Source organism: Collinsella sp. AM09-41, from assembly GCF_003473245.1.
Lineage (GTDB): Bacteria > Actinomycetota > Coriobacteriia > Coriobacteriales > Coriobacteriaceae > Collinsella.
In genome coordinates, this window is record NZ_QRMJ01000004.1 from 109,312 (window position 1) to 166,982 (window position 57,671).

The window sequence follows — 57,671 nt, forward strand, 5'->3', positions numbered from 1 at the left end:
CCCGCGCCGCGGGGCTGGCGGTCGCCTACCTGCCCGGCCTCGCCGCCAGCCGCGCCGCCGGGCTGTTCGCCGGCGAGGCCAAGACCGACGAGCGCGACGCCGAGGTGATCGCGCGGACCGCCCTGGGCGTGCCGGACTCCCTGTCGGGGGTCCCGGGCCGCGGCGAGGCCCTCGAGGCCGCCCGCGCCCTCTCCTCCCAGCGCGACCACGTCGTGGCCTGCGCGACCAGGGACAAGAACCGCCTGCGCGCGGTTCTGCTCGAGTCCTGCCCGGCCCTCGAGGCCGCGGTCGACCTGTCGGACCGGCGGTGGCTGGAGCTGCTCGCCGGGTTCGGCGGGGCGTGGGGGATCGCCCGCTCGGGGGCCGAGGGGCCGCAGGCCGAGGCCGCCGGGGAGGCCGCGGCCACCTCGACCGCGCCGCCGCCGGCGCTCGTCGAGGCCGAGAACAGGCAGGTCAGGTTCCTTGCCGCCCGGATATCGGAGGCCCTCGACGAGGCCGGGGCCCTCGAGGCCGAGACGGCGGGGCTGCTCGAGGGCGACGAGACCTACGCGTGCCTGCTCACCGTGCCCGGCATCGGGCCGAGGACGGCGGCGCAGCTCGCGGTATCGGTCGACATCGCGAGGTTCCCGGACCACGACCACCTGGCCTCGTACCGCGGCATAGCCCCGAGGGTGAGGAGCTCCGGCACGTCGGTGAGGTCGGTCAGGGCGTCCAGGCGGGGCGACGCGAGGCTCAAGTCCCTGCTGATCTTCTCGTGCAACAGCCTGGTGAGGTCGTCGGGGCGCTACGGCGAGTACTACCGGGCCTGCAGGGCGCGGGGCATGGGGCACGGGCGGGCGCTCAAGGCCGTCGCGAGGAAGCGGCTCAGGGCGATATACGCCGTGATGCGCGACCGGGTGCCCTACCGGGAGTAGCCCCGACGGTTGACAAAACTATAGGAACACCCAATGAGTACCCAATGAGTAAACAAAGAGTGCGACGGAATGGCTCCCCTTGGCAGCTTAAAGCCGTCATGCAGGAACCATTCCGTCGCAGCCTAATGAAAGGGACTGGGCTGTAAATATTGGAGAAGAGCCGTTAGCGCCCGGGGGCCAGGATCACCAGAGCGTCGTGCTCAAAGGGATGCTGAGCCACGCGCACGGTGCCGTCACCGTTATCGCGGACGGGCAGCTTGGCGATGCGCTTGTCCTCCATGTCGAGGACCGTCGCCGTCCAGCCGCGCGCGCCGTCGAGCTTAAACTTGAGCGCCGTGGTGCGCGGCAGGTACGTGACGACGCGATCGCCAACGCGCGCCACACGAATGGCCTCGCGCGCGTCATCGAGCAGCTCCTGCGCCGGAACCACGGCAAGCGCGTCGTCGGCAGCCGTGGCACCCAGGCCGGCAAGCACATGCTCAATCGCGCCAAAGTCCCACACGCCCGCAAACTGCAGGCACTCTTGCCAGCGGAACGGCATGTCGAAGCCCTCGCCCAGCACCGAGCCTTGGCTGCGCGATGTCTGCCAGTTCCAAACGCCGTGTGCGCCGTAAGTTACGCCGGCACTGGCGCCGGCAAGAATCGACGACCATACGCTCGCGCGGCAATCCTGCGCGGTGAAGCGCCAGTACACATTGCGCGACGCACCCATCTGCTCGTAACAAGGCTCAGAGTTGACCATCGGCTTTTTAGGGTAGTTGGCGATAAAGTCCTGCGGCAGACGCCATGCCTCGGGCTGGCCCTCGTAGTTGTGGCCGGGCTGGAACATATAAAAGTCCAGACGGTCCAGATACTGCGCCGGAATGGTGCGATTGGCGCGGTTGATATGCATGGTGCGCAGCGCCTCGGGCGCGCGCTTGACGACCTCGTCGAGCGCGTCCTCGTAATAGGCGATCGCCTCGTCGCCGGCAAAGTCGGTATCGCCCGTCACCACGTAGACGGGGTTGAACTCGCCCAGGTTCTCGACGACGCGGGCAACGTGGGCACGGACCTCCTCACGCGGCATAACCTCGGCGCCGCAACGCTCGGCGATCTTGGCACCCCAGGTACCGGGCACGTAGTTGCACCACATAAGCACGAGCGCCGGACGGATGCCGTGCTCGACGGCAGCACGGCACATGGCGGCGGCGCGGTCCCAATATGCCTGGTTGGGACGGGACCAATCAAAGTGCACGCCGTCCTCGCTGGCATAGGGCCAAATGCCCAGGTCGGGGCAGCAGCGGTCCCACTGCGGCAGCGTGTTGATCTGCAGCACATTCATGCCCTGCTCGGCACGGCGGGTCAGGTAGTAGTCCCAGTCATCCTCGGCAATGCTCGTAAATGCGCTCCAGCACGTATCGGCAAACCAGAAGAACGGTTTGCCCTCGCACAAAAAGCCGTCCTGGCGACCGTTGACGGTCAGCTTTCCCAAACTCATCTGCATGTCCTTTCGTTTGATAAAGGATTTGCGAACCGCCGGGGGCTTTCGCGGTAACCCCGTGCGAAAGCCCCTGCCGCTTGGCAAACCCTCGCGGGCGAATCCCGTCCGCCCCATCAGTCTACCTTGCAAGAAGGGCCCCGCCGGGCTTACGCCTGACGGGGCCCTGTCGTGTAGGTGAGGTCATATGTGACCGAACGGTTTGGCCTTAGGCCTCCATCTCGGCGAGTTCCTCCTTGGAGAAGCCGCAGGCAAAGACGACGGCAGCGGCGATGACAAAGGAGATTGCCATACCAACGATAGCCCAGACGGTGTTCATCTGGCCACCCTGCAGGTAGTTGGTGAAGACCAGGAAGTTGGACGCACCGCCTGCGAGGTAGTAGGTAACACCCATGAGGCCGGAGAACACAGCGCCGATGGCACCGCCGATGAACATGCCGAGCATGGTGCGGCGGAAGCGCATGAGGATACCGAAGAGCGCAGGCTCGGTAACGCCGCCGGCGATGGCGGAGATGACGTAACCGATGGCAAGGGACTTCTCGTCGGGGTTCTTCATCTTGAGGAAGGCACCGAAGGCGCAGCCCCAGACAGCGGCCATAGCGCAGTTGGTGGAAACGAAGACGAAGGGATCGTAACCGGCAGCGATGATCTGAACCTGGGCGAGCAGGATGACGGGCATGTGCATGCCGCAGACCACGAAGAGCTGCCAGAAGGCGCCGAGGATGGCCATGACGATCAGGATGCCGATGCCGCCAAGGTCAGCAAGGCCGAAGAGGGCGTTGGCGATCAGCGTACCGATCTCGTTGCCGATCGGAGCGAGGACGATGAAGGCAATGGGGATCGTGACGATCATGGTGCAGAACGGCGTGAAGACCGTGGACAGCACGTCGGGCATAACCTTCTTAAAGAACTTCTCGATGAAGTACAGGACGGGCACCGAAAGGATGATCGGCAGGACGGACTGCTGATAGTTGGCAGCAGCGATCTGGATGCCGTAGACGGAGATGATGCCGCCGCCCTCCTGGGTGGCGACGCTCACCACGGAAGGAGCCATGAGGGCGCCACCGAGCAGCATGCCGAGCACCGGGCTGGCGCCGAGCTTCTTAGCCGCGGCATAACCCAGGTAGATGGGGATAAAGGTGAACGTGGCCTCGTACAGCGTGGTGTAGAGGAACGTATAGGTCGGGTCGTCGGCCGAGAGCACACCGAGCATGGTGGGGCCGAGGACGGCCGCGATGGTACGGAACAGACCGCCGGCCATGAGCAGCGGGATGAGCTGGGTCATGGAGCCCGACAGATAGTCGAGGATGATATTGGGCAGGTTCTTGAGCTCGAACTTCTCCTTGGGAGCATCGAGGTTCTCGTTGACGGCCTCACCCTGCTTGACACCGGAGATGGCGACGAACTCGGCGAGCACCTTGGGCACGTTCTGGCCGATGATGACCTGGAGCTGGCTGCCGGCAAACTGGCAACCCAGAACACCCTTGACCTTCTTGATCTTCTCCACGTCGGCCTTGCTGTTATCCTTGAGCGTCAGACGCAGGCGCGTCATGCAGTTGGTGGCAACGGAAACATTCTCCGCACCGCCCACGAGCTCGAGGACATCGGTGGCAATCTGCTTGTTATCTACTGCCATGGGACCCCTCCCCATATCTTCGTGTGCCAGCCCCCTTGGGCTTAGGCACGCCTTTGGCCCGGCGACTATAACCCCTTACGGTTGCCGGACCCTTGGATACGCTTTTGTAAACAAGGTGTTTACTGAACGTTTACGTGCTTTAGTTTACACGGAGCGCCGAATTTATGGCAATTTTGCCGTCTACAGTCCGGTGAACGGTAGGAAATCGGGGGTGAACGTATTTGAATGGCGGGAGATGGTCTCTTTGACCCTCTATTGATATATAGCCATTTACGTGGGATTTTATTTTGATGAACACCTCACTGATCTGTTAACTCATCAACAGAATCCCTGCTAGAAGCTAGTAAACATACGTTTAGTAGTTCACGACGTGTTCAATTTTGCCGTTTACCGAGTTCATCTGGTTATTCTTCAATTCTAGATTACACTAAACATGTTTAGTTTGTATTGCCGCAGATGCCAGGCATTCGCGGCGCAAGGGAGGCAGCTCATGGAACTCAAATTGTGTACCTACGCAACCGTCACCACCTTGGGCGACTTTGGCCCCTGGATCAGCAAGGTCGTACTCGACCTGCCCTGCACCGTGCGCGCCAACGACATCGACGCGAACACCTTCCATATATATGTAGAGCGTCACGAGCGCTCGGGCGATGTTCTGATGCGCAAGGAACGCGGCGCCGACCATGCCGCGCCCTCCGTGGGTTACATCGACATTCTCGCCGCATATCCGTGCGACGAGAACGGACGTAAGCTCGCCGTGGGCACCCATGTGGCGCTCGAGGTCGCCGAGCAGCGCCTGACCAAGACCATCGAAGGCGGCGTCATGGGCTCGCGCATGCTCGATGACCAGCTGCGCATCACGCAGCTCACAGCTCTTCCCGGCAACGACGGCGACGATCCCACCTGCGGCCTGGTCTTCGACACCTGCCGTGGCGATATCTGCCCCGCGCTCAAAGGCTGGAGCAACGCCACGCAAAAGACCGCCGTCGACGGCATCGCGCTCGAATACGGCTTCTTTGAGCCCAGCTTTAAGGCAGAGGACTCGGCCTGCTTCAATCCCTTCGCGCCCGAGGCGACGGTCGTACCCCAAAAGGCACCGCTCGTGGTGTATCTGCACGGCGCCGGCGAGGGCAAGGGCGCCACGCAAGGCGAAGGCGCTACGCGCGCCTATATCGGCAACCGCGTGACGGCCATTAGTCAGGCGCAGATCCAGCGCTACTTTGGCGGCTTTGCCTGGGTGCTCGTGCCGCAGTCGCCCACGTTTTGGATGGACAACGGCGTCGAGCAACTCGGTCGCTCCAACCAGAGCATCTACTCCTCCGTGCTCAAGGCGCTTATCGACGAGTTTGTCGCCGAGCATGTCGACCGCATCGACACCGACCGCATCGTGGTCGCCGGTCTTTCCAACGGCGGCTTTATGACCCTGCGCCTGTGCGCCGACTACCCCGATTTCTTCGCCGCGGGCCTTCCCTGCTGCGCCCCGTGGTACAACGCCACGGACAAGGACGTGGCCGCGCTCGCCAAGACGCCGCTGTGGTTTACGCACTCCAAGGGCGACGAGCTCGTGCACCCGCAACAGACCGTGCTGCCGCTGTTCGCGCGCCTGCGCGGTGCCGGCGCCAACGTGCATCTCACCTACTTTAGCCATGTCGAGGACCTGACCGGCGTGTATCGCGAGGCCGACGGCTCGGCCAAGAAGACGTTCAACCACGGCGTGTGGATCCACCAATTCAACGACCTGTGTTATCAAGACTTCGACGGGGGCAACGTACTCATCGACGGCGAGCCGGTGGGCTGCTGGGAGTGGTCGGCCAGGGTTTCGAGGTAACCATCCCATCGGGGGCTCTGACCTTTAGTTTTGTAAACGTCCTCGCGCATGAGCCCCGCTTATCCTGCTCCTTCGGAGCATCGGATAAGCGGGGCTCGCGCTGCGGAATGTTTACAAAACTAAAGGTCAGAGCCCCCCTAAGTTAACGTTGTTCGAAACGCTGGTCGGCCGCTTCCGGCGGGCCGCCGGGTCGCGGGCGATGGGGGCGTGGGTCCCGTCTTGCCTTGCGCGTAACTGGCTGAAATTATTTTGGTTGGAGCTTTGCTTATGTCTCAAAATTTGACTCGGGTGATTGTTACTACCGATATGGAAGTCGATGATATGAACTCACTTGTTCATTTGGCTCTGTATCTTAATTTGCTTGATGTGCAGGCTGTGGTGTATACGGCTTCGCAGTATCACTTTCTTGGGGATGGAGTTCATACGCTCGGCGAGGTGAATTCGCATTGGCGGACCAAGGGTGTGCGCTCCTATACCTGGGATGTTGTGCCTCATGAGCCCGATCCGCTGGCCGGCGAACTTCGCGAGTATCGGCCTTTTCCCGAGCATTGGATCGAAAGTCTTTGGAGCAACGAATACGCCCGGGCTTGGCCGCAGCTGCAGGCCAATGCCGTTGCCGCCGGCGAGCCGTCCTTCCCCACGCCCGCACAGATGATTGAGCGTACGTTTGTGGGAAATGTTGCTTTTGAGGGTGATGTGACTGAGGAGACGCCCGGTTCGCGCGTCATCGCCGATGCCATCATGAACGACGACCCCCGCACGCTGTGGCTGCTCAGCTGGGGTGGTATGAATACTATCGTTCGTGCCCTCATGAGTATTGCCGAGCGTTATCGCGCCACACCCGAGTGGCCCACTGTGCAGCAGCGGGTCTATCAGAAGGTGCGCGTGATGGGCGTTGCCGATGGTGTGGGGCAGGATAACTCGTGGCTCGACCATGGGCGCGAGCTCTTTCCCGAGCTCATCTTTTGGCGTACGCCCTATATGTATGGCAACTATTTCGACGCCAAAACAGCTCAGCCCGATACGCTGCCGCTGTTTAAGGCTCCTTGGCCCGAGCAGAATCTCACGCAGGGCAACGGCCCCCTCATGGCGCGCTATATGTTCTATGGCGATGGTAAGGTCTACGAAAACGAGCCCGAGCGCTTTCAGTTTGGCAAGCATGCCCGTCTGGATTGGGGCCTGGAAGGCATGCCCGCGGTGCAGTTTGAGCGCGGCGATTTTATGGCCGAAGGCGACAGCATGACCTATATTCCGCTGCTGCCGTTTGGCCTGCGCGGTATTGACGACCGCGACTTCGATACGCTACTCGGCCGCATGTTTCTTGATGGACACCCCGATGCGAAGGCGCCCGCCGATTTTGCCTCCATCAGCACGCCCGCAGACGACAATCTCAATCCCTACCTGCGTGCCTATCAGGAAGACTTTGCCGCCCGCGCGCAATGGTGTGCCCATGATCCGGCAGCCTGCTCGCATCCGGCGCATGTTGTCGAGGTCACGGCCGACCGCAGCGCCGCAGCCGGCGAGCGCATCGACCTTGCGGCGACCATCGTCGACCCCGACGGCAGGGGCTTCGATGCGCATTGGGATGTCGCCGTAGACCCGTCGAGCTATGCAGGCGTCCAGGATCTGTCGCTATGGCAAGAATGCACGGAGGATGCCACTTTCATCGTGCCCGCCGACGCACGACCCGGCGACCGCTTTGTGCTCACCCTCACCGTGCAGACGCGCGCCGAGTGCTCCTGCACCCGCTACACCCAGGTCGCCGTGACTGTGGCATAGCAAGGGCGACGCCCACATTCGACAAAGAGTGTCCCCAGGCGCCAAACGAGCGGGGATTTTTGGACACCCAAATGACGAGAGTGGATAATCTCCCACTTTGAGCCTGCACACAGGCCAAAAACGGGAGATTATCCACTCTCATTCTGCGGGTACTCATTGGGGACGTACTTAAATGAGTAGTTTCACTCATTTAAGTACGTCCCCAATGACTAGTCAAAAATGGGCCATGTGTCCCAGTTGTGGAGACTCGTTGAGCCGTCTGGGTATCGTGAAAGGCTGCGCACTCCCCCATCATCAAAAGTGACACACGCTACCAGTTGATGGGAGGCAGCCATGGGCTTCTTTGACAAGATGTTCGAGAAGAAAGAGTGCGCGATCTGCGGTACCGAGCTGGGACTTCTCGGCAAGACCAAGATCAACGAGGGCTACCTGTGCAAAGAGTGCGTCGGCAAGCTCTCCCCCTACTTCCACGGCTATCGCTCCAGCACCGCGGACGATATCCGCGAGCAACTCGCCTACCGCGAGGCCAACGCCGAGCGCCTGGCGTCGTTCAATCCCACGCGCACGCTTTCTGCCGGACGCACCAACATCATGCTCGACGAAGACGCGGGCCTGCTGATCATCACCTCGCAGAGCCGCTGGCGCGACGCCAATCCCGACATCATCGAGTTCTCGCAGGTACTCGGCTGCGATATGGATATCGACGAGCATCGCACCGAGATCTATCGCGAGACCAAGGACGGCGAGCGCGAGAGCTACAACCCGCCGCGCTACGACCTGGATTACGACTTTAATCTGACCATTCACGTCAACACGCCGTACTTTACCGAGATCAACCTGCGCGTAAACGACTTCACCATCGATCAGCGCGGCTCCATCGAGTACCGCGAGGCCAAGCGCCAGGCAACCGAGGTCCGCGACGCGCTGGTGCAGCTGCGCCAGGAGACGCGCGACAGCGTTGTTGCCGCCAAGGCCCCCAAGGCGGCGGTGACCTGCCCCTTCTGCGGTGCGACCACCATTCCCGATGCCAGCGGGCGCTGCGAATACTGCGGCGGCGCCATCGGCGCATAGCCTCCGGCACGGAAAGGACCGATCATGGCCTTCGAGAGCGTTAACTATCAGTGCCCTGCCTGCGGTGGTCCCCTGCATTTTGCCAGCGCCGAGCAAAAGCTTGTCTGCGACTACTGTGACTCACGCTTTGAAGTCGAAGAAGTCGAGGCCCTCTATCGCGAGCGCCAGGACAAGGCAGATGCCAAAGCCGATGCCGCAGCCGCAGCTCCCAAACCTGCTGCCGACGATGCCGTGCAGGAGCTCGCCCAAAACGCCGGCTACATCTGCTCGTCGTGCGGCGCCGAGCTCGTGTCCGACGGCACCGTCGCCGTCACCACCTGCCCGTACTGCGGCAACTCCGCCGTGGCGCCCGGCCAGCTCTCTGGCGACTTCTCGCCCGACCTGGTGATTCCGTTTAAGCTCGGGCGCGACGACGTCACGGCCGCACTCAAGGAACACTACAAGGGCAAGATCTTGCTGCCCAAGAGCTTTGTCACCGGCAACCACATCGACGAGGTCCAAGGTGTCTACGTGCCGTTTTGGCTCTACGGCGCCCGCGTGGACGGCGAAGTGTACTTTGACGCGACCAACGAGACCGTGACCGAGGAATCCGACCGCACCGTCACGACCACCGACCACTACGATGCCTATCGCAAGGGCAATATCTCGTTTAAGCGCGTGCCCGTCGACGGATCGTCCAAGATGCCCGACGGCCACATGGACGCCATCGAGCCGTTTGACTACGACGCGCTGCGTCCGTTCTCGGTCGCATATATGCCCGGCTACATCGCCAACCGTTACGACGAGGACTGCGAGACCTGCAAGGCGCGCGCCGAGCGCCGTATGGAAGAAAGCACGATCTCGGCCCTGCGCGAGACTGTCGTCGACGAATACGACGATGCCACGGTCGAAAGCAAGCAGCTCGACTACACCTGGGAAGACAGCGACTACGCCCTGTTCCCCGTCTGGATGCTCTCCACCTCGTGGAACGGCAAGAGCTACCTGTTTGCCATGAACGGCCAGACCGGCCGCTTGGTCGGCGAGCTCCCCTGCTCCAAGCCCAAGCTCGCTATTGCCTCGGTGCTGTTCTTTGTGATCGGATTTATCCTCTCCCAGATTCTCTTTATGGGTGAGAACGCCTTCGATCCGGATTACCTCGCCTTTGATATCGAGGGCATCCTCATCAACATCGTCGCGCCGCTGATCATCGTGATTATCGGAGACGTGCTACTGGTAGGCCAGCTCAAGACGGCCAACGAGGCCACCCACGCCGACGAGTACTGCGGCGAGCTCGACCTGACCGAGAAGCACGACACCTTCAACCACACCGAGACCACCGTTGTCATGAAAGACGACAAGGACGACTAAGCAATCCGACCAATACCACCCGGCCTTTGACGAGAAAGGAAGATCACCATGGGACTCTTGAAAGCTGGATTGGGAGCTGCCGGCGGCGTCATGGCCGACCAGTGGAAGGAATTTATCTACTGCGAATCGATGCCTGCTGACGTCTTGGCCTGCAAGGGCAGCAAACGCACCGGTGGCCGCAGCTCCAACACGCGCGGCGAGGACAACGTCATCTCCAACGGCTCGGTCATCGCCGTCAACGACGGCCAGGGCATGCTCGTGGTGCAAAACGGCAAGATCATCGAAGTCGCGCTGGAGCCTGGTGAGTTCGTCTTCGATACCGGCAGCGAGCCGAGCGTCTTTAGCGGCAACCTGGGCGATTCCATCAAGGAGACCTTCGCCAATATCGGCAGCCGCTTTACCTTTGGCGGCGACGCGGGCAAGGACCAGCGCGTCTACTTCATCAACACCAAGGAGATCATCGGCAACAAGTACGGCACCGCCTCGCCCGTGCCCTTCCGCGTGGTCGATAACAACATTGGTCTGGACGTCGACATCTCCGTGCGTTGCAACGGCGAGTATTCGTACCGCATCACCAACCCGCTGCTGTTCTACACCAACGTATGCGGCAACGTGACCGATAGCTACACGCGCGACAAGATCGACAGCCAGCTTAAGTCCGAGCTTCTCACCGCCCTGCAGCCCGCCTTCGCCAAGATCTCGGAGATGGGCATCCGCTACAGCGCCATCCCCGGCCACACCACCGAGCTCGCTCGTGCGCTCAACGAGGTCCTCTCTGCCGACTGGCGCGACCTGCGTGGTGTCGAGATCGTGAGCTTTGGCGTCAACTCCATCGCAGCCTCGCAAGAAGACGAGCAGATGATCAAGGACCTGCAGAAGGCCGCAGTCATGCGCGATCCCACCATGGCGGCAGCCAACATTGCCAGCGCCCAGAGCGACGCAATGCGCGCGGCAGCGGCCAACCCCAACGGCGCGATGGCAGGCTTTATGGGCATGGGCATGGCAGGTGGCATGGGCGGCATGAACGCTAGCCAGCTGTTCGCCGCCGGTCAGGCACAGCAGCAGGCTGCCCCGCAGCCGGCTCCGGCACCCGCCCCGGCTCCTGTCGCCGCACCTGCGGCCGGCACGTGGACCTGCAGCTGCGGCGCCACCAACACCGGCAAGTTCTGCTCCGAGTGTGGCAGTCCCGCACCCGCCCCGGCACCGGCCAAGTGGTTCTGCCCCAACTGCGGCAGCGAAAACGGCGGCAAGTTCTGCAGCAACTGCGGAACGCCCAGGCCCTAGCCCCTCTATCTGGTAATTGGCGGGGGTTCCGCACCCCCGCATTTGTTTCTATGGGTTTCGTTCGATAAAGGAGGACACCATGAAGACAACGTTCAAAAAGTCCGTACTCGCATTTCTGGCATGCGTCCTGGCGCTCGCCTTTGCCCTGACGGGCTGCAGCGGCGGCAAAGACCCCAAGGCCAACTTTGTCGGCAGCTGGAAGCTCTCGGGTGGAACCACGGAGGGCGAAGAGCTGACCGATGAGTATATGGATATGTTCGAGGAATGGGGCATCAGCTGCATCTTGGTCCTGGACGAAGACGGCACGGGCAGCCTCGATTTGTTCTCCGAAGTTTCCGACCTAAAGTGGGAGGCCAAGGACGCTACCACCGCGAGTATCACCGTCGACAAGGAGACGACCGACGTGAAGCTCGAGGACGGCAAGCTTGTCCTTGAGGACGGCGAGGACAAGCTCATCTTTAGCAAGTCCGATAAGGATCTGTCCGGTACCGTGAAGAAGGATCGCGAGGCCGCCGAGAAGGAAGAGGAAGTCGAGGAGGCCGTCGAAGACGGCGATGTCCAGAGCGTCGAAATCTCCCCCGCCGTCACTGTCGCCGATGACGACCTGTGCACCATCACCATCACCGAGAAGTTCCAGGACGACTGGGGCGACATCGGCTTTGTCGTCAACATCACCAACAAGAGCGACAAGGACCTGACCTTCTACGCCCCCACCGGCAAGACAAACGTCAACGGCACCATGAAGGAAGCCTGGTTCTCGGCCCACCTGATGCCCGGCACCAACGCCACCGAAGAGTTCACCTTCTCGAAGGGCACGCTTGACAGCTTCGACAGCCTAGTCAACACGACCATCGGCATCGACGCCTACCTGACCGATTCCTACGAGGACGTCGCCTCCTACAGCGCAACCATCGCGTAGCGGCACGTAACATCAGCCGCGGATTGGCGGACACATCCGCGCACACCAGACGGGGCCGCAGGAGATGATCCTGCGGCCCCGTCGCTTTATGCCGACAGCACTGCCCATACAAGCAGGCCGCCCGCCGTTTTTAGATGCGAAACGGTGGGCGGCCTATCCTTGCGGTGCCGGAACACGGGTGAGCGCGTCGATTACGGGCGCTCCATGTTGGGAACGATGCTACCCTCGGTCACCGCATGCACGGCCAGGCGCATGATGTTGTCGTAGCCGGTCTTGCTCAGGATCTCCGAGATGCGGCGCTTGATGGTGCCCTCACTCATAAACAGCTCGGCCGCGATCTCGCGACGACTTTTGCCCTCGCAGGCAAGGCGCAAAATCGATAGCTCGACATCGTCGAGGGCTGCTGTACCCGAAAAAATGCTCTCGGGCGGCTTGGGAAACGTGCAGTAGCCAGCCAACGTGGAGCGCATCACGGCGAACAGCTCGTCGATACCGACGTTCTTGTACACAAAGCTATCGACGCCCGCCTCGCGGGCCTGATCGACAAAGGTGATCTCGGGCATGCCTGTCATGATAATGATGCGACACTCGGGCAGCTGCTCCTTGATGCGTGCCGCCGCCACGATGCCGTTTGAATCGTGTTCGGTGCACACGTCCATCAGTATCATGTCCGGGCGCTCCTTGAGCGCGACACCCAAGGCCTCGGAGGCATCGGCGATCGCGGCAACGACGGTCATATCGGGCTGGTCGCCAACGGAGCGCGCAAGGCTCTCGCGCAAGATGGCCTGGTCTTCGACGATTAACACGCGAATCATGAGCTTCTCCTTTGGGCCGTGGCGTTAGAGTTTAGCGGGATGGATACCGCAAGCGTAAAGGGCGGGGCGGGGCGGACTTCCAGGCTGCCGCCCAGATCTTGCGCGACATGCCTCATACCTGGGATACCCGTTCCCTCGCGATACGATACGGGCGCAGGCGCGCCGTCGTTAGAAACGGTCATCCGCGCAACAGCGCCGTCTTCCGACGTCTCCTGCCACAAGCGCACATGGACCCGATGCGCCTGCGCATGCTTGGTGGCATTGGTCGAGGCTTCGCGGATAATCTGCAAAAAGGCTGCCGCGACACGCGCGTCGCTTGGCAGCTCGCCCTCCACATCGATCTGCACGCTCACCAGACCAAAGGCATGGACGATATCGCCCAGTTGCTCTGCCGGTTCGGCGTCGCCCCCGCTGCGCAGATCGGCAGCGATTGAGCGCAGCAGCGGGTCGATCTGCTCGAGTGACTCGTCATCCAGGCGTCCCTCCTCCAGATAACGATGGAGGATGGACAGGCGCTGCCCGATCACGTCGTGCACGCGAGCGCGCATACGCAGATAGGCCGCATTGTCAGCAACCTTTTTGACTTCTTCGATCTGGGCCTGGAGCTCTTGGCCCGCAAGCTCAAGCAGGTGGTTGGCCTGCGCCAGGCGGTCATGCGCATGCGCATACTCTGTCACGTCCAGACCGATTATGCGCTCGAACGAACGGCCCAAGACCATAACGTCATCGCACACAAACAGGCGAATCTCGGCGGGAGAAACCTCGACCACCGCACGCGCCTCACCAAAGCGGTCCAGGTTGATCCGCACGCGGTTCTTACCGCCTTCGGGCATTTGCATGCTGAGCTTGCGCAGGTCGTTCCATGTACCGCTCATATCGCCTAGGTCGGTGGGCATATGAAGCTCCACCAGGTTTTTGCGCATGCAGCGGTTCATAAGCAGTGGACGGCCCCTCGAGTCCAGATACAGGATGCCCACGGGAATCACGTTGATGGTTTCGATCGTCGAGAACGCGGTGATATCCTCCTGGCGGTTACGGACGTCCATCAAGAGCGCCGCGACGGAACGGAACAGGAAGAACGCTCCCTCTGCGATAAGGACAACGGCCCACACCGAGCCCATGGCAAAAACCACCGGCGGTGTCACGGCGCCAACAAGCAGCAGCTCGGCCAGCATGACAGGGCGACGATAGTGCACCATGAGGACCACGCCATAGGCAAAGATCGCGGCATTGAGCCACAGCACTCCGCCCATTGCCCTGGCGCAAACGTCAAGCGGCGCCACCAGATACGAGCCAGACGACGCGAATAAGATGAGCGCCGAAATCATCAGGTGAAGCACGAGGCTCGTCTCATAGGCGCAAATCACCTTACGGTTATAGGACGAGCGGCGCGATGCGATGAGCGGGACGTGGATCATCTGCAGACACGCAGCCAGGGCAAAGACAACATCGAGCGCAACGATTTGGGGAAGGATGAACGAAATCTGCATCGTCACTCACCCGCCCTCGGCATCAAGACGATCATGCGCAGCTGGCCGGGCTCGCCCTCAAGGCGGTATGCCACGTTGCGCCCTTGCAGAGCGCTTTCGAGCTCTTGCGCAGCGGGCGTCTGCGAAAGATCTTCATCATCGTTGGAAAAAAGCGTGGCGCGCAGCTCGACACTGCACCGGTCATGGTCGCCCAAGTGATACATAAGCGCCGGATGGTCGGTGGTGTAGGCAAAAAACGCAAAGTCATACACGCAGTCGTACAGGGCGCTTACCGTACTGGCGTGCATCGGGCGCCGTATGGCGATAATCGAGGCGCAATCGACATCGATGATGCGCAGGTCACTTGCAAGCTCGTTGGCGATGAGCTGAATGCGGTCGCGGTCAAAACCGCTCTCCCCGTGCTGTGCCAACGTGAGCGACCCCTTGCGTTTGCAATAGGCGACGAGCATCTTGGCGCGCTGCAGCATGCGGTAACGCTCGTGCGAAGATGCCTCATCGGTCAACGGCGGCAGCGAGCTCAACAGGTCGTACATCCCTTCGAGCGCACGGGCAAGCGCTTGGTCCACGTCTTGGACCAGTAAGGTCTCGGCCTCTTGGTCTGCCAAATGTGTCTTAAGGTCGTAGTCGGCGGCAAGCAGCTCATTTTGGCGTTGCAGCTCCATGCGACGATGCGCCAGTTCGCGATTGAGTTCGTTGAGCTCCGAGACGTCCTGGGCAAGGAGAGCCGATCCACCCAGCAGCGGAAAGGCGCGATACATTACATCGGGATCGGACGCCACGGCAAAGGCGTGAGCGTGCCCGTGCTCTTGGATCCGCAACTCCTCACGCACGCCTACCGGCATTGGCTTTGACACCGGCGTGACATAGACTTCCTGCAGGTCACGCGTTAGAACTTTGAGGTCAAGCGGCAAGGTGCCGAAAATACCGGCGATATCGTGGTACGACGGGATGACACCGCAATCGAGACAGATTTCCATCGCCACCACGCACAGGACGCAGTAGACAAGTGAAAAATTAAGCCTCCATGCCCAGGGCACACGCAGCGCATATGAAATGGCAAAGAACGCGCCGCCCAATAGGACAAGCGCGGCCGTGCCCGAGAAACGCTGAATACGAAAAGACGAGGACCGTCCTACCAAGATAAAAAAGGCAACGAAGTTAAAGGCTGTCCATACCAGAACGGTACCGTAGCCCCAACCATATGTGTAATCGTTGTCCAGGTTCCACTCGATCGATCGAAATGGAAGACCTGCTGATGAACATCGTTAGTAAGCACAAAGCTGATAAGCAGGACAGCCATGACCCACAAAACGGTGCGGTACCGACGCCCCATACGATGCTGTTCCAAACCCGCGAGGCGCAGACCGCACAGCTGGTAGATCAGCGGAATGAGCGTCATGGGCACGTAGTACAGGTACCACAGCACGGTGGCATAGAACGGCGTGAACGACTTATATTTGAGGATGACCTCGATCATCCACAGGGCACAAATGGCGGCGATGGCAACAAGGCGGCGGCGCAAGACGTAGTCCAAGCAGCGTAGGTACGCCAACACACCCCAGATTGAAAATGCAATTGCGGCGACAAGCAGCGGGAGAGAGCTCGAGTGGACGAGCGCATCCACGACCTCTTCGGACACCTCGCTATAGGCGGGCACGGTGTTGGAAAGCTTGGGGTCGGAGGCGAACAGTGCCGGCAAGACTGCCAAAAGCATAAGGAACAGCGCGGTAATGGCGCCGGCGATAACAAAGACGCGGTGGCGATACACGCCATGCGATATGCCAACAAGGAATCGCGGCATGGCGAAGAGCCTGCCGCCCCTGGGATCCGCCACGGGTGCGGATCGGGCGGCCGCGTGGCCGATATGTCGCTCGCAGGTACCCATAGTGCTTTTAGTGTACCGACAGGCGGGCCCAAAAAGCGGGCCACATGTCCCAAAATCCGCCGACGGCGAGGGACGTCGCCAGCGACTAGCCGTTTAAGAACGTCCCCAATGACTAAGACAAAACGAGCGAGGATTTTTGGACGCCCAAATGGCGAGAGTGGATAATCTCCCACTTTGAGCCCACAAACAGGCTAAAAACGGGAGATTATCCACTCTCATTCTGCGGGCGCTCATTTAAGTACGTCCCCAATGAGTGCTTTCACTTCTTTTAACAAAACGCCCGGCGGGCATTAACTGCTCGCCGGGCGTTTTGGTTAGGAGGCTATGGTTGTTGGGAAGCCTTAGGCCAGGTCCTCGCCGTTCGTCTCGATGACGTGTTTGTACCAGTCGAAGCTCTTCTTTTTGGAACGCTTGAGGGTGCCGTTGCCCGCATCATCGCGGTCGACATAGATAAAGCCGTAGCGCTTGGACATCTCGCCCGTGCCGGCAGACACCAGGTCGATTGGGCCCCAGGTGGTGTAGCCCAGCAGGTCAACGCCGTCCTCGGTCACCGCATCGCGCATCGCGGCGATATGCTGGCGCAGGTAGTCGATACGGTAGTCGTCGTTGATGGAGCCATCCTCCTCGACAACATCCTTGGCGCCCAGGCCGTTCTCGACCACAAACAGCGGCTTCTGATAACGGTCGTACAGGTCGTTGAGGGTGATGCGGAAGCCCAGCGGATCGATGGCCCAGCCCCACTGGCTCTCCTGCAGGTAGGGGTTCTTGGCGCCGGCGAAGGCGTTGCCCTGGGTGCGCTCGACATCGGGGTTATCGGCACCGGCGGAGCAACGGGTGCTGTAATAGCTAAAGCTGATGAAGTCGACGGTGTTGGCGGCCAGGATCTCGCGGTCCTCATCCGTCATGCCCACATCGATGCCCAAACGCTCGAGCTTCTTGACGGCATAGGCCGGGTAGTAGCCGCGGCTCTGAACGTCGACGAAGAAATAGTTGCTCTGGTTGTCAATCTGCGCTTGGCGCACATCGCCCGGACGGCAGCTGTAGGGGTAGTAGCTACCTGCGGCAAGCATGCAACCGATCTTGACCTCAGGGTCGATCTCGTGAGCGATCTTGGTTGCCCAAGCGCTGGCGACGAGCTCGTTGTGGGCGGCCAGGTACTCGACGGCCTCCTTGTTCTCGCCCTCCTCAAAGACCAGACCGGCACCCATAAACGGCAGGTGCAAGATCATATTGATCTCGTTGAAGGTAAGCCAGTACTTCACCAGACCCTTGTAGCGGGTGAAGATCGTGGTCGCGAGGTTCTTGTAGAAGTCGATGAGCTTGCGGTTGCGCCAGCCGCCGTACTCCTTGATGAGGTGAATCGGGCAGTCGAAGTGCGTGATGGTCACGAGCGGCTCAATGCCGTGCGCCTGACACTCGCGGAACACGTCCTCGTAGAAGGCCAAGCCGGCCTCGTTGGGCTCAGTCTCGTCACCGTTGGGGAAGATGCGGGTCCACGCCAGGCTCATGCGGAAGGTCTTAAAGCCCATCTCGGCAAAGAGGGCGATGTCCTCCTTGTAATGGTGATAGAAATCGATGCCAGTCTGCGCGGGGTAGTAATAGCCGTCCTCGAAGTCGAGCATCTTGCGCTGGCCGGAGACCACCGCATAGCGCTCGGGGCCGTGCGGTGCCACATCCACGTTGGCTAGGCCGCGGCCATCCACGTCGTAAGCGCCCTCGCACTGGTTGGCAGCCGTCGCGCCGCCCCACAGGAAGTCTTTACGGAAAGCCATGCATCAATCCTTTCACACGATAATTGTCATAGGTTCAGTATCTCTACAAACAGCGCGTCGCTCAACGGCAACGGCACAGCTCGAAACTTCTTTTCGCCCCAACGGCCTCATCCGCCCGCAGCGACTGACACTTCCTGATACCTCGCTTCGTCCCCTAGCAACAGGTTCGCCTCTCGAGGTTTTTCCTCCACAGGAACCCGTCCCCGGGGAGGAAAGGAAGTGAGGGGCCGGGCGGCAATGACTGCGGCTAAGCGTACGTGATGGCCTCCAAACGAAGAAGCACGGGAGAGCTATAGCGCATAATGGCGACCTCGTCGCCGTTGAGACGGCAGTCGCGCACCCACGCGCCGTTCTCAACGGTCCCCGTCTCGAGCGACGCCACATCCACATGCGGCTCACCCGCCGCGTGCGACTCGAGCGCCAAGCCGCAACGAAGCGCAAGCAGGTACACGGCGCCGTCGGCGGCGCGAAGGGCCGCACACGCACCGGGCAGGGCACCCTCATCAAAGCTCACCTTAATTGCTATGGAACCCATATCGAGCAGGCCCTCGGCTGCCACCTCACTCGTCACGGCATCGAGCGTCGCGTACGCGGCATCGTCCTCGGCAAGTTCAAATAACTGAGCCAGCCCACGCGTGACCTCCGCATATTCCTCCCGGTCCTGAGGCGTGAGCAAAGCGGGGTCGCTCGTATCCATGCCAAAGAGAATACCCGCCGAATCGCCAAAGGGCTCGCCCATCTCCTCGTAACCAAAAGGAGCGAAGCACAGGGCATGGTGATGGGCCACCGCCCAGACCTGGCGCGCGGCGGCGTAGGCGTGCGTCGCGGTCTCGGGGATAAAGAGCGGGTTGTCCTCGCGCGCATATCCGTCGCAGACCTTGCAAAACGCCGGGATGTAGATATCGGGGCCCAGCATGTCGATGCTCGGGGCGGCATGCTTCCACACGCCCATCACGCGCAGGTTGGGACCGCCCGTGGGAAAGCGCCCAGGCTTGTGACCCTTGTCGAGCCAGCAATTGCAGGCCGTGGACAGCGGATGCTCGGCGCGGCCCGCTGCGGCGACCGCCTCCACGTAGCGAGCCATGTGGTAGGTGGTAAACATCTCCTCGGCATGCTCGCCAAAAACCTGTTCCCACGAACCAGAGCCGGCGCCCGCTTCAAGGGCTTCCGCAAGCTCAGACGCCAGGGAGGTAGGATCGACCGCAAGCGCCTCGATCAGCTCCGTAGGCACGCTCTCCGCAAAGGCAGCATCCGCCCAAGGCGAGTGCTCACGTGCCGCGACCATCTGGCCGCACTCATTTTCTACCTGCACGAGTATCACCGTATGATCTTGCGCATCCACCTCGCGCAGGTGCGCCATCAAAGCCGCGTAGGCGCCGGCATCCGCCGCGCGCGTCTCCTCGCAATAGAGCGAAAGCGCCGTGATCTCAAAGTTATGGAACTCGGCATAGCGAACCTTGTTCTGCCCGGGCACCATCTGCGCACGGCGAAAACGCTCGATATCGCGTTTGACCCACGCGGGCGCATAGTAGCACTGCGCATTTTTGTACGCGCCAAACCACAGCACGCCCAGGCGCAGCCCGCGCTCGCGGGCAAGCTCGAGCATCATGTCCACTTGGCCAAAGTCAAACTCGCCCTCTGCGGGCTCCAAAAGCTCCCAGGTAACCGGGGCGAGCACGGTATTCATACCGAGCGCCCGCGCGCGATCGAGAGCATCCGCAAAAGCGCGGCGCCCACCCGAGGCGGAGTTATGGCACTCGCCCGCAAACAGCGTATAAGGCCGGCCGTCCACCATCAGGCGTTGCCCGCCGCCAGCACAGGTGTACAACTGCGGAATTTCCGCCATGGCAACTCCATTCTTCCGTTTTGTTTCAACCCCCTGAGGGCCGAGCCGTGTTGAGAGCACCGGACGCGCGACCAGGGCCTACCTGTCGTCCATGCGAGCCGCCCCTCCGATGGGAGATGGGTTAAAGGACGGCAAACGAGGCGAGATCGACCGAACCGACGCCCTCGATAGCCAGGTAGAGTGCATGGTCACCGGCAACGGTCTTCGTCAGGGATGCGACCACCGTGCACCAGCCCTCGCCTGGCACGAGCTCGACGCGCGTCAACTCAGCGCCATCCGGCGCGTCCAAGCGCACACTCACCACACCGGCAAGATCCCCGCGCACCTCGAGCTCCACCGTGCGCTCCGCACCGGAAAACGCCAGGTATTTGTAGCCCACGCCCGCTCCATCGCAGAGGTTGGCCACATAGGTACGTGCCGAAGTCATACAGCCCGCATCGACTTCCTGGGTAATCACCGGATGGTTATCGGCGATTTCCAGATTGCCGGAATAGTGAACCGCGCCGGCCGGCCCCACCAAGTAGCAGCAAATACTCGCCGGGTACGCGCGCCCGCAAGGAAGCGCTCCGCCATTGAGCCCACAGCTCGTTATCTCTACTTGTTCGATATGTCCATCGGAAGCAATCTCGATGGGCTCAGCGCACCCCTGGCGCGCGTGCTGCGCACCGTGCGTATGACGGTGATAGAAGATGTAGTCGCGCCCGGCAATGCGCGCCATGCCGCCATGGTTGTTGCCCAGGTCCATCACAGCGGCGTCCTCGGCCTCGTGCCCGGGCAGGCCCACATCGCCGTTGGAAACGAGCACGCCGCCGTAGGTTACCGGACCTTCCGGCGTTGGCATCGTGGCCCAGCAGAGCTCATGTCCGTTTTCGCTCGAGTAGACAAAGTAGTAGCGCCCGTCGAGCACGCGGATGCTCGAGGCCTCAAAGAAGGCATGCCCTTCAAAACCCGTGTCCGCCGCCTGCGTCACTGCCGGAGCCAGATGCTTGGGTGTCGCGGCCATCGTGCGCATATCGGCGCCGAGCCGCACCACGTAGCCGCCCTCCATGGAACATGCGGGCATGCGCGAGCTCGGCTTCTTGGCGCCAAACCCATAGTAGAGCCAGCAGCCCCCGTCCCCGCAGGGAAGGACTGCCGGGTCAAAGGGCATGCCCCAGCCCTCCTCGCCCGCAAACGGCGAGCCGTCGGGCTTGGCAATAGGGCCCAGATAGCGGTAGCGTCCCGCCGGCTCATCGCACACGGCGACCGACATGACGCAACCGCTCGTCATGCTTAGCGTGAAGTAATACAGATAGAACCGCCCGTCGGCACCCTGGCACACATCGGGCGCGCCGTACCCGGTTCGATCGACATTGGCCGGGTCATCCTCTTTGCGCCAGATGGTCCCCTCAAACGTCCAGGAGCCCAGATCGTCCACCGGGGCTGACCAGCACACGTAGTCACCCGGGCAGTATGCGGTGCCCTCGGGTGCGTCATGGCTTCCATACACGTAGACTCGGTCACCAAAGACATGCGGTTCGCCATCGGGGATATACTCCCATCCCGGCAGATACGGATTGGTTGCGATATGAGCCATGTCAGACCCCTCCTATCGATATCGGGCACGGTACCGGACGGGCGCCGGCGACAAGACCGAACGCCTGCCGCGCACCGCGTGCACCATTCGTTAAGCAAATGCAGCTAGACGAGCTCGAACTCCCCCACCAACAGGTCGCGGCTGTTAGGCCCCGCCATGACCTCAAACGCGCCGGGCTCGCTTGCCCAGCCGTGCTCGGGCGTCCAAAAACGCAGAGCCTCCTCGCGCAGGATAAACGTCACCGTGCGGCGCTCACGCGGCGCAAGCTCAACACGCGCAAAGTCACGCAGTTCGAGCATGGGGCGCACGCGCGTTGCCACCTTGTCGTGGATATAGAGCTGCACGACCTCAGTACCAGCAATATCGCCCTCATTGGTCACGTCGATTGAGACCTCGATGACACCGTCCGCCGTAAGCTCGTCCGCACTCAGGCGCAGGTTATCGTAGCGCGCCGTATGATACGAGAGGCCGTAGCCAAAGGGGAACATCGCATCGTTAGGGCAGTCCATATAGCGGCTCACAAAGCGACCGCTATGCGTTGATGTCTTAGCGGGACGTCCGGTGGAGAGCTGCGCATAGTAGAGCGGCTCCTGGCCCACGTTATGTGGGAAGCTCACCGTGAGCCTGCCGCTCGGATTGACCGTTCCAAAGAGCACGTCGGCTACCGAACGCCCACCAGCCGTACCGGGGAACCACGCCTCTACGATTGCATCGCAATCATCGATCACGTCAGTGAGGGCAAGAGGACGCCCGTTAAAGAGCACGAGCACCACAGGCTTGCCGAGCGCGCGCACGCGCTTGAGCAGGCGCTTCTGCGGAGCCGGTATGGTAATGTCCGTACGCGCTCCGCCCTCACCGCTCTGCAGCATGTGTTCTCCGAGCGCCATGACCACCACGTCGCTCGATGCGGCCAGCTCGAGCGCCTCGGCCTCCATGGCCGCCGGATCCGTGCTCTCTCCCGTCGGCGCGCCAAACGCCGGAATCTTGCCAAACTCGCCCAGCTCGCTGTAGTCGTCGAGCATGGGGCAGCCCTGTGCCCAACCAAAGCCGTCCTCGCCCAGCACCTCGGCAAAGGCCTCGGCAAGTGTCACGGAATGCGACTTGTCGGCGTGGATCGCCCACATACCTATGATGTCGTGGCTGTTGGCATAGGGGCCTATGAGCGCCACGCGCGGCGCCTCGGCACCCGTCGCAAGCGGCAGCAGCCCGCCCTCGTTCTTGAGGAGCACGAGCGCTTCGTCGCAGGTATCCCGTGCACTCTGGAGGCGCTCCGGGGTGCAAGTGACCTCCGCACGGCGCTCGGGCGAGCAGGTGCGGTACGGGTCCTCAAAAAGGCCCAGCTTGTTCTTGAGCTCAAGCACGCGCAGGCACGCGGCGTCGATTGCTTCTATCGAGACCTCGCCTGCCTTAACCAGGCCCTCGAGCTCATGCGCATAGCAGGGCGTTTTCATGTCGATATCGACCGTGGCGTTTATGGCGAGCTTGGCCGCCTCGCGACGGTTTGCCGCCACACCGTGTGCCCTGAGCTCGTCGATCGCCGCGTAATCGGTGATGATGGGACCGTCAAAGCCCCACTCGTCGCGCAACACGTCGTGCATGAGCCAGCGGTTTGCCGTGGCGGGGATGCCATCAATGGTGTTGAAGCTCGTCATCACCAAATCGCAACCAGCCTCGACCGCCGCACGGTACGGAGGCAGGTACTCGTTGCGCAGGCGCCACTCGCTCATATCCACCGTGTTGTACTCGCGACCCGCCTCGGGCGCACCATAGCCCGCAAAGTGTTTGACGCAGCTGGCCAGGCTCTTCTGCGGCGCACCGTCACCCTTAAAGCCCTCGACCATCGCGCGGGCGAAGCGGCTGCTTAGGTACGGATCCTCGCCCGGCATCTCCAGGCAGCGACCCCAACGGGCATCGCGTACCACGTCCACCGGCGGGCTAAAGGTCACCATGCAGCCATCGGCCACGGCCTCTTCGGCAATAAGCTTGTAATCCTCGCGGATAAGCTCTGGGTCCCACGTGGCTCCCAGGCCCAGGGGGATTGGATAGCAGGTTTGATAGCCATAGATCACATCGGCCATAAAGACGAGCGGGATCTTAAGACGGCTGCGCTCAAGATATGCATCTTGGATACGATGCACTTCCTCGGCGCCCAACACGTTGAGCACGCTGCCGCATACGTCAACATCTTCTTGCGTCACGCCCAGCTTGGCACGCGGACCAACCGCTACGGCATCGGTGCCAAAGCACCCACCGTCAAGCTGCACCAACTGCCCGATCTTCTCGCGCAGGGTCATACGCCCCAAAAGGTCAACGAGCTCGGATTGCTTCATGGCTACCTCGTTTCTGTTGTGTGCCCTTATGGGAGGACGCCGGATTCGTGTAGGGGTCAGCGCCCTCCCATAAGAGCACACGGGGCGCATCTGGCGCCGCGCCCCGTGTGCTGGCGTCCAAAGACGCCGGTTTCCCAGAACTAATTGTTCTCGAGGATCATGTCGTCGTTGAAGCCGAAGGTCAGCGTGCCCACAAAGGTGAGGACGGAGGCGACGGCGAGCGCGATGACGTCCTCCATACCCACCGAGCCGATGATGGCCGGGATGGTGATGAGCGAGGTGGTCATGAGCGCGGGCTGGTGCAGGCCAAAAGTGGCAGCGATGGCACCGCAGATGCCGCAAGAGACGATTGCGATCACAAACGGGCGCTTGTACTTGAGGACGGCGCCGTAGATGGCGGGCTCGGTGATGCCGGCGAGGAGCGCAGAGATGGCGGCAGCGCCGGCGAGCTCCTTGAGCTCGGTGTTCTTGGTCTTGAGGAAGATGGCAAGGACCGCGAAACCCATGGCAAAGTTGGTGCCGACGGTAATGGGCAGGATGACGTCATAGCCGAGCATACCGATGTTCATCTGGATGATGGGGATAAAGGCCCAGTGCATACCAAAGATGATGAGGCAGGGCCAAAGCAGACCGATGAGGAAGCCTGCGGGCAGCGGGGCAACCTCAAGCAGGGAAACCAGGCCGTTAGCGATGAGACCACCGATGAAGTCGGTGACGGGGCCGATGATGTAGAGGGTGAGCGCGGTGGCCACGACGAGGGTCACGACGGGAACGATCAAGCCCTTGAGGATATCGGGGACGACCTTATTGAGGCCCTTCTCGATCCAGGACTGCGCGTACACGGCAAAGATGATGGGGATAACCGAGCTCGTGTAGCTGATGAGCGTTACCGGGATGCCAAAGAGGTCAACCGGGTCGCCGGCGCTAAAGAGCGTGGAGAGCGTGGGGTAGCACAGCGCAACGGCGATGGCCATGGCCGTCCAGTCGTTGCACTTGAACTTCTTGGCCGCAGTGCGGGCAAGGAAGACCGGCATGAAGTAGAACACGCCGTCGCCGATGGCGTAAAGCAGCTGGTAGGTGGTGGACTCGGCCGCGAGCCAACCAAAGGAGTTGGCCATGATCACAAAGGCCTTGAGAAGGCCGGCGGCGGACATGGCGGGAAGCATCGGCATAAAGATGCCGCTGATGAGCTGGATGGCGCGGTTGACGATGCTGCCACCGGCCTCGTCCTCGACCTCGCCGCCAAGCTGGATGTTGGAAACCTTGGGCAGGGCGTCATACACGTCGGTAACGTGATTGCCGATAACAATCTGGTACTGACCGGCGGCCACTAGAACGGAGATAACGCCCTCGGTCTGGTTGAGCTTCTCGGTCTGGGCCTTCTTCTCATCGTTGAGGGTAAAGCGCAAACGGGTAATGCAGTGGGTGACGGACTTGACGTTGTCCTCGCCACCGACGAGTTCAACGATGGTACGGGCGAGAGCCTCGTAATCGCGTGCCATGTGAAACCTCCTTGTTTCACTCGTTACAAAGATATCTGCAGCCCCGGCGCCTTGGAGCTTAACAGCAGGTTGCGCGGCGATGCCGCGATGTCTGCCGACGCAAAGCCGGCCAGTTGGGCAGTTAGACGGGTGCCCGGCCGCCGTATCAATGTCCCGGGCAGAGCCGGTTGATATGCATCATCAGATAGAGCAGCTCTTCGTCCGTGCAGTGCCAGCCGCAGGTTGCTCTCATGTATTCGTCGATTGCGCGTGCACAGGCGTACGCGTCTGAAAACTCGCTGGTCGCTCGTTTGAAAAGATCGCTATTGCGCGTCTCCTCGTCCTCACCCTTGATAAGGCGGCTGATAAGAAAGCGCATATGGGTCACAAAGCGCGCATAGCTATATGAGTAGCGGTCGATGGTCTCGCCAAGCGTACGCTCGATAATCCCGGTGACCGCATCGATGACCTCGGTACTCTTTACGACCAAGTCCATGTTGCCCTTTGCGCCCGCGTTCTCGTCATCGACCATCTCGGCGTTGACGATATGCAGCGCAATCGAAGCGGCCTCGGTCTCAGGAAAATCAACGTCCTCGGCCACAGCCATAACGAGCTTGACGCCGCGGCGACCGACCTCGGCCTCGCGCGGATAGACGAGGCGGACTTCCTCGTAGAGCGGGTTCTTGATCGAAGCACCCTTGCGGGCGCGGTCGATGGCAAACTGAAGGTGGTCGGCGAGCGTAAAGACTAGATTGGGATTGAGCGTGCAGTTGAGCTCGTTGCGTGCGATATCCACGATACCCGACGCGATAATGATGACATCGTCCGAAAGCGATGCGACAGCATCGTACATCTCAGGGCTGATATCGCGGAAGCTCCGCTGGATGGCGCTTTCGTCCTCAATATAGGAAGGGGCGCCGCGAAAGCCAAGGCCCTTGCCAAACAACACGAGCTCGCGCCCGGCATCGTCCTCCGCAAGGACAACGTTGTTGTTTATTGCCTTGGTTATCAGCATGAAAAAACTCCCCTGGGCTCCACTTAGACATCTCGCCACACCGGCTCTCGAGTCGGTGGTTGCTATGACATGTGCTCGTGGCGCCTCCCGAGGAGTAACGCGGTGCAGCTGCCAGTATAGAGGTTTTGCTGGGTTATTAAAGTGATTTTATAGAAGTTACCGTTCGCCCCTGTTTTTCTACCGTTCATCCCTTGACCCCCCCCCAGGCAAAGGCAACCAAAGGCGCACCACAAAGGGGACAGGCACCTTTGTGGTGGTTTGAGACAAGGACCCTAGTCCACGGTGATGTCGAGGTTCTTGCCCGTGAGGCCTACGTAGCCGCCCTCGGCAGCAGGTCATTTGACCGAATAGGAAAAAAAGGAAAAAATAGGAAAAAAAGGAAAGGAGACTTATGACAGAAACCATCTTCTCCCCCTCATTTGGAAATCGCCCGTCCTATCTGGTGGGGCGTGGGAGCGTGATTTCGACATTCATCTCCGGCCTTGAGCAGGAGCCGGGCAATCGAGACCGTGCCATGCTCATGCTTGGCCAGCGAGGCAGCGGCAAAACGGTTCTCCTGTGGGAACTTGCCGATCGCGCCCGCAAGCTCGGCTTCGTTGTTGCCACACCCACCGTAGCCTCCGAGGACATGCTCGAGCGTATTGTTGAAAAAATCCAAGAGGCAGGCGAGCCCTATGCTAACAAACGCCATCTTCCTAAACTCACGAGTGGCAGCCTGAGCGTCTTCGGCTTCTCAGCCGGCCTTGAGTTCACGCGCGATGTGCAGGAAACCAAAAGCTTCCAGTTCAAGCTCACGCAGCTGGCGCGCAAACTGACCGAGCAAGGACATGGCATCCTCATCCTCATCGATGAGCTCCAGGCCAATTCAGCCGAAATCAGACAACTCGTCACCGCCTATCAAGAGCTCGTCGGCGAGGGGCTCAACGTCGCGCTTGTTATGGCAGGGCTCCCGGGAGCAGTCTCCGCGACACTCAACGACCGCGTACTGACATTTCTCAACCGCGCACGCAAGGTCACGCTCGAACCGCTTTCAGTCGGAGATGTGGATGCCTGCTATCAGCGAGCTTTCGAAGAACTCGGCCTTGATATCCCAAGCGATCTTCGGCTGGACGCCGCTCGCGCAACTCAGGGCTCGCCCTACATGCTGCAGCTCATCGGCTACAACATCGCCAATCGTTGCCAGGCAGGAGAACGCGCGGCGCAAGAGCAAATCGATGGAGCCATCGAGGCGTCGAAAGTCGATTTCGAAAATGACGTTTGCGAGACGACACTTGCCGCGCTATCAGACCAAGACGTCGCGTTTCTCGCCGCAATGACTGACGACGAAGACGCTGTGTCGCGCATTTCCGATATAGCGGAGCGCATGTCAGTCACGCCCGACTATGCGCAAAAGTATCGCCGGCGCCTCATCGACGCCGGCGTTATCGAGCAGGCGCGTCGCGGTTACGTGCGCTTCGCCGTTCCATATATGGTCGACTACCTGCGCAGCCAGCTCTAGGCAGCCGCCACAATGGGGGCAGGTACCTTTGAGGTGGATTGGGCCCGGTTTATCTCAATCTGTAACAGGTAGAGACGATTTAGCCCGCTAGATGTTACAGATCGAGACGGAAGATTCTAGTCCACGGCGATGTCGAGGTTCTTGCCGACGAGGCCCACGTAGCCGCCTTCGGCTGCCTTGGGGCTGTCGGCGTGGCAGAGGACCCACTTGTCGGCCTTCCAGTAGCAGTAGCTGTCACCGGCGGCAGGCATGTCGGCTGCAGCCTCGGGGCGCGGACCATTGGTGCCGGCGGGCAGCGCAACCATCACCTGGAAGCCGCCATCGTCGACCATGCACGGCGTGTAGTGGAGCGTGGTGTTGAAGACTTCGACGACCGTACCCGCCGGCACGCGGAACGCCTTGACGCACGCGGTGTCGAGCTTGCCGTCCTCGATCTCCCAGCGATGCGCCACGAGCAGGATAAAGTCGCGGGCGCCCAGGTTAAACTCGCTGACGCGGTGATACTCCAGGCAGTTGAGGCGTGTGTTGTGGCCGTTGCACCAGCCGAGCTGGAAGGGACGACCGCCAAACATGAGAAAGCCCAGCTTATCGGCATCCTTGACGCCCTCGAGCTCCGGCGCACTTGCTACGTACTTGCTGCCCTCGGGAATGGGCGTGGCAGAGAGCGCCTCGAGCACGGGCGACGTGAGCTCGGACGGAACGTTATCCCAAACGTTGCCATAGGATTTGAACTCGGGATCGTTGACAGAGTAGATATGCATGTTCACTCCTGTTCGTTTATGTGACAGTACGAACATTCTAGAACAAACATGAGCGATTTTAAACGCTCATCCCGACCACTTAACAAAAAGGCGCCCCCGCGCAAGCGAAGGCGCTCAATGCGCGCGTTTTGGGCGATAAAGCCCTTATGCCTGCTGATAGTGCAGGTGCTTCTCGTCGATATCGGCCAGGTCACGGTCGAGATAGCGGCGCGCGAGCCAGTTTGCCATGGGGAGGTTCTGGTCCAGGTAGTTGCCGCACTCCTCGGGAGCGGCGCCGGGGACATCACCCTCAAAGTCAGCGACGAACTCGAACAGCTCGCGTACGAGCGGCAAGATCTCCTCGCTCGTCAGCTCGCCAAAGACAACCAGGTAAAAGCCCGTGCGGCAGCCCATGGGGCCAAAGTAAACGATACGACTCGACCACTCGGCATGATTGCGAAGGAACGTCGCGCCCAGGTGCTCGATGGTGTGGCACTCGGCCGTGTTCATGACCGGCTCCTTGTTGGGCGTGGTCAGGCGCAGGTCAAAGGTGGTGACGGCGGCGCCGGTCGCCGGATCGCGGTCGATGCGGCTCACATACACGCCGGGCTCGAGCAGCAGATGGTCAACGGAAAAACTCGCGATGCGCTCCATGGCAGATCCTCTCGGTAGTCAATTTGGGACGGGGCACTTTTAGCTGGTTCGAATGGTCGCACCAATCATACCAGTCAAAAAAGCCCCGTCCCAAATGAGCTGCCCGGGACGGGGATCAATGAGTGTTTAATCCCCAGAAAAATCCTTGGGTGCCGCGCAGCCGCCTAGGCAGTGTATGCAATTGTTGATTTGACGGCATGGCGCCAGCCGGCGATCTTTTTGGCTCGTTCGTCGGCAGACATGGCAGGCTCCACGATGCCGCGGGCGCCGTAGACGTCAACGACGTCGCGCGTGTACATACCCAGCGCAATGCCGCAGGCCCAGGCCGCGCCCAGACCGCTCATCTCGTCGTTGCTCGCAATGCGGATGGGCGAGCCAACCAAGTCGCTCTCAAACTGCATCAGGTACGCGTCGCGCGTGGGGCCGCCGTCAACACGAAGCTCGGCCAGTGCCGCGCCCGAATCCTCGACCATCGCATCAATCACGTCAAAGATTTGATAGGCGATCGACTCGTCGGCGGCCTTTACGAACTCCGCACGGCCCGTGGTGCGCGTCATGCCAAAGACGCAGGCCTCGGCGTCACTCGCCCAGTGCGGCGCGCCCAAACCGGTAAACGCCGGCACAAAGTAGACGCGACTCGCCGGATTGGCGGCGTAGCACAGGTCGGTAACTTCCTCGGGGTTATTGATGAGCTCAAGATCGTCGCGCAGCCACGTCTTGACGGCGCCGGCGTAGCTCACGTTGCCCTCGAGAACATACTCGGTCACACCGTCCATACGCCATGCGAGCGAGCTCGAAAGCCCATGCGAGCTGGCGACGAACTCGTCGCCGACGTTCATCATGACCGAGCTTCCGGTGCCATAGGTCGCCTTGGCCATGCCGCGGCTGTGGCAACCCTGCGCAAACAGGGCCGCATGGCTGTCGCCCAGCACGCCGTGCACCGGCACGGGCGCCGGCAAAAAGCCGCCCAGGTCCGTCATGCCGAACAGGCCATCGGAATCGGTCACCTGCGGCAGGCAGGCCGGATCGACGCCAAAGGCCTCGCACACCGGCTCGCTCCAGCAGCCACGGCGCAGGTCGAAGAGCTGCGTGCGGCCGGCATTGGACCAGTCGCAGCGAAACTCCGCGCCGCCCGTGAGCGTCCAGACCACCCAGGCATCGATGGTGCCCAGACACAGTTCGCCTGCCGCCGCGGCCTCGGCAGCCGTGGGAACGTTCGCGAGAATCCAAGCCATCTTGCCCGCCGGATAGTAGGGCGAGAGTACCAGACCCGTCGTGTCGCGCACCAGCTCGGCCACACCCTCGCGCGCGGCCAGCTCGTCGCACAGCTCACGGGCGCGGGCGCACTGCCACACCACGGCGTCGCACAGCGGCTCGCCCGTCGTGCGCCTCCAGGCAACGGTGGTCTCGCGCTGGTTGGAGATGCCGATGCCGGCGACGTCGGCCGGATCGACCCCGGTCTCCTCCACCACGGCGCGCGCCACGGCCAGCACGTTGGCGGCGATCTCGGCTGGATCATGGCTCACCCAGCCGACCTCGTTGACAATCTGGCGATGCGGGCGATCGGCACGATGAATCAAATGGCCGCCCTCGTCCACCAGCAGCGCCTTGGTGCCCTGCGTGGATTGATCGATTCCGATGATGTATTTGCTCATGTACTCTCCTGTCTCCCCCGTCGATTCAACAACTAAAACCCGACGGACAAGGAGCGAGTGGCCGACCGACTCATGAGAGCGCAGCCGGCCTGCTCTGAATTCAACCTAAAAGGATTGGTGCAAACCTGTCCCCGATGCACCAACTACTCTGCGGGCAAGAACTCGGCGACGGTCTGCGCGATTCCGGCACCCGTCAGGCCGTAGTGCGCAAAGACCTCGGGGCTCGTGCCGGTGATGACCGGCGCATCGGGCAGGGAGAGGCACTTGACCGGACGCGGGCAATGCTCGCCCACGACCTGCGCGACCATGGAACCCAGGCCGCCGAAGGGGCTGTGCTCCTCGACGGTCACGACGGCGCGCGTGGCACCGGCGGCCTCGATCACAGCCTCAGCATCGAGCGGCTTGACGCAATACATGTCGAGTACCGTTGCCGAGATGCCCTGCTCGGCCAGCAGATCGGCGGCGTCCACGGCATGGCGGACCATCTCGCCGGTGGCGACAATCGTCACATCGGCGCCGCGACGCACCCAGGTGGCGCGATCCATCTGGAACGGGCACTCGTCCTCGGTGTACACGTCCTCCACCGGGTTGCGGCCCACGCGGATGTAGGCCGGCTTGTTGTCGGCGACCAGGGCACGCACGAGCTCGGCGGTCTGGAATCGATCGCTCGGCAGATACACGCGCATGTTGGGAATCGCGCTCATGGCGGCGATATCCTGCGCGGAGTGATGGCTCATGCCTAAGGCGCCGTAGGACACGCCGCCCGAGATGCCGATGAGCTTGACGTTGGTGTTGGAGTACGAAACGTCGACCTTGCACTGCTCATACGAGCGCGTGGTCACAAAGGACGCCGGCGAGGCGGCCCAGGCCTTCTTGCCGCACGAGGCCATACCGGCGGCGATACTCACCAGGTCCTGCTCGGCGATGCCGACCTCAATGGACTGCTGGGGATACTGATCGAAGAACGGCGTGAGCGATGCGGAGCCGCGGGAGTCGGAGCACAAGACGACGATGTCTTTATCGGTTGCGGCGGCCTCGAGCAGCGTGTCGCAGATAGCCTTGCGGTTGGCGATCTTGTTAGCCATTGATAGCCTCCTTATGGGCAGCGAAATCGGCGATGATCTGGGCATATTCCTCATCGTTGGGCAGGTGATGATGCCAGGCGGCCTTGTCCTCCATAACCGGCGAGCCGTAGCCCTTCACCGTGTTGAGGATGATGACCGTGGGCTTACCCTTGGTCTCGGCGGCCAGCGTCAGCGCGGCGTCGATGGCCTGGACGTCGTTGCCCGGAATGGACAGCACGTTCCAACCGAAGGCGGCCCAGCGCTCCTCCTGCGAATCCTGCTTCATGACGTCCTCGGTGCTGCCGCTGATCTGCAGGCGGTTGCGGTCCACGAGCGCGCACAGGTTATCGAGCTGGTAGTTGCCGCCGCTCATGGCGCCCTCCCAGACCGAGCCCTCGGCAAGCTCGCCATCGCCCATGATGGTGTAGACGCGGTAGTCGCGGCCGTCCATCTTGCCGGCAAGCGCCATGCCGACGGCCACGGGCAGACCATGGCCCAGCGAGCCCGAGTTCATCTCGATGCCCTTGAGCTTGTTGTTGGGGTGGCCGATGTAGGGGCTGCCGAACTTGGAGAAACGGGCCTTAACGTCATCGAGGTCAAGATAGCCCTCGTGGCAGAGCACCGCGTAGTAGGCCTCCATGGCATGGCCCTTGGAGAGCACGAAGCGATCGCGGTTGGGATCGTCGACGGTCTCGGGCGAAATGTTGAGGTGGTTGGCGTAGAGGGTCATCAGCGCATCGATGACCGACATGTCGCCGCCGATGTGCCCGCCGGCGCCAGCCATGATGATATCGACGCAATCGCGGCGAAGGTCCCAACGCAGGGACTCAAGCTCTTCGATAGTTGCCATTTCTACTCTCCTCGCAGGTAAGCTTTGACGTCTTCTTCGATGGGGTCGTACAGGTCGGGGACAATGCCGAGGTATTTGCATGCCTCGTAGAGCACCGGCACCACGTTGGCGTGAATGGCGACGCAGTGGTGGATGTAGGGACCCTCGACGATCTTGGTCTCGAGGCGCTTGAGGTTGTCGACCTCGACCCACAGGTAGGTGCCCATGCCGGCCGGGCCGTCGATGCCGCGAGCGTTGCCCAGCAGCAGCGAGTACTCGCCGTTGTCGCCGTCAAAGCGAGCAAGGGTGAGGTCGCCGTGCTTGGCCTCGGCCGTCAGCGCGCCGGGGTGATCGAACGCCAGCGGGTAGGTGAGCTTGGGCTTGACGGCCGCACAGCTGCAGGGCCAGGGACCACAGTGCTGCAGCAGCTCGCCGTTCTCGTTATCGGGATGGCGCACGGTCCAGTCGGCGAACATGCCGCGGTGACGGCCCAGGTCGGCGGCCTCGACCATCAGCGCGGTGATGGCGCCATGGATATCGGTCTCGCATACGATGGGGATGCCCATCTCGTTGAGGATTGCGTTGGCGGCGCAGGGCATAATGCCCAGCTCGTCCTGCAGGGCGTTCCAGCATTGGATGGCACCGGCGTTGCAGCCGTACTTCTCGACCAGGCGCTTCATGGCGATGGCAAGTCCTGCGACCGCGGGGACCTTGTCCTCGGGAATGCAGATCTCAAAGCTGTCGTTGATGTGGGCAAGCATGGCGGCCATGGCCTGCTCGTCGGCCTGGGCGTCGCGCACAGCCTGGACAAGCTCGGTCATGGGGATGGGCGAAAGCTGGATGTTGAACTTCTCGAGCAGCTCGCCCTCGTTGCACATGGTCGACCAGAAATCGAACGGACGGGTGGCCATCTGCAGGATGCGGGTGTGCTTGAAAGTCTTGACCACGTTGCACACGGCCAAAAAGTCCCAGACACCGCGCTCGAACTCGGGATCGGTCAGACGGCAGTTGGTCATGTAGGTGAAGGGAACCTGGAAGCGACGCAGGACCTTGCCGGTGGCGAACAGGCCGCACTGGCTATCGCGCAGACGGGTGCCGTCGGGCTCGGGGCGCTCGTCGCGCGGACCCCACAGCAGCACGGGCAAGCCGAGCTCGCGGGCAAGGCGGGCGCAGACATACTCGGTACCAAAGTTGGCGTGGCAGAGCATGATGCCGTCGACGCCCTCGGCGCGGAACTTTTTGACGATAGGCGCGATATGGCTGTCGTCGAACAGCAGGCCCTCGTCGTTGATGTCGTCGATATCCACAATCTCGACGCCGATCTCGCGCAGGCGATCAGCCGTAAGGCCGCGATACTTGATCGCGTCCGGCGCGCTAAAGATGCTACGGCGCGTGGGCACAAAACCGAGCTTGATCTTATCCATGTACGTCCTCCCCTAGTCACATGTTCAGTAAACAGACGCATGTTTCGTTTTGTTCTGTTTACTAAATGTTTTACTCTTTTGTTTAAAAGTTTAGCGCGAAAGTCTCGTAAACGGTAGAGAAATCAGCCTAAACGGTATGTAAACAAACTGAACATACAAGGGAAACAAAAAGAGGACCCCGAAGGATCCTCTTCTGAATGGCACTATGTTAACTGCCCTAGCGAGCTTTGGCACGCTGCAGGCAATGCCGTCTCCGCCTAGATTTCGCGCACGCTCTGGCGCTCGACAAAATAGGTCGACACGGCCGTTTTGCAGGTATAGCTCTTGGGATTGCGGATGTTACCCACCAGACGGCGCACCGCGATCTCGCCCACCTCGTGTTTGGGAACATGCACCGTGGTGAGTGGCGGGTTGGAGAAGGCGCCCAGAGATAGGTCGTCAAAGCCGATGATCGAGACATCCTCGGGCACGCGAATGCCGTGCTCGTTGAACGCGCGCATGGCACCCACGGCGAGCACGTCGTTCTCGGCAAAGAAAGCCGTCGGCAGGTCGTCGCGTGAGACGCTGTCGAGCCATGCACCCATATCGCGATAGGCACCTTCGAGCGTGGTGCCCAGCGTGACGTGCCATGCCGGATTGGCCTCGAGGTCCGCATCCTCAAGCGCTTGGCGATAGCCGCGCTCGCGATCCTTAAAGTTGCGGATACGAAGATCGCCTGCCAGATAGCCGATTTGCCTGTGACCCTTCTCGATAAGGTAGTCCACGGCGCGCAGCACCGAATCGGTATTGGCAATGACTACGGCATCAAAGTACTGGCGGTCGCTCCAGCCGTCGAGCACGATCAGGTGGGCGGCAGCGTTGGCGAACAGGGCGTAATCTTCCTCACCCAGCTCGGTACCCATCAGCACGATGGCGGCAGACGGGTCGGCGATCAGGCCCTCGACCTGCGGACGCACGGCGTCCAGGTCGCTAAAGTCGAGCGAGACAAAGCTCGTGCTCATGCCGTGGCGACGCGCCTGGCGCTCCACGCCCTCAATAACCGCGGGATGGAAGGTGCTCTCGTCCAGGATGGCGCCCGTCTTGCGCGCGAGCACAAACTGGATGCTCTCGAGCTGCGTCGACTGCTGATAGCCGAGCGACTGCGCGCACTCCAGGATGACTTTGGCGGTCTCCTCGCTCACGCTGCGCTTGCGGTTGAGCGCGTTGGACACGGTCGCAGGCGAAAAACCGGTGATGCGGCTGATTTCGCGAACACTTGCTTTGGCCATTGTTCCCCCTAGCAACGGTCGTGGCGGAGCATCGTGGCCTGACCGCCCCGTGACTCGACAACTAAACGACCGCAAATTCAATCTAAACAGAATAGTAAATGTTTAATAGCTAGTTTAGCCTGTTGTCAAGCGAAGCGACGCGACTATTCCCCCAACGGGCGTATTTACTCGGTAGCTAAAAAAGCCCCGTCCCAAATTGACTACATGGGGCGGGGTGCAGGAATCGTTTAACCTAGGACGCGGGCCATGCGCGCCTTAAACTCGGACAGGAAGCGCGGGGCGTCAACGGTCAGCGCCACAAGCGCGCTCTTGTCGGGATCGGACAGGCGGTGCTCGTCGCAGATGGTGCGGCCACGGTACTCGCCCAGCAGGTCGACACGCAGATTGCAGCCGAGCGCACCCACGAGCGTGGGGTCGATCGCCACGGCAACGGCCAGGGGATCGTGCAGTGCGCAACCACCCAGGTAGGGTGCGTTCATCTCGTACGAGCCAATGTAGTGCTCGACCATGCTCGCAAATGCGCAGCCCGCCATGGTGCCCGAGCCTGTCCAGCCGGCAACATCGCGGCGCGTGAGCACCACGCGATGCGTCACGTCCAGGCCCACCATGGTGAGCTTGCGGCCCGAGCGCAGCACGGCATCGGCGGCCTCGGGATCGCTTGCCATGTTGGCCTCGGCACCCGCGCTCACGTTACCGGGCACGGTCAGGGCGCCGCCCATCACCACCACGCGGCCGATAGACATCATCGCCGCCGCATCGCGCTCCAAGGCAAGTGCCAGGTTGGAGAGCGGGCCGGTCGCTACGTAGACCAGATCGGGCCCATAGGTGCGCGCGGCATCGATCAGATAATCGACCGCGGCATTGCCATCGGCCGAGGTCGCCCCCACTGGCTCGTAGGGAGACGCGGGCACGCTCGCGCCGCCGATGCCGTTCTTGCCGTGGATGAGCGTGGTGGACGCCGGTGGCGTATAGGGCTCGGTCGCCTGTAGGGGACGGTCGGCACCCAGATACACCGGCACCTCGGGACGACCCAACAGGTCGAGCACCGCCAGGCAGTTATGCGCCGACTGCTCGACGCGCACGTTGCCAAAGCACGTGGTGATGCCCACGAGCTCCACCTCGGGGCTCGCGATGGCATAGGCAAGCGCCATCGCATCGTCCACACCCATATCCAGATCAAGGATCAGCTTCTTGATTGCCATTGTTCTACTCCGCTTCTCCGTCTTGTACGTAATCGTCTAAACCAAACGCGCGCTCGACTTCGCCACGCGTGGGAATCGACTGCTGTGCACCCAAGCGCGACACCGTCACCGCCGAGGCACGGGCACCCGCGGCCATGCACTCAAAGAGCGGCAGGCCCTCCAGACGAGCCGCGGCAAGCGCACCGATAAACGTATCGCCCGCGGCCGTCGTATCGACCACCGTGCTCGAAAGCGCCGGCATGCGCAGCAGCTCGCCGTCGTCGCCGAGCGTAACCGACCCGGCACCGCCCAACGTGATGACCGCAGCTCCGGCACCCTTGGCGAGCAGGGCATTGAGCGCTGCGGCGCAGCTCGTATCATCCGCGGGCAAGATGCCCGTCAGCACCTGGCACTCGGTCTCGTTGGGACAGACCAGGTCGACCGCCGTCCAAGCCCCTGCCGGCACGTCACTTGCCGGCGCCGGGTTAAAGACCGTATAGAACCCCAGCTCGTGAGCGCAAACGAGTGCCTCGGCCGTCGCCGCCAGGTCGCATTCGCCCTGGGCGATAAAGACGCTTCCGGCAGCCGGGGCAATCTTGCTGGCGTCGCCGTCGAGTTCATCGGCCACCAGGCACCTCAGCGCGCAGGCAACGTCCTCGCCCGTAAGCGCATGGTTGGCGCCCGGCGACAGCACAATACGGTTGTCGCCACCAAAGCGAATGATGGTCGCCGTTCCCGTCTCCACGTCGTCGCGACGCGCCACAAAATCGCAGCTCACGCCAGCGTCTTGGAGCCCCGTCACGAGCGACGTGCCAAACGCGTCGCGACCGACCGCACCGATCATGCATGTGTGCGCGCCCATGCGCGCAGCCGCTACGGCCTGGTTGGCGCCTTTTCCGCCGGCGTTGGTGATAAACCCGCTGCCGCCGACGGTCTCGCCCGCACGCGGCATGCGCTCGCACGCCACCGAAAGGTCCATGTTCATGCTGCCGAACACCGCGACGATGCCGCAATCTGCCATGGAAACCTCCTCGTCCGCGGGCTCTGCACCCGCTGCCGGTCGTCGATCGTGCGCTCTCACGCCTCTATAACTTTAGTTCACTTTGATGTGGACGCGCGCTTGAGCTTGCGCCAGCAGCAAGCATTCACAGGAGCAGGCGGCTACAATAAAGGCGTGCTGATTATTCTCGTCATTTGGATGATGTTTTATGGAACAATTCCCGCGATCGAACTCGCGCAGCTCACGCCACTCGAGCGATCAACAGGCGCCGCACGAACGCTCGCGCGCCAGCCGCCAAACCTCCGAGCCGCGCCAAGCCGCAGACCCCCATCGCGCGTCTGCCAACAAGGGCGCCCACGCCAGCAGCGCCACAAAAGAGCAGGTGCCCGCGCGCCCCAAATCTCGGTATATCCCCGCCCTCGACGGTCTGCGCACGCTTGCCGTCGTCGCGGTGGTGCTCTATCACCTCAACCTCACCTGGGCGCAGGGCGGCTTGCTTGGAGTCACGATTTTCTTTGTGCTCTCGGGCTACCTGATCACGCGCCTGCTCATCAACGAAGTATCAAAGACCGGCCGCATCGACCTCAAGAGCTTCTGGATCCGCCGCATCCGTCGCCTGGTCCCCGCCGTGGTGACCGTTGTGGTTGTAACCTGTGCGCTGTGCACCGTCTTCAACCACGTGATGCTCACCAAGATGCGTCCCGACATTCTGCCGTCGCTGCTGTTCTTTAACAACTGGTGGCAGATTATGCAGGACGTTTCGTACTTCAACGCCCTGGGCGACCCCTCGCCGCTTACGCACTTTTGGTCGCTCGCCATCGAGGAACAATTCTACCTGGTTTGGCCACCGCTGCTGTTTGCCATGGTGTCCATGCATGTGAGCAAACCCAACACGCGCCGTGTGGTCCTGGGACTCGCAGCGGTATCCGCCCTTGCCATGATGGTGCTCTACAACCCTGCCGCCGACCCCAGCCGCGTGTACTACGGCACCGACACCCGCGTCTTCTCGCTGCTGCTGGGCGCCTGGATGGCCTTTATCCCCAATCGCGACCTGGCGCCGGTGCGTCTCGCTCATCGTTTGGGGCTCAATCGCCTGGCTGGCGCCGCCAAGCACGGCAAGAACGCCGAGGGCAAGCCTGGCGAGAAGGCCGACAACGCAGCCGAGACCGTCCCGGCACAGCCGAGCGCCCTCGTGCGCTTTTGGTCCTCGCCCGCATCCATCGATGTGTTGGGCGTCGTGGGTCTGGTTGGCCTTGCCGCCATGGTCGCGCTCACCAACGGCTACACCGCGTTCCAGTATCGCGGCGGCACGCTGCTATGCTCCATCCTCACGCTCATGGTCATCGCGGCCTGCGTGCAGCCCCAGGGAATGGTTGCCCGCGCACTGTCCGCCGAGCCGCTCGTGTGGGTTGGCAAGCGCTCGTACAGCATCTACCTGTGGCACTATCCGCTACTGTTGCTCATGAACCCGGTCGCCAACATCAACGATACGCCGTGGTGGCAGTACATTTTGCAGGTGTTGTTGGTGGTCGCCGTAGCCGAATGTTCATATCGCTTTATCGAGACGCCGTTTAGAAAGGGCGCCTTTGGGCGCACCGTATCCGAGTTCCGCGACGGCACCACCGCGCCCGCCAACTGGGTGCGCGCGCACGTCCCTGTCTGCGCAGCCTGCGCTGTCGTGTTGGTCGTTGCACTGGGCGGCCTGATCTTTGTGCCCGAGACGTCTGCGCTGAGCGGTGAGGGCGCCGAAGTCCTCAACAAGGAAGCCAAAAACACCGCGCCCACAGACCAACAGGCGGCCGACGACACCGACAAGGACAACGACGGCTTCCCCGATGGCTCCTACGACCTGTTGATGATCGGTGACTCCGTGTCGCTGCGCGCCGTTGATTCCTTTGACGGCGTGTTCCCGCACAGCCATATCGATGCCGAAAAGGGCCGCCAGTTTGATGCGGGCCGCGCGACATTTGAGGGCTATCTCCAACAGAACCTTGCCGGCAAGATCGTGGTCTTTGCACTGGGAACCAATGGCTTGGTAACCGACGACCAGATCGACGCCATCATGGCCGATGCGGGAGATAAGCGTATTGTGGTGTTTGTGAACACACGCAGCCCGCAGCCGTGGGTTGGCTCTACCAACCAGGCCATCGCCAACGCCGCCACGCGCTACAAAAACGTTCGCGTTATCGACTGGTACGGGTACAGCGCCAACCGCAACGACCTGTTCGACGGCGACGGCACGCACCTGTCGACCACTGGCGTGACTGAGTACCTCAACTTGATCCACGATGCAGTCAAGAAGGACCTGCCCGTGCATCCCGAGGATCACGTCAACGATCCGCAGCCGGCGGCCGTCAAGTCTGCCACCGACGCGCTCGTCAATGCGCTCGCTCTCAAGCCGCACAAGCTGGGCACCGACAAGTAACCTGCAGCGCAAACTTCCCACATCCGGAGGGGTGCCCGCCACGGCAGGCACCCCCTCCGACAGTTAGGGACGTTCCTTATATGCCGGCACCCAGGGACACTCCTGACACAGCCGAGGAACGCCCTCCTTGCGACCAAATTCTGGGCGCCTCGCCACCCCGAACGTTGTTTCCAAGCCCACACCCGCAGCAAACAACCCAAAATCACTCTTTTCGAGCCGACTCCAAGAGGTCATGGACAAAAAGGGGCAAATATGAGTACTGTTACCATTTTAGTAGCAGGCAAAACCACCCAAAATGGCGCCCAAGCGGTAGCGCGCGACCCTTCCAGTTGACCAGAATGGCCGGCTTAAGACTTGGAGCTTCGCTTTTAATGAACAGATTTTTAGATATGTTCATTATCTTCTTGGATGTAAATGCTATTCACTTAGCAACAGTACTCATATTTGGCATTTTTTGTCCACTGCCATATAACTAATGCCCTATAGCGGGCAAAAAACAGGCCGCAGTCCATCGCTGCGGCCTGTTCGGAAGCAAAAGTGGGCGCTAAGCGCTGTAACCCATCGCCTGCAGGACAAACATGACGACCGTGAGCACCGTAATCACACCGATAGTCGCCCAAGTGAGCACGTTCCACACGCGACCGTTGCGGTTAGTGCCCATAATGTGACGGTCGGCGGCGATAACCACCTGGAACACCAGAACCACGGGCAGTAGCACGCCATTGATGACCTGCGAGGTCATCATAATCTGGAACAGATCGACACCGGGCATGAGCACCAACACGGCAGAAATACCGATGATGGCCGTAATGATGCCGCGGTAAACCGGGGCCTCATCCCAGCTGCGATCGGCGCCGCGCTCCCAACCAAATGCCTCGCAGATGGCACTCGACGTAACGCCCGGCAGCACGCAGGCAGCCAAAAAGCTCGCTGCAACCAGGCCCGAGGCAAACAGCACCGTGGACCACTGACCCGCGATGGGCTCCAGCGCGCGGGCGGCATCGGCAGCATCGCTAATCTGAATACCCGCCGGGAACAGCACCGTACCGGTCGTGATGATAATAAAGCCCGCAATGATATCAGCAGCGATCGAGCCGCTCACGGTATCAATGCGCTGCAGCACGATGTCGTCCTCGCCCGCGTTCTTATCGACCACGTTGTTCTGCGCCAAGAAAATCATCCACGGCGCGATGGTGGTACCGATCGTTGCGACCACGAGCGACACGTAGCTGGGGTCATTTTGAATGTTAGGCACGACCAGGTCGACCGCGACCTCACCCCAGTTGGGGCCAGCCATAAACGCGGCGACAATATAGGTCACGAAGACGCAGCTTACCAACAGCAGAATCTTCTCGATGCGCTGGAAACTACCCGACATGGTAAGCATCCACACCAGCAGCGCCACCAACGGCACCGAGATGCTCGCCGGCACGCCAAAGAGAGCAAGGCCGCTGGCGATACCCGCAAACTCCGAAATGGTCACAGCCGTGTTGGCGATCAACAGCGCCGCCATAGCAAGTACACTCTTGCGCACGCCAAAGCGCTCGCGAATGAGCGATGCCAGGCCCTTGCCCGTGACGCAGCCGCAGCGCGCCGCGGTCTCCTGCGTCACGATGAGCAGCACGGTCATGACGGGAAGCATCCACAGCATCTTGTAGCCATAGCTGGCGCCCGCGCTGGAATACGTTGCAATGCCGCCGGCGTCATTGCCCGAAAGCGCCGCCAGCAGACCGGGACCCATAGCGCCAAAGATGGCCGCGATGGTCAACTTTTGCTTGGTGCCCGACTTTTGCTTGGTATTTTGCACGCGACCACCTAGCCCATGACCGACATGGTGAGCAGCACCGCAGCGGCGCAGTACGCTACGCACGAGATCATGACGGCAATAACGTTCATGGCGGTGCCCGACGTGTTGAGGTCATGCTCGTCACGCCAGAACAGCACCATCAGGTAAATCACGGCGCTCATGTTGCCAACCAGGCAAATGATGGCAGCGATATTAAAGCACCCGGTAAAGAGTTGCTCCTCAAACATGGACGCATCGGGGAACGCAGCGGTGCGCACCAGCTGGGCGCACAGGTAGGTCACGAGCGACAGAATCAGGCCCATGCCCGTGCTCTGGAAGAAGAACCCCAGATACGGCTTGGGCTCGTCGTCGTGACCGTCATACTCCAGGAAGTAGTTCTTGACGAACGACACCATGCGCGAGGCCGCCAGCAGCACGAGCGGCATGGCGCACATGGGGAACACCACCAGATGCGCGGAGCCGAGCGCCGTTCCCAGCACGGTCGCCATGATGCACGACGCGATGCCCCATACAACAACCCAGTACTGGCGATGCACGAACCAGCTGAGCACGTTCGTCGAGTCGTCCGACGCGCTGTCGCCCGAGCCGACACCGGCGATCTGCAGGTCCTCCTGATGCTCCTCGGCGATAACGTCCATGGCGTCGTCGAAGGTTACGATACCCAGGATATGACGGTTCTCGTCGCAGACGGGGATAGCGACCAGGTCGTACTTGGTCATCTCGTCCGTCACGTCTTCCTGGTCCTCGTCGGGCGACACGTAGACCAGGTCGCGATAGGCCAGCTGACCCAGCGTGGCGTCGCGGTCGGCTACGATCAGCGTGCGCAGCGAAAGCACACCGGTCAGCATGCCGCTCGGATCCTCGGTATAGACGTAGTAGACGCTCTCGAAGTCCTCGTCGAGCTCGCGAATCGCCTCGATGGCGTCACCGACCGTTGCCGTGGCAGGCAGGGAGACAAACTCCGAGGTCATGATGCGGCCGGCGGTGTTGTCCTCATACCCCAGCAGGTTACGAATCGCCTTCTCCTCCTTGACGCCCATCAGGCGCAGGAGCTTCTCGGCCTTCTCGTAATCAAGCTCGTCGATCAGGTCGGCAGCGTCGTCCGGGTCCATCATGGCCAGCATCGACGATGCGTCCGTGTCGGACAGGCCCTCGAGCATCTCGGTCATAAGCTCGTCGTCATCGAACTCCGAGATAGCTTCGGCTGCCTGGGCGGTATCGAGCTGCGCAAACACCTGCGCACGTAGGCGCGGGTCGAGCTGCTCGATAATGTCGGCGATGTCGGCAGGGTGCAGCTCGCCGAGCGTCTTGTGCGACACCGAGAGTTGGATGTTTTTAGTCGAGCGGTCGAGCAGGTCCATGTAGGACCAAGCGATGATGTCCTCGCTGAGCGGCTTGCCCAGGTGCTTCATAAAGCCCTCGACGACGTGCTCGAGTGCGGGGCTGATCGCGCGCAGCAGACCGCGGGCACCGACCTCGGCACCCAACAGGCGCAGCTGGTTTTCGCCCGACATGGAAAACTTGATGTCGTTGACGCGCACGACCTTCATGCCCTGCGTGTCGACGATCTGCTTATTGAGCACGTCACGCGCCAGCAGGAGCTCGGTCGGCTGCAGGTACGAGAAGCGAATATTGGTGGCAGACGTGTTGAGATACACGCCCGTCTCGTCGATACGGTCGACCCATTTGCGCCAGCTGATCATAAACGGCGTCTTGCCGGGGCCGCGGAACGCGAGCGACGTCACGTGCGGAAAAACTTCGCCGGTTGCAATGCCAAAATCGTTGACCACGCCGAGCTTTTCGCCGTCGACGTCCAAGACTGGCAATTTGAGCATCTCACTCAGATAATTCAATGGTGCTCCCCATCATTATTCCTCCGGACGCGGCCGCGCGTGCGGCGTCCGGGGGCTTCTGGATATGTATACGCATGCGCGGGCGGCACGCCGCTCGACGCTTACACCCCGTGCATGCGCAAAAAGCACCTGCATGGGGTCATCGACTGTATGGTCGAGGTTTGGATTTCACCTGTAACCTTTCTCTTGACCCTCATTAACCGCAGTAACTATAGCATCAGCATCGCCCTGCGGCATCGAATTTATGCGCTGCACATTGCAGGCATACCAAACGCTGACGTATCCGTGACATAGCCATTGGGGACGTTCTTAAACGACTACCCAATGACTACTCTGTGGTGTCATCGTCCTCGGCAAGTTGGGGGAACACGGCGTCCTTGGGCATGGTGACCTTCGTCAGCGAGGTGAGCTTTTTGCTCAGCGACGTGTCCGTCTTGACCAGGTCGCTGAGCGTCACGATCTTGTAGCCGTCGGCGACAAGGCCGTCGATGATCTGCGGCAGCGCCTCGAGCGTCTGCTCGGCGCATTCGTCTCTATCGGTGAGCAGCACGATATTGCCCGGCGTCACCGAATCGAGCACCGTTGAGACCTGCTCGTCGGCACCGTTGAGCAGCCAGTCGCCCGAGTCAATATTCCACGAGACCACGGCGGAGACCAGGTCCATCGCATCAATCCAGTTTTGCTCGTCAAAGGCAGCGTAGGGAGCACGCAGCAGCATCGTCTTCACGCCGGTCGCCGACTTAATCGCATCGGTGCCTTTCGTGATCTGTTCGCGTACCGTCTCACGGTCCTGACCCTTGAGCGAATCGTCGCTGTAGCTGTTGGATCCGATCTCGCACCCGGCATCGACAATCGCCTTGGCCGTGGCAGGCGAGGCCTCGGCCGCATCGCCCGAAAGGAAGAACGTCGCGGTAACGCCCTTTTCCTTGAGCACCTGCAAGATCTGTTTGGTGGCGCCGCTCGGACCCTCGTCAAACGTCAGCGCCACGTACTTTTTGTTGCCCTTGGGCGCCACGCTGGCGCACGCAACGACGCAATCGGTGGCGGGCACAACCTCGCCGCGGTCCTGCGTCTTGCCCGACTGCTCACCAACCCACACCTCGGAGCGGCCCTGGACACCCCATGTCTGCACATACTCGATAGCGCCCGTGCCCTCGACCTTGAGCTTGGGCTCGATAACCGTAGCCTGAACCTCGTGCTTCTCGTAGGTGTTACGGCCATCCTTGACCGTCACCTTCTCGCCGCCCTCAAGTTCGCGGCTATCCCATTTGCCCTGTTTTATGCGCTTGCCGTCCACCTTAACCGACAGCTTTTCGCCGCCATGGCGCTTGAGCACGCTGTCATCGACGGCCAGCAGGTCGCCTGCGTCGTAGGTATCGGTCAACTCCTGGTCGTCGATGAGATTCTGCAGCGTAGAGCCCACGCGCACCGCGGTCTTTTGCCCGTTGAGTTCCACGTCCACGCTGCGGTTGACGTAGCCCACGACAGCAGCGATAAACAGCACGAGCGCACAGCCCACGGCAATGAGCGCATAGGGCAGACGGGACGGTCGGCGCGGCGAGCGCCCGTTGCCGATGCGCGCGCTGCGGTCGCTAAACCCGCGGCTATGGTTGAGGTACATCGCGCCGGGCTTACGGCGGCGACGGCGCTGACCGCTGGGCAGCTGCCCCAGGTCGCGGCGCGCCGTCGGACGCGCACCCGAACGCCCGTTTAAGTTGGATCCGTTTTGGCGCATGTGCCCTCCCCCATAAACACAGCAAGCCGGAGCAACAGGTCTCCGGCTTGCCTCCCATCATTTGGTACGTCGCTATTTTGTAGCTTTTGACGAGCCTCCGCTCGCCTTTTGGTATTCGTCCTTAAAGGCCTTGAACATGCCGCGCGTCTTGCCGAGCTGCTTGCCCAGTGCGCGACTGCCTTTGTCCACGGCGACCGATCCCTTGTCGTCGAGCACCTTGGCGCCCTTTTTGACCTTGTCGCCCACCACGACGCTGGCCTCGGCGGCCTTGGCGGCCGCACCGCCCGAATACCCAAGCGACTTGACCTCGTCCGAGACGACCATCGCGCCGTTCTCGTAGCCGCGTAGCATCGTCGGCGGCACCTGCGTGTCACCAACCAAAACACTCGAAGCAGCACCGGCGGTCACATAGAATGCCTGCACGATGCCCGAACGTGGCTTGAACTCAACGTCCGAGCAATAGCCCACGACGTCGCCCGATTCCGTGCGCACGTCCATACCGACCCAGATGATGCAATCGTCCAGGTTGATGTCGAGGCGCTTGGCAGCGGCGGCATCGTATGTGTCCTTGACGTCATCGACCGCAATGGCGCCCTCATAGACGCCGATGGCATCGAGCGCCACAAAGCGGTCGGGGCGCTCGATCATGCCCGCGATATCGGACTGGCGGACCATAAAGCCGACCACGCGCGTACCGCCCGGGGTAAAGACCGGAAAGTGAATCTTTCCGAGCTTTTTAGGGCTGCGCGGTGTGCCGTCCTTTTTGGTGCGTTTGTCCTCGGTAGGCTTGCGATAGATCTTGGCGCCGACAAAATCCCCGGCGCGCATTATGCCTCGGTCGAGGGCTCCGCAGCCTCGGTATCAGCCTCGGCGGCGTTCTCGACCACGACGTCGGCGGCAGGCGTCACGTTGCCGCCCGAAATGGCGTCGTTGAGCTGCTCGCGCAGCTGGTCCATGCGCTCGCGGGCCAGGTCGACCTTGGCGCGCAGGTCGTCGGTCTTGGCGTCGACCATCGGGCCAAAGTCATTCACCGCAGCACGGGCCTCCTCGGCGCTGTGCTCGTAGGTGTCGCGCATATTGTCCCAGGCGTCGTTGGCGATATCGGCAGCCATGGCGCGGGTCTCGGCGCCCGAGCGCGGGGCCAGAGCAACACCGATAATAGCGCCGGCAGCGGCACCAAAAAGTGCGCCGGAGACAAAGCTGAAAGTCTTACCCATGATCATTCCTCTCCTGCGGGCACGTCGGTGCCCACCGTTTGAATGCTGTCCATTATACCCGCAGCGCATCACTTGCCGCTCCGCTCATCTGCGTACGGCAAAGGCGCAGGTACGTGATGGTGATAAACGCGTAGGCCTACTCCTGAGGCATAGCCGGCATGGCCACCGTGGCACCCGGGTCCTCGCCGGCGCCGTCCACGAGTGGCAGGCCGCCCTCATGCGCAGGTCCTGCCGGAACCGTCGCCGCACCGCCAAAGACGGCAGCGGAGGCCTCGTGGTTCTCGGCAACCGCGCCCTCGGTATCAATCGCCACCTGGGGCTCGTCGTCAAAGTTGGGGACGCCCTGGGGCTCGGTGGGAACGGGCTCGGCGGTCGCATCGGCAACGGGCTCGGCGTCGACCGGCACATCGCCCTCGTCAGCGCCCTCGTCCTCGGCAGCATCTTCGCCGTTCGCAGCAGCGACGGCCTCGTGAGGATCCTTGCCCTCGGCCTCGGCGCGCATGCCCAGCACCAGGTTGCGCAGGCCCGCGACCGTGCCTTCCACGTCGGGGGCAGGCTGGTCGGCGTGCAGGTACGCCCAGTCCATCATAAAGGTGGCCGACGACAGCGCACCGATGGCCAGTGCGTCGTCGGGACACGAAAGCTCGACCTCAAAGACACGCTCGTCATGCTCGCTTACGCGCGTGCGGCCGCACGAGATGCTACCGGCAAGACCGGTCTCGTTCATGAGCTCGACCGTCACGTGCTCCAGCAGGTGGCAGAGCTCGGTCTGACCCATGCAGTCCTGGAACTCGCGGCCGGAATCGCCCAGGCACAGGTGCTTGGCAATCGCCGGTACCAGGTAGTACACGCGCGCCGTGGCCTCGATGTCCTCCGAGGTCATGAGCGGCATGCCGGGGTTCACCAGCACATGCGCACAGATCTTGTCCTCGCTGACGGTGACCTTAAGGATGTTGAACAGGCCTGCCATAACTCTCCCCTACTCTTCCTTGTCCTACTCGTCGCCATCGTGCGGATCCACAGAGCCCGCACCCGACGCCGCCGGCTTCTCTGCCGAAGACTCGGAATCCTTCTTATCGGTTTCGGCCGGAGCGATCACGCGAATGAGCGAGATGCGCTGGCCACGCATCGACTGCACTTTAAACTTGTACCCCGCGACCTCAAACACCTCTCCGATGTCGGGCACCGAGTCGCAAAGCTCCAAAATCCAGCCGGCGATGGTCTCATAATCATCGCTTTCCTCGAGCGGCCAACCAAGCTCAATCGCGTCATCGCACGAAAAACGCCCATCGACGAGCCACTCGCGGCGCGAAAGGCGCGTGAGGTACTTGTTGTCGGGGTCGAACTCGTCCTCGATCTCGCCCACGATCTCCTCGACGATGTCCTCGATGGTGATGATGCCGGCCGTGCCGCCGTACTCATCCACGACGACCACGATCTGGTCGTGCGAGGTCTGCATCTCGGACAGCAGCGGCAGGATGTCCTTGGTGTCGGGCACAAAGGTGGCGTCGCGCAAAAAGCCGGCGATGGGCTGGTCGCCCTTGCCATCGAGCGCGGGCTGGATCAGGTCCTTGATGTGCGCGATGCCCGCGACGTTGTCGGGGTCCTCGTGATAGACGGGGATGCGGCTGAAGCCGGTCTGGCGCATGGTGGACAACACGTCGGCGACCGTCTCGTCGTCCTCGCACATGGTGGTGTCCACGCGCGGCACCATGACCTCGCGGGCAACGGTGTCGCCCAGGTCGAAGATCTCGTGGATCATGCGCTTTTCCTCGTCGAGCAGGTCGTCCTGCTCCGAGACCATGTACTTGATCTCTTCCTCCGAGACGTTCTGACGGTCGTCGGCACTCTTGATACGCAAGATGCGGGCCAGGCCATCGGAGCAAGCGCCAGTCAGCCACACGAGCGGACGGGCGATCTTTTGGAATACGGAGAGCGGTCCCACGACCTGCTTGGATACGCCCTCGGCGTTAGCAAGGCCGATGCGCTTGGGCACGAGCTCGCCGATCACGATGGACACAAAGGCGACGGCGACGGTGATGATGACCGGCGCCAGGCCGCGCGCGATGGCGGAGAGCGGCGCGATGCCAAAGCTCATGAGCCACGTGGCGAGCGGGTCGGACAGGCTCGTCGAGGCAACGGCGGACGAGGCGAAGCCCACGAGCGTGATGGCGACCTGGATGGTGGCGAGCAGCTGGTCGGAGTCGGCAGCCAGCTTAATGGCACGCTCGGCGCGCTTGTCGCCCTCCTCGGCATCGTGCTCCAGCACGGCGCGCTTGGCCGTGGTGAGCGCCATCTCGGACATAGAGAAGTAGCCGTTGATGAGGGTCAAAACGAGGGTAGTGATAAGGGAGATGGTTATGTCCATCGGGAGTTTCTCGAACCTCCAAGATTCGGGACGTCAGGTCAAAACGTTGATGACGGATACGGCAATTGCACCGGCGCCCAAACGAGGACGCGGGCGCGCAGGCGTGGTCGCTAGATTACGAAGAGGATCACCGCCATGAACTGGAAGATGCTGCCGGCGAGCACCCACAAGTGGAAAACACTGTGCAGATAGCGCACGTTTTTGGCGATATAGAACGGCACGCCCACGGTATAGCACACGCCGCCGACAGCGAGCAGGGCAAGCGCTACGGGGTTCAGCAGTGCCACAAGCGCGGGCAGCTTAAAGACAACGAGCCAGCCCATCAGCAGGTAGACCAGGCCACTTACCCAGTGCGGTTGACGCTCGCGCAAAAAGCACTCGAGGGCAATCCCGACGATGGCGATGGCCCACACAGCAAAGAACAGCATAGGGCCGCCGTCGTTTGCGAGCGTGATGAGGCAAAACGGCGTATAGCTGCCGGCAATAAGCAGGTAGATGCAGCTGTGGTCGATGATACGAAACACGCGCTTGGCGCGCGCGGGCTGAATCGCGTGATAGAGCGTGGAGGCCAAGTATTCGAGGATGATACTGACGCCATAGACAATCGCCGCGGCCATGTGGGCCGGGCCTCCGCCGCGCAGGGCAGCGAATACGATCAGGAGCACCAGGCCCGCGATACCCAGCAGGCAGCCGACACCATGGGTGACGGAGTTCATGATCTCCTCACCCACCGTGTAGTGTGGAACGGCCGCGGTCTTGGGTCGCGGCTTAGAACTGTCGCTCGAATCGGACATGCCGGTTACATCCTCCAACGTAAAGAGTTCTCAACACTATATCAAAGCGTCTGGGTGCGTGCGAAATTTGCACCATACGTGACCCTTTGTTTACCCATTCTTTGCCTGTTGACGCATCAACGGTGAACGTCCATAATGCGCTTGCATTAAATGTTGATGTATTAACATCTTATAGGAAAGCTTCTTATGTCTCAAAACGCACGTTCCCATCGAAAGCTCAAGATAGCCGGCATCGTTGCGCTGGTGCTCGTTGTAGCGCTGCTGGGGTTTGCCGGCAACTTCTTGTTCGACTTTGCCCTGAACCCTCGCGCCCCCTACACCATGAAGATGATGCAGGACGGCAAGGACGCCGAAAAGGGTGAACAGATGGATGCCGAGGGAACCGAGGCGCGGGCATGGTTTAAAGAGAACCGCGAGAGCAGCAGCCTCACCGCAGATGACGGAACCGAACTTGCCGCTTGGTATTTTGTCGCCCCAGAGAGCACGCACAATTACGCTATCTGCCTACACGGATACACCGATGAGCCCATCGGTATGGCCCGATACGTCAAGCGATTCCACGACCGCGGCATGAACGTGCTCGCACCTGCCGCCCGCGCCCACGAGCGTTCCGGCGGTGACTACATCGGCATGGGCTGGCCCGAGCGACTCGATGTCGTCGCGTGGATCGGGCGGATCGTTGCGGCCGATCCCAAGGCGCGCATCCTGGTCTTTGGCGAGTCGATGGGTGCAGCGACCGCCATGAATGTAGCGGGGGAATCTCTGCCCGCAAACGTGAAATGCATTATCGAGGACTGCGGCTATACAAGCGTTTGGGACGAGTTTTCCCTGCAGCTCAAGGACGTGTTCGGCCTGCCCAGCTTTCCCTTGCTCGATGTAGCAAACTTAGTGTGCAACGTGCGCGCAGGCTACGACTTTCATAAGGCGAGCAGTGTGAACCAACTCGAACACGCGACGGTTCCCATGCTGTTTATCCACGGCGACCAGGACACCTTTGTGCCGTACGACATGCTCGACCAAAACTACGACGCGTGCGCCAGCAAGGTTAAACAGAAGCTCACTATCCACGGCGCCACCCACGCCAAGAGCGCGCAAGTTGACCCCGAGCTCTACTGGAACACGGTCGACGACTTCCTCGACAAGAATTTTTAAGCAAATAGTACGGTTTACTGGTCTATCTGGCCCCTAGCACTTCCAAAAAGCCGCCCGTGGGCGCTGTGCTCACGGGCGGTTTTTACTAACGTTGCGCTACAAAAGCGCTTGATATGTCCAATAGCTAGGCGCTATTTGACCTCGATGAGCTCGTACTTGCTCGTGCCCAGGCCGATCTTCTCGGCATGCGCGATGCACGCGCGCCAGTCGGTGTCGGGATGCGTGATGCAGAAGGGATCCTTGGCCTGCTCGCCCTCCAGATGCTCGTGATTATGCTCCATCTTGGCCGCGCTGTCGGTAAGCTCGGTGTTAGGCAGCAGCTCGGACGCCAGGACGGCGTCGGCGCAGGCCTGGTCGATGGCGACCGGGTCGAAGCTCGCGAACATGCCGATGTCGTTGACGATGGGCGTGTCATTCTCGGGATGGCAGTCGCAGTTGGGGCTGATGTCCATGGCGAGCGAGATGTGGAAGCTCGGGCGGCCGTCGACGATGGCCTTGGTGTACTCAGCGATCTTGTAGTTGAGTACGTCGGCCGCGGCATCATAGTCGGGCTTGATGCAGTCCTGGTTGCACGCCGCAATGCAGCGTCCGCAGCCCACGCAGCGATCGCGGTCGATGGCAGCCACGTGAACCGTGCGAGTGCTGCCGTTGGCAAGCTCGCGCTCACGCGTACCGTCAAACGTGATGGCGCTGTGCGCGCATATCTTCTCGCAGGCACGGCAGCCAACGCAGTTGGTGGTATCGACGCTCGGCTTGCCAGCGGCGTGCTGCTCCATCTTGCCGGCACGGCTACCGCCGCCCATACCCAGGTTCTTCATGGCACCGCCAAAGCCGGCCTGCTCATGGCCCTTAAAGTGGGTGAGGCTAATCACGATGTCGGCATCCATGAGTGCCTGGCCGATCTTTGCCTCGCGCACGTACTCGCCGCCCTCGACCGGGACGAGCGCCTCGTCGGTGCCCTTGAGGCCGTCGGCGATGATGATCTGGCAGCCCGTGGCGTACGGGGTAAAGCCGTTCTGGTAGGCGGTGTCGATGTGCTCGAGCGCATTTTTGCGGCTACCCACATAGAGCGTGTTGCAGTCGGTGAGGAAGGGCTTGCCGCCCAGCTCCTTCACGACATCCGCGACGGCGCGGGCGTAGTTGGGGCGCAAAAAGCTCAGGTTGCCCAGCTCGCCAAAGTGAATCTTAATGGCGACGAACTTGTTCTCAAAGTCGATCTGCTCAATACCGGCGCGACGGATGAGGCGCTTGAGCTTGTCGAGTTGGCTCTCGCGAGCATGCGTGCGCAGGTTGGTGAAGTACACCTTTGCCGGTGCTGCGGGTGCGGTTGCGGTCATAGATCTATCCCCTCGGTCTATATGGCGTTACAGACATAGAGGATGGTACCCGTTAAAGCGGGGTCGAAGTCAAGCACAACACCGAGTCGTTAGGCACTCATTGGGGACAGACTTAAATGAGTGCTTGCCGCCCGGCCAGCGAGCCGGCGATCCGGCAAAGACTGTCCCCAACGACTAGTCGTTTAAGAACGTCCCCAATGACTACTCCTGCACCTTGAGGGCTTCGGCCAGGCTGACGCGCTTGATAGAGCGCGTGTGCAGCAGCGCCACGACCAGGTAGGTCGCAAAGCCGATGCCGATGCATGCAGCCATGGACCAAGCGGGCACGTAGATCTCGATATTGCCGTTGTAGGCGAGCAGCATCGAGCGGAAGATGGCCGTGAGCGAGCCAATAATGACCGGCAGGCTCAGCACGAGCGACGCCGCCACGCACAGCGTGATCGAGCGGATGTACAGATGCGAGATCTCGCTATCGCGATAGCCAAAGACTTTCATGTAGCTGATCGAACGGGCGCTGTGGTCGATCACCGCCTTGGTCAGCAGGTACATAAACAGCAGGAAGATAAACACCGCGAGCCCGACCATCATGCCGATCATTTTGCTCATCATGCCGATGAACTGGTCACCCACGGCGCGCATGTCGTCGGGCGTGGTGTCACCGGCAAAGTAACGAGCATCGAGGTCGAGCTTCTCGTCGCTCACATAGCCGTTAAAGTAGGCGGCGTCGTTGCCGAACAGCTCGTTAAAGTCATCGATGCTCATATAGATATTCATGTCCGACTTTGAACCCCAGATGCAGTCCTTACCCGCGTACTCAAGAGAATAATCCCGAGCCTCGTACTTGTCGCGAAGCTCGACCTTCTGGCCCTCGCTCCAGCCAAACTTATCGAGCAGACCGCCGCCAAAGACGACGCGCCCGTCGCCGACGTTGAGGTCTTTCCAATAGCGCGAATGAGATGAAATGCCGTAGACAGAGATGGCCTCTGTGCCGTTTCCCTCGCCGCGGTCGTATTGCAGCTGGTAAACGGCATATTTCTCGGCCTGCGCGATTGCGCCCGCGCCGTTGTCGGTCGTGTTGATCGGGTGAATGTCGTCGTTGTCGGTGTCGATCTTAGAGGCCTTGTCGATCAGGTCGATGGCCTCATCGCGGTCGCAGCCGAGGGCATCGGCAAGGTCATCGAGGCGCGCATAAAGCGCATCTTTCTTGTCCTGGACCTTGGCGAGCGCGTCCTGCGCCGCGGCCAGGCTCTCGGCAGACGGAGATGCGGTCGCGGCATCGGCTGCCGTCTGCGCCGCATCGGCCGCGTCGTCAAGCTCGTCATCGGCATCCTGGGCGGCGGAGAGCAGCGCGCCGTCAATCGACTGCAAGCGCTCGAGCGCCGCCCACTGCCCGCGCTCCTCGGCAGTACCCTCAAGCTCTAGCGGAGCCTTGAGCGTGTACTGGTGCTCGGCGACCAGGCTTGTCTCCAGGTTGTCCGCATAGTGCGTCATCGTGGGCAGGATCGCCAGGCCAAAGAGCAGCAGCAGCGAGGCAAACGCAATGCCCACGAAGAGCGTGGCGAAGTTGCCCAGGTTGCGCAGGAAGATGCGCAGGCGAAAGCGCGAGACAAAGCCCATGCGCTCCGGCAGCTGCAGGCCGCGCTTGGTGCCCGATTTGCCGCTCGCCTCGTGACGAAGGAACTGCAACGGCGTCTTGCCCATCTTGCGAAGCAGGCCCACCAGCGTGATGAGGATGAGCGCGGCAGCGGGAACCACGGCGCACTTCACAAAAATCTCCCAGCTCCAGTACACCTGGAAGGGAGGCAGGCTGTACGAACCGTAATAGAGGCCGCGCATGGGCTCGGTAAAGAACGCGACGCCGAGCGCGGTGCCCAAAAGCGCCGCGACCACGCCCACGATGGCGGGAAGTGCCAGGTAGTGCAGCACGATCTCGCGGCGGCGATAGCCGCTGGCGAGCAGCGTGCCAATGATGGCGCTCTCCTCCTCGATGGTGGCGTCGGTAAGGACCACAAAGACGAACGCCATGATCACGATGATAATGTTGAGCAGCGTCATCCACATCATGGAGTCGCCGTCGACGTCGTCGCGCGCGTAGCCAATACCCTGGTTGGAATCGGCGTCGATCAGATCGTCCACGCGCGCATCGGCATCGGTCAGCGCCTCGACCATATCCTGCTCCGCATCGATGCGATCCGCGGTGGGGAGGTCGCGATCGGTAAAAGCAAAGGAGTAGGTGTAGGCAGGTGCACCACCGGCATCCTCGAGCGCGGCAAAGCCGGCGTCGGTGACCTCGGCCACACCATAGGTGATGGTGTTCACCGTAAAGTCCGAATTGTTGAGGAACAGCGCCTGGCTATCGGGCTGGGTCATGATGCCGCAGATGGTGTAGGTGCGGCCCTCAAGCTCAACCTTATCGCCCACGACAAGGTCGTTGTTGGTGGCAAAAACTCGGTCGATAGCCACCTCATCGTCCGTCTTGGGCTGCTTGCCTTCGCAGTAGGACGCGATATCGACCTTGGTGCGGTGCGCATAGGTGCGCAACGTGCGCTTGGTGCCGTCGTCGCCGGCGGTCTTTTTGATGATGGCGTCGATGGAGAAATTCTTGTAGAGCGTGACGCCGCCGACGTCGTCGGCTGCATCCTCGGCTGCCTTGAGCTGGTCGTCGGTAGCCTCGAAGGAGGTGGTCACGCGGCCGTCCTCAATCGTGTACGCATCGCGCATGTCGTCGATAAGGCAACCGATGGAATGCGCCGCGAGCAAAAAGCCCGAGGTGAGAGCGATGCTCCCGCACATAAGCAAAAAGATGCCCAGGTACTTGCCGATATTGCGGCGCAGCTCGCGCGGGAGTCGCTTTGCGAGAGGTGTCATGGCATCGCCTACCAATCGAGCTCGGCGGCCGCAACGGGCGACTCGTTGAGCTCATCCTTGACGATGCGGCCGTCGCGCAGGCGCAGCACGCGGTTGGCCATGCGGGCGATGGCGGCGTTGTGGGTGACAATGATGATGGTGCAGCCGTAGGTGCGGTTGACGTCCTCCATGAGCTGCAGGATTTCCTTGGACGTCTTGTAGTCAAGCGCGCCGGTGGGCTCGTCGCACAGCAGCAGGCCCGGGTTTTTGACGAGTGCGCGGCCGATGGCGCAACGCTGCTGTTGGCCGCCCGAGACCTGGCGCGGGAACTTGTTGCGGTGCTCGTAGAGGCCCAGCGAACGCAGCAGGTCGTCGACATTGAGCGGGTTTTTGGACAGGTGCGCCGTGACCTCGATGTTCTCCTTGATGGTAAGGTCGGGCACCAGGTTGTAGAACTGGAAGACAAAACCCAGCTCACGGCGGCGATACTCGCCCAGATCGGTAGGTTTGAGCACCGTGAGGTCGCAGCCGTCCACCATGATGGAGCCACCGTCGGCATCCTCCAGGCCGCCGATCAGGTTGAGAAAGGTCGACTTGCCCGAGCCCGAGGGCCCCAGCATGACGCAGATCTCGCCGCGGTTGATGGACGTGTCGATGCCATCGAGTACCGTCAGGCGCGCATCACCGTCGCCGTAGTGTTTCCTGAGCCCGCTGACCTGGACATACGCTTGCTTTGTCGCCATGCTATCCCCCGTTGTTAGCCTTCAGCTACTTTTCTAGGGTAATAGTAAACCCAGGCGAACTATTTTTAAGCGACAGGCGCGATTTTTTCCAAACCAGTCATTGGGTACTCATTGGGGACAGACTTAAATGACTGAAACCACTCATTTAAGTCTGTCCCCAATGAGTAAAATCGCTCATTTAAGTCTGTCCCCAATGAGTGGTCCCAAGTGCCGGCAGGAAAGGAACGTCCCCAAAGGCCGGCATATTGGGACAGTCCTTGCCAACCCGGCTGGCGAACCGGCGAATCGGCAAAGACTGTCCCCGATGACTAGTCGTTTAAGAACGTCCCCAAGTGACGGGTTACGGCTAGGCATGGGATTTGGCGCGCGTGAGGGCCAGGCCTACGGCGGCGATGGCGGCGGCGAAGAGCACGGTGACGCCCAGGTCGCAGGCGATGTCGCCCAGCACGGTGAACGTCAGGTCCGCGGCGAGCGCCTTGCCGATCGCGTCGTTCACCCAAAACGTCGGCACAAAATGCGCCACGGTCTGCACGGCCGAGCCCATGAACGACAGCGGCATCCAGGCGCCACCCAAAAACGTCATGAGCATGCCGAGTAAGTTGCCCACACCGTTGAGCAGCTCCTCGCGCGCGCCCAGGCTCGAAAGGGCAAAGCCAACGGCCAGCGGCGTGCACGCCAGGGCAAACGTCGCCGCCAGCGCCAGGCACACACGGCCCACGCCGACCTCGGCGACCGCGCCGGCAAAGCCCACGACACCCATCATGCTCGACACAAACCATATGCAGACGGTGAGCACCGCGGCAGCCGCGAACACGGCAAGCGAACGCCGGCGCTCGGAGATTGGGCCGGCATCCATACGACGCACGCGCTCGGGCTCGTTCATGCCCGAAAACACCAGTCCCACCGACACGATGACCGACGAGATGATCGCGTACGCGCCAAAGTTGAAGTACGACTCGAGCGTGGTAGCAGCAGTCGAGTCGACCTTGACCTGCTCGATCTGGACCTCCGCGCGCTTTGCGGCCGCGTGCTCGGCGGCCCTTGCGACGTCACCGTTGGAGGCAGCGGGTTCAAGCGCCGCCGCAGCGCCCGCGAGCGAGATCCAGCGCGAGGCCTCGGCGGACGAAAGCGCCGCCGCCATGGTGCCGGAACCATAGGTCACGTCGAGCTTGGGCAGGGCCTCCCCCGCACGGGCGGCTGCAACAAGATCGTCCTCAAACCCCTCCGGGATAAAGAACACGCAATCGGCACTGCCCTTGGCGCTGTTGCTCTTGGAGAGCGCGTCGGCAAGGTCGTATGTGTCGTCGCCGACGCCCGTGACCAGGTCAAAGCGTGAGCCCAGGTGCTTGGTAAGCGCCCGCGAAAGGTCGCTATTGTCGCGGTCGACCACGATCACGTTGGTGTCGTAGGGCTTGTACTCGGTAAGCTGCGACGAGTTCCAGCTCACCGAAGCCGCGATGAATACGCCCATGAGCGAGATGAATACCGTATAGATGAGCAGGTAGAACGGGTGCGCCAGCGCCATGCGAAGCGCGGTCTTAAAGGTGCTCATAGCGGCTCCTTCCAAAGATCAGCGTAGCGGCGGCGACAAACACCAGGGCCATCAGGACGAGCG

44 protein-coding genes (1 of these 44 running past the window's edge) are annotated in these 57,671 nt (G+C 61.5%); 10 read left to right on the forward strand and 34 right to left on the reverse strand.

Translation table 11 applies throughout. The features are described 5' to 3' along the window. On the forward strand, positions 1–914 hold a 914-nt coding region (locus tag DW112_RS06310), incomplete at its 5' end, for an IS110 family transposase (RefSeq protein ID WP_233545877.1). Between the two features lie 163 nt (positions 915–1,077). Here DW112_RS06310 and DW112_RS06315 read toward each other — a convergent pair. Both DW112_RS06315 and DW112_RS06320 read right to left on the reverse strand, forming a co-directional pair. Continuing rightward, entirely contained in the window at positions 1,078–2,391 is a 1,314-nt protein-coding gene (locus DW112_RS06315) for a DUF4038 domain-containing protein (protein ID WP_117778723.1), read from the reverse strand. Positions 2,392–2,599: 208 nt separating this feature from the next. Continuing rightward, entirely contained in the window at positions 2,600–4,027 is a 1,428-nt protein-coding gene (locus DW112_RS06320) for a PTS transporter subunit EIIC (RefSeq protein WP_118065982.1), read from the reverse strand. A 490-nt stretch (positions 4,028–4,517) separates the two neighbouring features. Between DW112_RS06320 and DW112_RS06325 the strand changes: the two genes are divergently transcribed. The 6 genes from DW112_RS06325 (at position 4,518) to DW112_RS06350 (ending at position 12,255) form a co-directional block, all read left to right on the forward strand. Then, entirely contained in the window at positions 4,518–5,855 is a 1,338-nt protein-coding gene (locus DW112_RS06325; RefSeq protein WP_118328587.1) for a prolyl oligopeptidase family serine peptidase, read from the forward strand. Between the two features lie 267 nt (positions 5,856–6,122). Next, the gene (locus DW112_RS06330) at positions 6,123–7,634 is read left to right on the forward strand and encodes a nucleoside hydrolase-like domain-containing protein (protein WP_118328588.1); all 1,512 of its coding nucleotides are present in this window, start codon (positions 6,123–6,125) and stop codon (positions 7,632–7,634) included. A 333-nt stretch (positions 7,635–7,967) separates the two neighbouring features. Next, positions 7,968–8,705, forward strand: coding sequence for a DUF4428 domain-containing protein (locus DW112_RS06335; RefSeq protein WP_118328589.1), 738 nt, complete (start codon positions 7,968–7,970; stop codon positions 8,703–8,705). Between the two features lie 24 nt (positions 8,706–8,729). After that, complete coding sequence (locus DW112_RS06340; protein WP_117839933.1) at positions 8,730–10,052, forward strand: hypothetical protein; 1,323 nt, start codon at positions 8,730–8,732, stop codon at positions 10,050–10,052. A 48-nt stretch (positions 10,053–10,100) separates the two neighbouring features. Beyond that, the gene (locus DW112_RS06345; protein WP_118065976.1) at positions 10,101–11,336 is read left to right on the forward strand and encodes an SPFH domain-containing protein; all 1,236 of its coding nucleotides are present in this window, start codon (positions 10,101–10,103) and stop codon (positions 11,334–11,336) included. Positions 11,337–11,415: 79 nt separating this feature from the next. Further along, positions 11,416–12,255: a hypothetical protein gene (locus DW112_RS06350; protein ID WP_118328590.1), complete on the forward strand. Its 840-nt coding sequence runs from the start codon at positions 11,416–11,418 to the stop codon at positions 12,253–12,255. 191 nt (positions 12,256–12,446) lie between these two features. On the opposite strand, the gene DW112_RS06355 is transcribed toward DW112_RS06350, so the two are convergent. From DW112_RS06355 to DW112_RS06400, 10 genes are all read right to left on the reverse strand, one after another. Next, positions 12,447–13,070, reverse strand: a complete 624-nt coding sequence (locus DW112_RS06355; RefSeq protein WP_055252147.1) for a response regulator transcription factor — start codon at positions 13,068–13,070, stop codon at positions 12,447–12,449. Next, entirely contained in the window at positions 13,067–14,560 is a 1,494-nt protein-coding gene (locus DW112_RS06360) for a sensor histidine kinase (RefSeq protein WP_118328591.1), read from the reverse strand. Before DW112_RS06360 ends, DW112_RS06355 begins: the two co-directional genes overlap by 4 nt. 2 nt (positions 14,561–14,562) lie before the next feature. Then, positions 14,563–15,537, reverse strand: a complete 975-nt coding sequence (locus DW112_RS06365) for a hypothetical protein (protein ID WP_147351834.1) — start codon at positions 15,535–15,537, stop codon at positions 14,563–14,565. A gap of 155 nt (positions 15,538–15,692) precedes the next feature. After that, a complete protein-coding gene (locus DW112_RS06370) occupies positions 15,693–16,361 on the reverse strand; it encodes a histidine kinase N-terminal 7TM domain-containing protein (protein ID WP_118328593.1) in 669 nt (222 codons plus the stop codon). Positions 16,362–16,786: 425 nt separating this feature from the next. Further along, positions 16,787–18,217, reverse strand: a complete 1,431-nt coding sequence (locus DW112_RS06375; protein WP_117634553.1) for a 6-phospho-beta-glucosidase — start codon at positions 18,215–18,217, stop codon at positions 16,787–16,789. Positions 18,218–18,464: 247 nt separating this feature from the next. Beyond that, on the reverse strand, positions 18,465–20,063 hold the full coding sequence (locus tag DW112_RS06380) for a beta-galactosidase (protein ID WP_118094880.1): 1,599 nt from the start codon (positions 20,061–20,063) through the stop codon (positions 18,465–18,467). 121 nt (positions 20,064–20,184) lie between these two features. Continuing rightward, a complete protein-coding gene (locus tag DW112_RS06385; RefSeq protein ID WP_118094881.1) occupies positions 20,185–21,639 on the reverse strand; it encodes a family 43 glycosylhydrolase in 1,455 nt (484 codons plus the stop codon). Between the two features lie 104 nt (positions 21,640–21,743). Beyond that, positions 21,744–23,969: a beta-glucosidase BglX gene (bglX, locus tag DW112_RS06390; protein WP_118094882.1), complete on the reverse strand. Its 2,226-nt coding sequence runs from the start codon at positions 23,967–23,969 to the stop codon at positions 21,744–21,746. Positions 23,970–24,109: 140 nt separating this feature from the next. Then, positions 24,110–25,471, reverse strand: a complete 1,362-nt coding sequence (locus DW112_RS06395; RefSeq protein ID WP_117806567.1) for a PTS transporter subunit EIIC — start codon at positions 25,469–25,471, stop codon at positions 24,110–24,112. A 145-nt stretch (positions 25,472–25,616) separates the two neighbouring features. After that, positions 25,617–26,465, reverse strand: coding sequence for a PRD domain-containing protein (locus tag DW112_RS06400; RefSeq protein WP_117798875.1), 849 nt, complete (start codon positions 26,463–26,465; stop codon positions 25,617–25,619). Between the two features lie 391 nt (positions 26,466–26,856). Here DW112_RS06400 and DW112_RS06405 point away from each other — a divergent pair, with 391 nt between their 5' ends. Next, the gene (locus tag DW112_RS06405; RefSeq protein WP_118094886.1) at positions 26,857–27,963 is read left to right on the forward strand and encodes an AAA family ATPase; all 1,107 of its coding nucleotides are present in this window, start codon (positions 26,857–26,859) and stop codon (positions 27,961–27,963) included. A 116-nt stretch (positions 27,964–28,079) separates the two neighbouring features. Here the strand turns inward: DW112_RS06405 and DW112_RS06410 are convergent, their stop codons facing one another. From DW112_RS06410 to DW112_RS06450, 9 genes are all read right to left on the reverse strand, one after another. After that, positions 28,080–28,724, reverse strand: coding sequence for a DUF4867 family protein (locus DW112_RS06410; protein WP_118094888.1), 645 nt, complete (start codon positions 28,722–28,724; stop codon positions 28,080–28,082). 144 nt (positions 28,725–28,868) lie between these two features. Next, on the reverse strand, positions 28,869–29,357 hold the full coding sequence (locus tag DW112_RS06415; protein ID WP_118094890.1) for an S-ribosylhomocysteine lyase: 489 nt from the start codon (positions 29,355–29,357) through the stop codon (positions 28,869–28,871). A gap of 164 nt (positions 29,358–29,521) precedes the next feature. Beyond that, positions 29,522–31,012 carry a glycerol kinase GlpK gene (locus DW112_RS06420; protein WP_118328594.1) on the reverse strand — a complete coding sequence of 497 codons (1,491 nt, stop codon included), beginning with the start codon at positions 31,010–31,012 and terminating at the stop codon, positions 29,522–29,524. Positions 31,013–31,155: 143 nt separating this feature from the next. Next, on the reverse strand, positions 31,156–32,097 hold the full coding sequence (locus DW112_RS06425; RefSeq protein ID WP_118328595.1) for a transketolase family protein: 942 nt from the start codon (positions 32,095–32,097) through the stop codon (positions 31,156–31,158). After that, positions 32,090–32,926: a transketolase gene (locus DW112_RS06430; RefSeq protein WP_197736868.1), complete on the reverse strand. Its 837-nt coding sequence runs from the start codon at positions 32,924–32,926 to the stop codon at positions 32,090–32,092. Before DW112_RS06430 ends, DW112_RS06425 begins: the two co-directional genes overlap by 8 nt. 2 nt (positions 32,927–32,928) lie before the next feature. Then, positions 32,929–34,329 (reverse strand): L-fucose/L-arabinose isomerase family protein, encoded by a 1,401-nt coding sequence (locus DW112_RS06435; RefSeq protein ID WP_118328596.1) that lies wholly within the window; start codon positions 34,327–34,329, stop codon positions 32,929–32,931. A 257-nt stretch (positions 34,330–34,586) separates the two neighbouring features. Beyond that, positions 34,587–35,597, reverse strand: a complete 1,011-nt coding sequence (locus tag DW112_RS06440) for a LacI family DNA-binding transcriptional regulator (protein ID WP_118328597.1) — start codon at positions 35,595–35,597, stop codon at positions 34,587–34,589. A gap of 227 nt (positions 35,598–35,824) precedes the next feature. Beyond that, on the reverse strand, positions 35,825–36,799 hold the full coding sequence (locus DW112_RS06445) for a nucleoside hydrolase (protein ID WP_118065958.1): 975 nt from the start codon (positions 36,797–36,799) through the stop codon (positions 35,825–35,827). 4 nt (positions 36,800–36,803) lie between these two features. Further along, entirely contained in the window at positions 36,804–37,799 is a 996-nt protein-coding gene (locus DW112_RS06450; RefSeq protein WP_118065956.1) for a ribokinase, read from the reverse strand. A gap of 187 nt (positions 37,800–37,986) precedes the next feature. On the opposite strand from DW112_RS06450, the gene DW112_RS06455 reads away from it, so the two are divergent. After that, positions 37,987–40,203: an acyltransferase family protein gene (locus DW112_RS06455; protein ID WP_118328598.1), complete on the forward strand. Its 2,217-nt coding sequence runs from the start codon at positions 37,987–37,989 to the stop codon at positions 40,201–40,203. Positions 40,204–40,747: 544 nt separating this feature from the next. Here DW112_RS06455 and DW112_RS06460 read toward each other — a convergent pair. The 8 genes from DW112_RS06460 to DW112_RS06495 form a co-directional block, all read right to left on the reverse strand. Then, a complete protein-coding gene (locus DW112_RS06460) occupies positions 40,748–41,944 on the reverse strand; it encodes an Nramp family divalent metal transporter (protein ID WP_117769790.1) in 1,197 nt (398 codons plus the stop codon). A gap of 74 nt (positions 41,945–42,018) precedes the next feature. After that, positions 42,019–43,863, reverse strand: a complete 1,845-nt coding sequence (locus DW112_RS06465) for a magnesium transporter (protein WP_118328599.1) — start codon at positions 43,861–43,863, stop codon at positions 42,019–42,021. 328 nt (positions 43,864–44,191) lie between these two features. Continuing rightward, the gene (locus DW112_RS06470) at positions 44,192–45,598 is read right to left on the reverse strand and encodes a polysaccharide deacetylase family protein (protein ID WP_233502635.1); all 1,407 of its coding nucleotides are present in this window, start codon (positions 45,596–45,598) and stop codon (positions 44,192–44,194) included. A gap of 72 nt (positions 45,599–45,670) precedes the next feature. Further along, positions 45,671–46,426 (reverse strand): hypothetical protein, encoded by a 756-nt coding sequence (locus DW112_RS06475; protein ID WP_055252569.1) that lies wholly within the window; start codon positions 46,424–46,426, stop codon positions 45,671–45,673. Then, positions 46,426–46,815, reverse strand: coding sequence for a YtxH domain-containing protein (locus DW112_RS06480; protein WP_118328618.1), 390 nt, complete (start codon positions 46,813–46,815; stop codon positions 46,426–46,428). Before DW112_RS06480 ends, DW112_RS06475 begins: the two co-directional genes overlap by 1 nt. A gap of 136 nt (positions 46,816–46,951) precedes the next feature. After that, on the reverse strand, positions 46,952–47,785 hold the full coding sequence (locus DW112_RS10085) for a hypothetical protein (protein ID WP_233504106.1): 834 nt from the start codon (positions 47,783–47,785) through the stop codon (positions 46,952–46,954). A gap of 24 nt (positions 47,786–47,809) precedes the next feature. Continuing rightward, positions 47,810–49,183: a hemolysin family protein gene (locus tag DW112_RS06490; RefSeq protein WP_118328600.1), complete on the reverse strand. Its 1,374-nt coding sequence runs from the start codon at positions 49,181–49,183 to the stop codon at positions 47,810–47,812. 110 nt (positions 49,184–49,293) lie between these two features. Next, positions 49,294–49,977, reverse strand: coding sequence for a hemolysin III family protein (locus tag DW112_RS06495; RefSeq protein WP_199409686.1), 684 nt, complete (start codon positions 49,975–49,977; stop codon positions 49,294–49,296). Positions 49,978–50,163: 186 nt separating this feature from the next. Between DW112_RS06495 and DW112_RS06500 the strand changes: the two genes are divergently transcribed. After that, positions 50,164–51,129, forward strand: coding sequence for an alpha/beta hydrolase (locus DW112_RS06500; RefSeq protein ID WP_117583670.1), 966 nt, complete (start codon positions 50,164–50,166; stop codon positions 51,127–51,129). A 131-nt stretch (positions 51,130–51,260) separates the two neighbouring features. Here DW112_RS06500 and DW112_RS06505 read toward each other — a convergent pair whose 3' ends face one another. From DW112_RS06505 to DW112_RS06525, 5 genes are all read right to left on the reverse strand, one after another. Beyond that, positions 51,261–52,466, reverse strand: coding sequence for a DUF362 domain-containing protein (locus DW112_RS06505; protein ID WP_117583671.1), 1,206 nt, complete (start codon positions 52,464–52,466; stop codon positions 51,261–51,263). Between the two features lie 201 nt (positions 52,467–52,667). Continuing rightward, entirely contained in the window at positions 52,668–55,334 is a 2,667-nt protein-coding gene (locus DW112_RS06510; protein ID WP_117790723.1) for an ABC transporter permease, read from the reverse strand. 8 nt (positions 55,335–55,342) lie between these two features. Further along, positions 55,343–56,056, reverse strand: coding sequence for an ABC transporter ATP-binding protein (locus tag DW112_RS06515; RefSeq protein ID WP_118328601.1), 714 nt, complete (start codon positions 56,054–56,056; stop codon positions 55,343–55,345). 346 nt (positions 56,057–56,402) lie between these two features. Then, on the reverse strand, positions 56,403–57,608 hold the full coding sequence (locus DW112_RS06520) for an ABC transporter permease (RefSeq protein ID WP_118328602.1): 1,206 nt from the start codon (positions 57,606–57,608) through the stop codon (positions 56,403–56,405). Continuing rightward, positions 57,595–57,671, reverse strand: partial view of an ABC transporter permease gene (locus tag DW112_RS06525; RefSeq protein ID WP_118328603.1) — the 3' portion only. 1,111 nt of this gene lie beyond the right edge of the window; only the last 77 of its 1,188 coding nucleotides appear in the window; its start codon lies off the right edge, out of view — the gene reads right to left on this strand; its stop codon occupies positions 57,595–57,597. The genes DW112_RS06520 and DW112_RS06525 overlap by 14 nt, the downstream gene beginning before the upstream one ends.

What these genes read in the sequence shown, in the direction of transcription:
- DW112_RS06495 (WP_199409686.1), bottom strand. Translation starts at nt 49,977, where the DNA reads ATGTCCGATTCGAGCGACAGTTCTAAGCCGCGACCCAAGACCGCGGCC.
- DW112_RS06330 (WP_118328588.1), top strand. Translation starts at nt 6,123, where the DNA reads ATGTCTCAAAATTTGACTCGGGTGATTGTTACTACCGATATGGAAGTC.
- DW112_RS06505 (WP_117583671.1), bottom strand. Translation starts at nt 52,466, where the DNA reads ATGACCGCAACCGCACCCGCAGCACCGGCAAAGGTGTACTTCACCAAC.
- DW112_RS06460 (WP_117769790.1), bottom strand. Translation starts at nt 41,944, where the DNA reads ATGGGTCCCGGTCTGCTGGCGGCGCTTTCGGGCAATGACGCCGGCGGC.
- DW112_RS06365 (WP_147351834.1), bottom strand. Translation starts at nt 15,537, where the DNA reads ATGGAAATCTGTCTCGATTGCGGTGTCATCCCGTCGTACCACGATATC.
- DW112_RS06470 (WP_233502635.1), bottom strand. Translation starts at nt 45,598, where the DNA reads ATGCGCCAAAACGGATCCAACTTAAACGGGCGTTCGGGTGCGCGTCCG.
- DW112_RS06335 (WP_118328589.1), top strand. Translation starts at nt 7,968, where the DNA reads ATGGGCTTCTTTGACAAGATGTTCGAGAAGAAAGAGTGCGCGATCTGC.
- DW112_RS06355 (WP_055252147.1), bottom strand. Translation starts at nt 13,070, where the DNA reads ATGATTCGCGTGTTAATCGTCGAAGACCAGGCCATCTTGCGCGAGAGC.
- DW112_RS06315 (WP_117778723.1), bottom strand. Translation starts at nt 2,391, where the DNA reads ATGAGTTTGGGAAAGCTGACCGTCAACGGTCGCCAGGACGGCTTTTTG.
- DW112_RS06360 (WP_118328591.1), bottom strand. Translation starts at nt 14,560, where the DNA reads ATGCAGATTTCGTTCATCCTTCCCCAAATCGTTGCGCTCGATGTTGTC.
- DW112_RS06420 (WP_118328594.1), bottom strand. Translation starts at nt 31,012, where the DNA reads ATGAGCAAATACATCATCGGAATCGATCAATCCACGCAGGGCACCAAG.
- DW112_RS06450 (WP_118065956.1), bottom strand. Translation starts at nt 37,799, where the DNA reads ATGGCAGATTGCGGCATCGTCGCGGTGTTCGGCAGCATGAACATGGAC.
- bglX (WP_118094882.1), bottom strand. Translation starts at nt 23,969, where the DNA reads ATGAAGCAATCCGAGCTCGTTGACCTTTTGGGGCGTATGACCCTGCGC.
- DW112_RS06340 (WP_117839933.1), top strand. Translation starts at nt 8,730, where the DNA reads ATGGCCTTCGAGAGCGTTAACTATCAGTGCCCTGCCTGCGGTGGTCCC.
- DW112_RS06425 (WP_118328595.1), bottom strand. Translation starts at nt 32,097, where the DNA reads ATGGCTAACAAGATCGCCAACCGCAAGGCTATCTGCGACACGCTGCTC.
- DW112_RS06370 (WP_118328593.1), bottom strand. Translation starts at nt 16,361, where the DNA reads ATGCCGCGATTCCTTGTTGGCATATCGCATGGCGTGTATCGCCACCGC.
- DW112_RS06430 (WP_197736868.1), bottom strand. Translation starts at nt 32,926, where the DNA reads ATGGCAACTATCGAAGAGCTTGAGTCCCTGCGTTGGGACCTTCGCCGC.
- DW112_RS06490 (WP_118328600.1), bottom strand. Translation starts at nt 49,183, where the DNA reads ATGGACATAACCATCTCCCTTATCACTACCCTCGTTTTGACCCTCATC.
- DW112_RS06400 (WP_117798875.1), bottom strand. Translation starts at nt 26,465, where the DNA reads ATGCTGATAACCAAGGCAATAAACAACAACGTTGTCCTTGCGGAGGAC.
- DW112_RS06435 (WP_118328596.1), bottom strand. Translation starts at nt 34,329, where the DNA reads ATGGATAAGATCAAGCTCGGTTTTGTGCCCACGCGCCGTAGCATCTTT.
- DW112_RS06510 (WP_117790723.1), bottom strand. Translation starts at nt 55,334, where the DNA reads ATGACACCTCTCGCAAAGCGACTCCCGCGCGAGCTGCGCCGCAATATC.
- DW112_RS06480 (WP_118328618.1), bottom strand. Translation starts at nt 46,815, where the DNA reads ATGGGTAAGACTTTCAGCTTTGTCTCCGGCGCACTTTTTGGTGCCGCT.
- DW112_RS10085 (WP_233504106.1), bottom strand. Translation starts at nt 47,785, where the DNA reads ATGGCAGGCCTGTTCAACATCCTTAAGGTCACCGTCAGCGAGGACAAG.
- DW112_RS06455 (WP_118328598.1), top strand. Translation starts at nt 37,987, where the DNA reads ATGGAACAATTCCCGCGATCGAACTCGCGCAGCTCACGCCACTCGAGC.
- DW112_RS06445 (WP_118065958.1), bottom strand. Translation starts at nt 36,799, where the DNA reads ATGGCAATCAAGAAGCTGATCCTTGATCTGGATATGGGTGTGGACGAT.
- DW112_RS06345 (WP_118065976.1), top strand. Translation starts at nt 10,101, where the DNA reads ATGGGACTCTTGAAAGCTGGATTGGGAGCTGCCGGCGGCGTCATGGCC.
- DW112_RS06375 (WP_117634553.1), bottom strand. Translation starts at nt 18,217, where the DNA reads ATGGCTTTCCGTAAAGACTTCCTGTGGGGCGGCGCGACGGCTGCCAAC.
- DW112_RS06380 (WP_118094880.1), bottom strand. Translation starts at nt 20,063, where the DNA reads ATGGCGGAAATTCCGCAGTTGTACACCTGTGCTGGCGGCGGGCAACGC.
- DW112_RS06515 (WP_118328601.1), bottom strand. Translation starts at nt 56,056, where the DNA reads ATGGCGACAAAGCAAGCGTATGTCCAGGTCAGCGGGCTCAGGAAACAC.
- DW112_RS06325 (WP_118328587.1), top strand. Translation starts at nt 4,518, where the DNA reads ATGGAACTCAAATTGTGTACCTACGCAACCGTCACCACCTTGGGCGAC.
- DW112_RS06405 (WP_118094886.1), top strand. Translation starts at nt 26,857, where the DNA reads ATGACAGAAACCATCTTCTCCCCCTCATTTGGAAATCGCCCGTCCTAT.
- DW112_RS06350 (WP_118328590.1), top strand. Translation starts at nt 11,416, where the DNA reads ATGAAGACAACGTTCAAAAAGTCCGTACTCGCATTTCTGGCATGCGTC.
- DW112_RS06520 (WP_118328602.1), bottom strand. Translation starts at nt 57,608, where the DNA reads ATGAGCACCTTTAAGACCGCGCTTCGCATGGCGCTGGCGCACCCGTTC.
- DW112_RS06320 (WP_118065982.1), bottom strand. Translation starts at nt 4,027, where the DNA reads ATGGCAGTAGATAACAAGCAGATTGCCACCGATGTCCTCGAGCTCGTG.
- DW112_RS06500 (WP_117583670.1), top strand. Translation starts at nt 50,164, where the DNA reads ATGTCTCAAAACGCACGTTCCCATCGAAAGCTCAAGATAGCCGGCATC.
- DW112_RS06410 (WP_118094888.1), bottom strand. Translation starts at nt 28,724, where the DNA reads ATGCATATCTACTCTGTCAACGATCCCGAGTTCAAATCCTATGGCAAC.
- DW112_RS06395 (WP_117806567.1), bottom strand. Translation starts at nt 25,471, where the DNA reads ATGGCACGCGATTACGAGGCTCTCGCCCGTACCATCGTTGAACTCGTC.
- DW112_RS06385 (WP_118094881.1), bottom strand. Translation starts at nt 21,639, where the DNA reads ATGGCTCATATCGCAACCAATCCGTATCTGCCGGGATGGGAGTATATC.
- DW112_RS06440 (WP_118328597.1), bottom strand. Translation starts at nt 35,597, where the DNA reads ATGGCCAAAGCAAGTGTTCGCGAAATCAGCCGCATCACCGGTTTTTCG.
- DW112_RS06415 (WP_118094890.1), bottom strand. Translation starts at nt 29,357, where the DNA reads ATGGAGCGCATCGCGAGTTTTTCCGTTGACCATCTGCTGCTCGAGCCC.
- DW112_RS06475 (WP_055252569.1), bottom strand. Translation starts at nt 46,426, where the DNA reads ATGCGCGCCGGGGATTTTGTCGGCGCCAAGATCTATCGCAAGCCTACC.